This window comes from Pseudomonas sp. GW821-FHT10C09, assembly GCF_059415465.1.
The window spans coordinates 230,687-281,601 of the sequence record NZ_JBWKNG010000001.1 but is presented as its reverse complement, the minus strand read 5'-3'; the positions used below and the strand labels follow the sequence as shown (position 1 = coordinate 281,601).

General features: G+C 58.1%; 51 protein-coding genes, 3 tRNA genes and 2 pseudogenes (1 of these 56 cut by a window edge). 30 read left to right on the top strand and 26 right to left on the bottom strand.

The annotated features are described in order from the left end of the window. The first annotated feature begins 80 nt into the window (after positions 1 to 80). Together AC07N8_RS01270 and AC07N8_RS01265 are read left to right on the top strand one after the other, a co-directional pair. Complete coding sequence (locus tag AC07N8_RS01270; protein ID WP_493141956.1) at positions 81 to 1,079, top strand: magnesium chelatase ATPase subunit I; 999 nt, start codon at positions 81 to 83, stop codon at positions 1,077 to 1,079. A 101-nt stretch (positions 1,080 to 1,180) separates the two neighbouring features. Beyond that, on the top strand, positions 1,181 to 1,744 hold the full coding sequence (locus tag AC07N8_RS01265; protein ID WP_493142004.1) for a vWA domain-containing protein: 564 nt from the start codon (positions 1,181 to 1,183) through the stop codon (positions 1,742 to 1,744). 118 nt (positions 1,745 to 1,862) lie between these two features. On the opposite strand, the gene AC07N8_RS01260 is transcribed toward AC07N8_RS01265, so the two are convergent. Continuing rightward, a complete protein-coding gene (locus AC07N8_RS01260; RefSeq protein WP_483842402.1) occupies positions 1,863 to 3,086 on the bottom strand; it encodes an NADH:flavin oxidoreductase/NADH oxidase family protein in 1,224 nt (407 codons plus the stop codon). Between the two features lie 77 nt (positions 3,087 to 3,163). Between AC07N8_RS01260 and AC07N8_RS01255 the strand changes: the two genes are divergently transcribed. Beyond that, a complete protein-coding gene (locus AC07N8_RS01255) occupies positions 3,164 to 3,574 on the top strand; it encodes a MerR family transcriptional regulator (RefSeq protein ID WP_483842401.1) in 411 nt (136 codons plus the stop codon). On the opposite strand, the gene AC07N8_RS01250 is transcribed toward AC07N8_RS01255, so the two are convergent. Both AC07N8_RS01250 and AC07N8_RS01245 read right to left on the bottom strand, forming a co-directional pair. Then, the gene (locus tag AC07N8_RS01250; protein ID WP_493141953.1) at positions 3,565 to 3,822 is read right to left on the bottom strand and encodes a DUF2790 domain-containing protein; all 258 of its coding nucleotides are present in this window, start codon (positions 3,820 to 3,822) and stop codon (positions 3,565 to 3,567) included. The two genes, AC07N8_RS01255 and AC07N8_RS01250, sit on opposite strands and share 10 nt — an antisense overlap. Positions 3,823 to 3,885: 63 nt before the next feature. Then, positions 3,886 to 5,424, bottom strand: a complete 1,539-nt coding sequence (locus tag AC07N8_RS01245) for an MFS transporter (protein ID WP_493142002.1) — start codon at positions 5,422 to 5,424, stop codon at positions 3,886 to 3,888. Between the two features lie 112 nt (positions 5,425 to 5,536). Here AC07N8_RS01245 and AC07N8_RS01240 point away from each other — a divergent pair, with 112 nt between their 5' ends. Continuing rightward, positions 5,537 to 6,403, top strand: coding sequence for a LysR family transcriptional regulator (locus AC07N8_RS01240; RefSeq protein ID WP_483842399.1), 867 nt, complete (start codon positions 5,537 to 5,539; stop codon positions 6,401 to 6,403). Between the two features lie 85 nt (positions 6,404 to 6,488). On the opposite strand, the gene AC07N8_RS01235 is transcribed toward AC07N8_RS01240, so the two are convergent. Beyond that, a complete protein-coding gene (locus AC07N8_RS01235; RefSeq protein WP_483842398.1) occupies positions 6,489 to 6,932 on the bottom strand; it encodes a thioredoxin family protein in 444 nt (147 codons plus the stop codon). A 391-nt stretch (positions 6,933 to 7,323) separates the two neighbouring features. On the opposite strand from AC07N8_RS01235, the gene AC07N8_RS01230 reads away from it, so the two are divergent. The 10 genes from AC07N8_RS01230 to AC07N8_RS01185 all read left to right on the top strand — a co-directional run bounded on the left by AC07N8_RS01230 (position 7,324) and on the right by AC07N8_RS01185 (position 14,857). Next, complete coding sequence (locus tag AC07N8_RS01230; protein ID WP_493142000.1) at positions 7,324 to 7,572, top strand: type II toxin-antitoxin system Phd/YefM family antitoxin; 249 nt, start codon at positions 7,324 to 7,326, stop codon at positions 7,570 to 7,572. Then, positions 7,562 to 7,843, top strand: a complete 282-nt coding sequence (locus AC07N8_RS01225) for a type II toxin-antitoxin system RelE family toxin (protein ID WP_493141951.1) — start codon at positions 7,562 to 7,564, stop codon at positions 7,841 to 7,843. Before AC07N8_RS01230 ends, AC07N8_RS01225 begins: the two co-directional genes overlap by 11 nt. A 298-nt stretch (positions 7,844 to 8,141) precedes the next feature. Further along, positions 8,142 to 8,990, top strand: a complete 849-nt coding sequence (locus AC07N8_RS01220) for a transporter substrate-binding protein (protein WP_493141949.1) — start codon at positions 8,142 to 8,144, stop codon at positions 8,988 to 8,990. A gap of 52 nt (positions 8,991 to 9,042) precedes the next feature. Beyond that, a complete protein-coding gene (locus AC07N8_RS01215; protein WP_008015908.1) occupies positions 9,043 to 9,705 on the top strand; it encodes an amino acid ABC transporter permease in 663 nt (220 codons plus the stop codon). An 8-nt stretch (positions 9,706 to 9,713) separates the two neighbouring features. Continuing rightward, complete coding sequence (locus tag AC07N8_RS01210) at positions 9,714 to 10,376, top strand: amino acid ABC transporter permease (protein WP_140682616.1); 663 nt, start codon at positions 9,714 to 9,716, stop codon at positions 10,374 to 10,376. Further along, on the top strand, positions 10,373 to 11,179 hold the full coding sequence (locus AC07N8_RS01205; RefSeq protein ID WP_493141946.1) for an amino acid ABC transporter ATP-binding protein: 807 nt from the start codon (positions 10,373 to 10,375) through the stop codon (positions 11,177 to 11,179). The genes AC07N8_RS01210 and AC07N8_RS01205 overlap by 4 nt, the downstream gene beginning before the upstream one ends. Before the next feature lie 30 nt (positions 11,180 to 11,209). Then, on the top strand, positions 11,210 to 11,599 hold the full coding sequence (locus tag AC07N8_RS01200; RefSeq protein ID WP_027923783.1) for a RidA family protein: 390 nt from the start codon (positions 11,210 to 11,212) through the stop codon (positions 11,597 to 11,599). A gap of 160 nt (positions 11,600 to 11,759) precedes the next feature. Further along, positions 11,760 to 12,524: an IclR family transcriptional regulator gene (locus tag AC07N8_RS01195; protein ID WP_483842395.1), complete on the top strand. Its 765-nt coding sequence runs from the start codon at positions 11,760 to 11,762 to the stop codon at positions 12,522 to 12,524. A 39-nt stretch (positions 12,525 to 12,563) separates the two neighbouring features. Continuing rightward, the gene (locus AC07N8_RS01190) at positions 12,564 to 13,781 is read left to right on the top strand and encodes an amino acid deaminase (protein WP_483842394.1); all 1,218 of its coding nucleotides are present in this window, start codon (positions 12,564 to 12,566) and stop codon (positions 13,779 to 13,781) included. A 143-nt stretch (positions 13,782 to 13,924) separates the two neighbouring features. Beyond that, complete coding sequence (locus AC07N8_RS01185) at positions 13,925 to 14,857, top strand: sugar kinase (protein WP_493141944.1); 933 nt, start codon at positions 13,925 to 13,927, stop codon at positions 14,855 to 14,857. A gap of 114 nt (positions 14,858 to 14,971) precedes the next feature. Here the strand turns inward: AC07N8_RS01185 and AC07N8_RS01180 are convergent, their stop codons facing one another. Then, on the bottom strand, positions 14,972 to 15,247 hold the full coding sequence (locus tag AC07N8_RS01180; protein ID WP_007898282.1) for a peptidylprolyl isomerase: 276 nt from the start codon (positions 15,245 to 15,247) through the stop codon (positions 14,972 to 14,974). Between the two features lie 51 nt (positions 15,248 to 15,298). Further along, positions 15,299 to 17,836 carry a hybrid sensor histidine kinase/response regulator gene (locus tag AC07N8_RS01175; protein ID WP_483842392.1) on the bottom strand — a complete coding sequence of 846 codons (2,538 nt, stop codon included), beginning with the start codon at positions 17,834 to 17,836 and terminating at the stop codon, positions 15,299 to 15,301. A 121-nt stretch (positions 17,837 to 17,957) separates the two neighbouring features. Between AC07N8_RS01175 and AC07N8_RS01170 the strand changes: the two genes are divergently transcribed. Next, positions 17,958 to 19,058, top strand: a complete 1,101-nt coding sequence (locus AC07N8_RS01170) for a PilT/PilU family type 4a pilus ATPase (protein WP_493141942.1) — start codon at positions 17,958 to 17,960, stop codon at positions 19,056 to 19,058. A 115-nt stretch (positions 19,059 to 19,173) separates the two neighbouring features. Here the strand turns inward: AC07N8_RS01170 and AC07N8_RS01165 are convergent, their stop codons facing one another. The 11 genes from AC07N8_RS01165 to AC07N8_RS01115 all read right to left on the bottom strand — a co-directional run bounded on the left by AC07N8_RS01165 (position 19,174) and on the right by AC07N8_RS01115 (position 33,568). Then, a complete protein-coding gene (locus tag AC07N8_RS01165) occupies positions 19,174 to 21,129 on the bottom strand; it encodes an acetoacetate--CoA ligase (RefSeq protein ID WP_493141940.1) in 1,956 nt (651 codons plus the stop codon). 120 nt (positions 21,130 to 21,249) lie between these two features. Further along, positions 21,250 to 22,023, bottom strand: a complete 774-nt coding sequence (gene hbdH, locus AC07N8_RS01160) for a 3-hydroxybutyrate dehydrogenase (protein WP_483842389.1) — start codon at positions 22,021 to 22,023, stop codon at positions 21,250 to 21,252. 7 nt (positions 22,024 to 22,030) lie between these two features. Then, positions 22,031 to 23,422 carry a GntP family permease gene (locus AC07N8_RS01155; protein WP_059182858.1) on the bottom strand — a complete coding sequence of 464 codons (1,392 nt, stop codon included), beginning with the start codon at positions 23,420 to 23,422 and terminating at the stop codon, positions 22,031 to 22,033. A gap of 284 nt (positions 23,423 to 23,706) precedes the next feature. After that, positions 23,707 to 25,122: a sigma-54 interaction domain-containing protein gene (locus AC07N8_RS01150; RefSeq protein WP_493141938.1), complete on the bottom strand. Its 1,416-nt coding sequence runs from the start codon at positions 25,120 to 25,122 to the stop codon at positions 23,707 to 23,709. A gap of 138 nt (positions 25,123 to 25,260) precedes the next feature. After that, complete coding sequence (locus tag AC07N8_RS01145) at positions 25,261 to 26,835, bottom strand: ABC transporter ATP-binding protein (RefSeq protein ID WP_483842387.1); 1,575 nt, start codon at positions 26,833 to 26,835, stop codon at positions 25,261 to 25,263. A 14-nt stretch (positions 26,836 to 26,849) separates the two neighbouring features. Further along, positions 26,850 to 27,872: an ABC transporter permease gene (locus AC07N8_RS01140; protein WP_483842386.1), complete on the bottom strand. Its 1,023-nt coding sequence runs from the start codon at positions 27,870 to 27,872 to the stop codon at positions 26,850 to 26,852. Continuing rightward, positions 27,872 to 28,933 carry a microcin C ABC transporter permease YejB gene (locus AC07N8_RS01135; protein ID WP_059182860.1) on the bottom strand — a complete coding sequence of 354 codons (1,062 nt, stop codon included), beginning with the start codon at positions 28,931 to 28,933 and terminating at the stop codon, positions 27,872 to 27,874. The genes AC07N8_RS01140 and AC07N8_RS01135 overlap by 1 nt, the downstream gene beginning before the upstream one ends. Further along, positions 28,933 to 30,801, bottom strand: a complete 1,869-nt coding sequence (locus tag AC07N8_RS01130) for an extracellular solute-binding protein (protein ID WP_493141935.1) — start codon at positions 30,799 to 30,801, stop codon at positions 28,933 to 28,935. The genes AC07N8_RS01135 and AC07N8_RS01130 overlap by 1 nt, the downstream gene beginning before the upstream one ends. 136 nt (positions 30,802 to 30,937) lie before the next feature. Next, positions 30,938 to 31,219: a peptidylprolyl isomerase gene (locus tag AC07N8_RS01125; protein WP_493141933.1), complete on the bottom strand. Its 282-nt coding sequence runs from the start codon at positions 31,217 to 31,219 to the stop codon at positions 30,938 to 30,940. Between the two features lie 82 nt (positions 31,220 to 31,301). After that, a complete protein-coding gene (locus AC07N8_RS01120; protein ID WP_493141931.1) occupies positions 31,302 to 32,183 on the bottom strand; it encodes an esterase/lipase family protein in 882 nt (293 codons plus the stop codon). 296 nt (positions 32,184 to 32,479) lie between these two features. Beyond that, positions 32,480 to 33,568, bottom strand: a complete 1,089-nt coding sequence (locus AC07N8_RS01115) for a 3-deoxy-7-phosphoheptulonate synthase (protein WP_493141930.1) — start codon at positions 33,566 to 33,568, stop codon at positions 32,480 to 32,482. A 626-nt stretch (positions 33,569 to 34,194) separates the two neighbouring features. Here AC07N8_RS01115 and AC07N8_RS01110 point away from each other — a divergent pair. From AC07N8_RS01110 to AC07N8_RS01075, 8 genes are all read left to right on the top strand, one after another. Continuing rightward, positions 34,195 to 34,953, top strand: coding sequence for a carbon-nitrogen hydrolase family protein (locus AC07N8_RS01110; RefSeq protein WP_493141928.1), 759 nt, complete (start codon positions 34,195 to 34,197; stop codon positions 34,951 to 34,953). Continuing rightward, positions 34,954 to 35,397, top strand: coding sequence for a GNAT family N-acetyltransferase (locus AC07N8_RS01105; RefSeq protein ID WP_493141926.1), 444 nt, complete (start codon positions 34,954 to 34,956; stop codon positions 35,395 to 35,397). A gap of 127 nt (positions 35,398 to 35,524) precedes the next feature. Then, the gene (gacA, locus tag AC07N8_RS01100; protein WP_008015884.1) at positions 35,525 to 36,166 is read left to right on the top strand and encodes a response regulator transcription factor GacA; all 642 of its coding nucleotides are present in this window, start codon (positions 35,525 to 35,527) and stop codon (positions 36,164 to 36,166) included. A 2-nt stretch (positions 36,167 to 36,168) separates the two neighbouring features. After that, the gene (gene uvrC, locus AC07N8_RS01095; protein WP_493141924.1) at positions 36,169 to 37,992 is read left to right on the top strand and encodes an excinuclease ABC subunit UvrC; all 1,824 of its coding nucleotides are present in this window, start codon (positions 36,169 to 36,171) and stop codon (positions 37,990 to 37,992) included. A 32-nt stretch (positions 37,993 to 38,024) separates the two neighbouring features. Further along, positions 38,025 to 38,585 carry a CDP-diacylglycerol--glycerol-3-phosphate 3-phosphatidyltransferase gene (pgsA, locus tag AC07N8_RS01090; protein WP_483842379.1) on the top strand — a complete coding sequence of 187 codons (561 nt, stop codon included), beginning with the start codon at positions 38,025 to 38,027 and terminating at the stop codon, positions 38,583 to 38,585. A gap of 63 nt (positions 38,586 to 38,648) precedes the next feature. Beyond that, positions 38,649 to 38,724, top strand: a tRNA-Gly gene (locus AC07N8_RS01085). 45 nt (positions 38,725 to 38,769) lie between these two features. Next, positions 38,770 to 38,843: transfer RNA gene (locus tag AC07N8_RS01080), tRNA-Cys, on the top strand. 194 nt (positions 38,844 to 39,037) lie between these two features. Then, a tRNA-Leu gene (locus AC07N8_RS01075) sits at positions 39,038 to 39,124 on the top strand. A 94-nt stretch (positions 39,125 to 39,218) separates the two neighbouring features. Here AC07N8_RS01075 and AC07N8_RS01070 read toward each other — a convergent pair. The 4 genes and pseudogenes from AC07N8_RS01070 to AC07N8_RS01055 form a co-directional block, all read right to left on the bottom strand. Continuing rightward, positions 39,219 to 39,874 (bottom strand): annotated as a pseudogene (locus AC07N8_RS01070) (tyrosine-type recombinase/integrase); the annotation flags it as partial. Positions 39,875 to 40,138: 264 nt separating this feature from the next. Further along, the gene (locus AC07N8_RS01065) at positions 40,139 to 40,354 is read right to left on the bottom strand and encodes a hypothetical protein (protein WP_483842378.1); all 216 of its coding nucleotides are present in this window, start codon (positions 40,352 to 40,354) and stop codon (positions 40,139 to 40,141) included. Continuing rightward, positions 40,351 to 40,624: pseudogene (locus tag AC07N8_RS01060) on the bottom strand (ogr/Delta-like zinc finger family protein). Before AC07N8_RS01060 ends, AC07N8_RS01065 begins: the two are co-directional and overlap by 4 nt. Before the next feature lie 28 nt (positions 40,625 to 40,652). Further along, on the bottom strand, positions 40,653 to 40,850 hold the full coding sequence (locus tag AC07N8_RS01055; protein WP_483842377.1) for a DNA-binding protein: 198 nt from the start codon (positions 40,848 to 40,850) through the stop codon (positions 40,653 to 40,655). Between AC07N8_RS01055 and AC07N8_RS01050 the strand changes: the two genes are divergently transcribed. Beyond that, complete coding sequence (locus AC07N8_RS01050) at positions 40,767 to 41,300, top strand: helix-turn-helix domain-containing protein (protein ID WP_493141922.1); 534 nt, start codon at positions 40,767 to 40,769, stop codon at positions 41,298 to 41,300. The two genes, AC07N8_RS01055 and AC07N8_RS01050, sit on opposite strands and share 84 nt — an antisense overlap. A gap of 529 nt (positions 41,301 to 41,829) precedes the next feature. Here the strand turns inward: AC07N8_RS01050 and AC07N8_RS01045 are convergent. Both AC07N8_RS01045 and AC07N8_RS01040 read right to left on the bottom strand, forming a co-directional pair. Further along, positions 41,830 to 42,471, bottom strand: a complete 642-nt coding sequence (locus tag AC07N8_RS01045) for a hypothetical protein (protein ID WP_483842375.1) — start codon at positions 42,469 to 42,471, stop codon at positions 41,830 to 41,832. After that, positions 42,456 to 44,462, bottom strand: coding sequence for a hypothetical protein (locus AC07N8_RS01040; RefSeq protein WP_493141920.1), 2,007 nt, complete (start codon positions 44,460 to 44,462; stop codon positions 42,456 to 42,458). Before AC07N8_RS01040 ends, AC07N8_RS01045 begins: the two co-directional genes overlap by 16 nt. Positions 44,463 to 45,120: 658 nt before the next feature. Here AC07N8_RS01040 and AC07N8_RS01035 point away from each other — a divergent pair. From AC07N8_RS01035 to AC07N8_RS01020, 4 genes are all read left to right on the top strand, one after another. Continuing rightward, complete coding sequence (locus tag AC07N8_RS01035; RefSeq protein ID WP_493141918.1) at positions 45,121 to 45,465, top strand: DUF6572 domain-containing protein; 345 nt, start codon at positions 45,121 to 45,123, stop codon at positions 45,463 to 45,465. Then, positions 45,462 to 46,121, top strand: a complete 660-nt coding sequence (locus tag AC07N8_RS01030; RefSeq protein WP_483842372.1) for a hypothetical protein — start codon at positions 45,462 to 45,464, stop codon at positions 46,119 to 46,121. The genes AC07N8_RS01035 and AC07N8_RS01030 overlap by 4 nt, the downstream gene beginning before the upstream one ends. Positions 46,122 to 46,472: 351 nt before the next feature. Then, positions 46,473 to 47,012, top strand: a complete 540-nt coding sequence (locus AC07N8_RS01025; protein WP_493141916.1) for an EF-hand domain-containing protein — start codon at positions 46,473 to 46,475, stop codon at positions 47,010 to 47,012. A gap of 721 nt (positions 47,013 to 47,733) precedes the next feature. Then, the gene (locus AC07N8_RS01020) at positions 47,734 to 48,150 is read left to right on the top strand and encodes a hypothetical protein (RefSeq protein ID WP_493141914.1); all 417 of its coding nucleotides are present in this window, start codon (positions 47,734 to 47,736) and stop codon (positions 48,148 to 48,150) included. A 105-nt stretch (positions 48,151 to 48,255) separates the two neighbouring features. Here the strand turns inward: AC07N8_RS01020 and AC07N8_RS01015 are convergent, their stop codons facing one another. Then, the gene (locus AC07N8_RS01015) at positions 48,256 to 49,122 is read right to left on the bottom strand and encodes an NAD(P)H-binding protein (protein WP_493141912.1); all 867 of its coding nucleotides are present in this window, start codon (positions 49,120 to 49,122) and stop codon (positions 48,256 to 48,258) included. Positions 49,123 to 49,302: 180 nt separating this feature from the next. On the opposite strand from AC07N8_RS01015, the gene AC07N8_RS01010 reads away from it, so the two are divergent. Next, positions 49,303 to 49,995 (top strand): TetR/AcrR family transcriptional regulator, encoded by a 693-nt coding sequence (locus AC07N8_RS01010; protein ID WP_493141910.1) that lies wholly within the window; start codon positions 49,303 to 49,305, stop codon positions 49,993 to 49,995. A gap of 5 nt (positions 49,996 to 50,000) precedes the next feature. Here AC07N8_RS01010 and AC07N8_RS01005 read toward each other — a convergent pair whose 3' ends face one another. Together AC07N8_RS01005 and AC07N8_RS01000 are read right to left on the bottom strand one after the other, a co-directional pair. After that, entirely contained in the window at positions 50,001 to 50,285 is a 285-nt protein-coding gene (locus AC07N8_RS01005) for a hypothetical protein (protein WP_483842368.1), read from the bottom strand. Between the two features lie 309 nt (positions 50,286 to 50,594). Further along, positions 50,595 to 50,825 carry a hypothetical protein gene (locus tag AC07N8_RS01000; protein ID WP_007946177.1) on the bottom strand — a complete coding sequence of 77 codons (231 nt, stop codon included), beginning with the start codon at positions 50,823 to 50,825 and terminating at the stop codon, positions 50,595 to 50,597. On the opposite strand from AC07N8_RS01000, the gene AC07N8_RS00995 reads away from it, so the two are divergent. Continuing rightward, positions 50,806 to 50,915, top strand: the 5' end (the start) of a protein-coding gene (locus tag AC07N8_RS00995; RefSeq protein ID WP_483842367.1) for a hypothetical protein. The gene runs 304 nt beyond the window's last position; only the first 110 of its 414 coding nucleotides appear in the window; its start codon is at positions 50,806 to 50,808; its stop codon lies off the right edge, out of view. The genes AC07N8_RS01000 and AC07N8_RS00995 overlap by 20 nt on opposite strands.

Genomic DNA, 50,915 nt, shown 5'->3' with positions numbered 1-50,915 from the left:
ATGTGATGGCCTCTTCGCGAGCAGGCTCGCTCCCACAGGTTAAACGCTTACCTGCCACCGACCATGACCGAGATTTAACAATGACCGACACCCCGCATTTCCCCTTATCCGCCGTGGTCGGCGCCGACGACTTGAAGCTCGCGCTGTACCTGACCGCCATCGACCCGAAAATCGGCGGTGTGCTGATTGAGGGCCCGCGCGGCATGGCCAAATCCACCCTGGCCCGGGGCCTCGCGGACCTGCTGGCCAGCGGTCAATTCGTCACCTTGCCGCTGGGCGCCACCGAAGAACGACTGGTCGGCACCCTCGACCTCGACGCTGCTCTGAGCGACGGCCGTGCGCAATTTTCCCCCGGTGTACTGGCCAAGGCCGACGGTGGCGTGCTCTACGTCGACGAAGTCAACCTGTTGCCCGATCACCTCGTCGACCTGTTGCTCGACGTCGCCGCCAGCGGCACCAACCTGATCGAACGCGACGGCATTTCCCATCGGCATTCGGCGAAGTTTGTGCTGATCGGCACCATGAACCCGGAAGAGGGCGAGCTGCGTCCGCAACTGCTCGACCGCTTTGGCCTGAACGTCGCCCTCAGCGGTCACACCGCACCGACCGAACGGGGCCAGATCATCCGTCGGCGGCTGGACTTCGACAGCGATCCGCAGCGCTTTTGCGCACAGTGGGAACTCCAGCAACAGGCGCTGCGCGAACAGTGCGAGAAGGCCCGTAGCGTGCTGGCGAGCATCCTCCTCGACGATCAAGCGTTGGCGCTGATCACCGAGCGCTGCTTTGCCGCCGGCGTCGATGGCTTGCGTGCTGACCTGGTCTGGCTGCGCGCCGCTCGCGCCCATGCGGCATGGCGCGGTGCGAACGCGATCACCGAGGACGATATCGACGCCGTCGCTGAATTCGCCTTGCGCCATCGTCGCCGCGAGCAATCACCGCCAGCGCCGCAGCACAGACAGTCGCCATCTCCGCAACATTCCACCCCGAGCGAAGGCCAGGGCCAATGGGGTGAAATGCCCGCCCAGGCGCTGCCGGTTGGCGCCCGTCGTGAAGTGCCGAGCTGGCCAAAAAAGCCCTAGGCATTCGCCCTCGATCTGACGCGGGGGCGAATGCCAGACCCCGCGCAGGACGGCTGGACAACGGCAAACAGGGCAAACGCCATGCCGCACGCAGCGGCTCGATCAACTGGCCCGGCACTTTACTCAATGGTCGGCCACGTCAGCGCAGCGATGTGCTGTTTCACCTGCGAACTCGAAGCGCCCATGAACTGTGGCTGGTGATTGTCGATGCCTCGGCCTCGACGCGGCGTCATCAGGCATTGAGCGATGCCAAGGGTTTACTGGCGCAGTTGTTTGACGATGCGTACCGCCAGCGCGCGCGGTTGGCGTTGTTGACGGCCAGCGGCAATGTGCCGAAATGGCAGGTGCAAGGTTTGAAAGCATCCAGCGGATTACGCACCTGGCTGGATGGGTTGGGCGCAAGCGGTGGCACGCCAGTGTTGGCTGCGCTGGGTGAGGCGGGGCGTTGGTTGGCGACGCGCAAGAAGCGCTTCCCGGCGGAGCAGCAGCGTGTGTTGTTGCTGACCGATGGGCGGTTGAAGGAGTGGTCGCTATTGCCTGCGCTGGATTGTCCCGGTCTGCTGATTGATATCGAGCGCGGGCCGATCCGGCTGGGGCGGGCGAAGCAGATGGCGGCGGAATTACGAGTGGATTATCGGCACATTGATGAGCTGATTCCTGGTTGAATTATTGGTTGCCTGTGCTGGCCCCTTCGCGAGCAGGCTCGCTCCCACAGTGGATCTGCAGTGTTCACAAAACCTGTGGGAGCGAGCCTGCTCGCGAAGGGCGCGACTCGGTCTAAATCTATTTGCCCATCGCTTGACGGTACTGCCGCGTACGCCGGCCAATGTACAACCGGTCAAGAATCAACGCCCACACCGCTGACACCTGCGGCCGAGGCTGGCGCCCGCGACTCAATCGATGCAGCTGAAACTTCACCACCGCCATGCTCGCCAGTGCGGCGAGCGGTTTGCGTTTCCACAGGATCGGCGGCAGTTGCGGGTGGCTGTTACGGCCTTCGCGCCAGTGTTTGACCAATTGCGGTTCAACCGCCAGCGCCGTGCCGATGCCGGCCATGGCGATGCCGCTGTCGAGCACCTGCTCCACGATCGCCAGGCGCCGAATGCCGCCGGTCACCATCACCGGCATGCTCGCCACGCTGGCCAGTTCACCGGCCATTTCCAGGAAGTAGGCTTCGCGGGCCAAGGTCCGGCCGTCGCGGGCTTCGCCTTGCATGGCCGGGGCTTCGTAGCTGCCGCCAGAGAGCTCCAGCAGATCGATGTGTTGCTCGTTGAGCCACAGAATGACCTGGCGGGCATCGTCGGCGTCAAAGCCGCCACGCTGGAAGTCGGCGGAGTTGAGTTTCACTGCCACGCAAAACTGTGGCGAGACTACGCGGCGAACGGCGCTGACCACTTCCAGCAGCAAGCGTGCGCGGTTCTCCAGTGATCCGCCCCAACCGTCGGTGCGGCGATTGGTCAATGGCGAGAGGAACTGGCTGATCAGGTAACCGTGCGCCGCATGAATCTGTACGCCAGTGAACCCGGCCTTTTCGGCGAGGGCCGCGCTGGTGGCGAAGCGGGCGATCACCTCGGCGATATCGGTCTCGGACATCGGCTTCGGCTCAGCGAACATTTTCGAAAACGCCCCCAGGTCCAACGCCACGGCGGACGGTGCCCAGGCTTGCTGGCCGAGATTGGCCATGGTCTGGCGGCCGGGATGATTGAGCTGCATCCAGAACTGCGCACCACCCGATCGGCCGATGGTTGCCCACTGACGAAAGCGTTCGAGGTCGCGTTCGTCCTCCAATACGACGCCACCGGGGCCGGTCATGGCGCGGCGGTCGATCATCACATTGCCGGTCAGCAACAGGCCCGCTTCGCCCTCGGCCCAGGCCTGATACAGCTGAAACAACGCGCCTGACGGTGCTTGCCCGGTGTCGGCGAGATTTTCTTCCATGGCGGCTTTGGCAATACGATTGCCGACGGTCTGGCCGTTGGGCAGATTCAACGCTTGGAAGGGCGACATGCTTGACTCCTCATCAGGAAAGAGCAGAGGCTAAGCTTAAAGTTAACTTTAATGTCAAGCAGGCAAATGAGGCCGAGATGAAGATTGGTGAATTGGCGCAGTTGAGCGGGTTGAATGCATCGCGCATTCGGTTCTACGAGTCTCAGGGGTTGATTCGTCAGGTAGAGCGTTCGGCCAACGGCTACCGGCGCTATCCCGCACAAGTCCTGCAAACACTGATGATCATTCAATGCGCGCAGCAGGCCGGGTTCAGCCTCGAAGAGCTGAAGCAGCTGCTACCGGACACGGTGACAGGCGAGTTCAAGCGCGAAGAGCTGGTGGCGGGGCTGGTGCGAAAGATCGAGCAGATCGAACAAATGCAACTTCACCTGGCCCAGAGCAAGGCGAAGTTGCTGGTGGTGGTCGAAGGCATCCAGGCGCGACCTGACGGGATAGCCTGTGAGGCGAATGCCGAGCGGGTGATGGCGTCGCTCAAGCATCAGTTCTGATCGATGCACGAATCACCGAACGCCTGGTAGCGCAGAACGTGGGTGGCGCCCATCGTGTCGACGTAAGTCATCTCCCGTGGGCCGATGCCGCAATAATCGCCGCTGGTGATGTTGACGACCTTGGCAATGTTCAGCAGTTTCGAATAGCGGTAGTCCTCGACGTTCGAGGGGCTGGCGGTGGCGGCAGACGCGGCGGCTGCAGTGCCGCTCAGGGCAATCAGAAACAGCGCGGACAGGAGACTTTTCATGGCGGGGCTCTCGTAGTGGCTACTGAACGATTTCAGTGGCAGTACGACGAGCCCCGTCAGGGTTTATTCCAGGCCCAGGGCAAAGTTTTTTGGCGACGGGACCGGATGGCGCATCAATGTGCCCACCACCAGCGCCCCCGCCAAGGCCAGTAAACCTGCGACGCAGAGCAACAGACTGAAACCGCCGACAAAGGCCTGGCGAGCCAAAGGCTCGATCAACGGTCTTGCGGTTTCCGGGAGCAGATTCAGCGCCGCGGTCATGTCGCCCGCCACCACCCGCGAAGCGATGCCTTGTGTCTGGCCGAGCCATGCCGCGCCCTGAGTCGATAGAGTGCTGCGCAACAACAGTTCGGTATGACTGGAGAGCAACGCACCATAGACACCGATGGCCAACACGATGGCGCTGAAACGCATGGTCGTGCTCATGCCCGAGGCCATGCCGGTGCGCTCGCGGGGCACGCAGGCCATGATGTTCTTTTGCGTGTCGCCATTGAGCAGTCCGGCGCCGGCACCCGTCACAGCAATCGCCAGGGCAAAGGACAGGTAACCGCCACTGCTGACGGCCCAGGCACTGAGCAAGTTGCCGCTGCCGACGAGGGTCAATCCGCCCGCCATCAACGCGGCTGGCGAAAACCGTCCGGCCAGCCGCGCGCCGATGCGTGGGCAAATCAGCATGGTCAATGCAAACGGCAACATCCCGAGCCCTGACGCGATGGCCGAAAAGCCAAGGCCGTTTTGCAGATAAAACGGCAGCAAGGTCATCATCACTTGAGCGCAACCGGCGTAGGCGAACATACCAAGCAGCGCGCCGATAAAGCGCGGATGTTTGAACAATTGCAGGTCGACCATCGGCCGCTGCTGCATCCGCTCAATCACCACGAACAGCCCCAACAACACCGCGCCGCCAACGAGCCGGGCGTAGGTGACCGGGTTGCTCCAGCCGATGCGGTTCGCCTCGATCAAGCCCCAGATCAGGCACAGCAAACTCGCACTGAATGCCAGGCTGCCCCAGGGGTCGAGGCGCGCGGACTGGGCGTCCCGGGATTCCGGCACGGCGCGCCAGACCATGAACATCAAGAACAATCCCACCGGCAGGTTGAGGTAGAAAATCCAGCGCCAGCCGATGTATTCGGTGATCAGCCCACCGACCGTCGGCGCGGCGGTCATCGCCACGCCCATGCACGCGCCCCAGAACGCCCAGGCCTTGGCCCGTTCGACCTCATCGTGAAAGGTGTGGCCGATGGAGGCCAGGGCCGAGGTCAGCAACAACGCCGCGCCCACGCCCTTGATCGCCCGTGCAATGTCGAGGAACAACGCGTTGGGCGCCGCACCGCAACCGAGGGAGGCGAGGATGAAGATACCCAGACCCCAGAGCAGGGTTTTCTGCCGGCCAAAGCGGTCGGCAATGCTTCCCGCTGGCAGCAGCAGGGCAGCGAACGCCAGCATGTAGGCACTGACCACCCACTCGATGTCGGCAAAGTTGGCGCCCAGGTCCCGCGCGATGGTCGGGAGGGTGACCGCGACGATGTTGGTGTCGAGCACGATCAGCGAGCAAACGCCTGAGGCTGTGAGTAATGTAAGGCGTGGGCTCACCTTGGGTATGGCGGACATGGCGGCAACTCTTTACGGTGAAGGTCCGAGCAGCTTATCGTCGGACAGCGCCTGTTTTATTAGGCGCGAGTCGCCATCTCATTACCTTTGAGCTAACGCATCAATGGATATTCGCCATTTTCGCTATTTTCTGGCCGTTGCCCGGCAGCGCAATTTCACCCGGGCCGCCGAACAATTGGGCATCGCGCCGCCGACCCTGAGCCGGCAGATCCAGGACATGGAAAGCGAACTGGGCACTCGATTGTTCCTGCGCCAGCAGCGTGATGTGAAGCTGACCGAGGCGGGGGCTGCGCTGCTGATCGAAGCCGAGGCGACGGTGCGCCAATTCGAGTTTGCTCAGCGCAATGCGCAACGGGCGGGACGTGGCGATATTGGCCACATCGAGTTGGGGTATGTGGCCTCGGCAGTGTTCTCTGGTTTGCTGCAAAAACAGGTACACGCCTTCAGCCGCGAATGCCCCGACGTGAGCCTGAATGTGCGGGAAAGTCCCATGGCCACGTTGCCGGCCATGGTGCTCGATGGACGATTCGACGTGGGTTACGTCCGTTCGCCGATGACGTTGCCCGAAGGACTCGAAGCCATTCGCCTCGACGAAGAGGGCTTCGTCCTGGCGCTGCCGACCGAGTCCTGGCTGTGCCGTTTGCCGGACATTGGACCGCAGCATTTGCAAGACGAGACCTTCATCCTGCCGGAGCAAATCAGCGGCACGTTGCAAGTGGCCGCTGCCGGGGGATTCTCCCCGACATTAGGCGCGCAACCGGGCGGGTTGGTGGCGGTGATTGCGTTGGTGTCGCTGGGGCAGGGCGTGGCGGTGGTGCCGGAGTCGGTGGTCGGGCATGTGGGTTTGCCCGGCGTGCTGTATCGCACGATCAAGGGCTGTGCGGCGACGTCGTGGCTGTCACTGATTTATCGACGCTTTGAAAAGTCGGCGGCGGTGGCGCGGTACATCGAGCAGATCAAAAATCCCTGAAACCAAAAGCATAGCGAGCTAGCTGGATCTGTAGGAGTGAGCCTGCTCGCGATAGCGTCTTGCCAGACACCAACACTCCCAAGCCCTAACACCCGCTACGACAATTCAACCGCTCAAACGCCCGAGGCACCGTACACAACCCGCGTAACGTCTGGCGCAACCACGCCACATCGTGACTCGGTTTACGCGGCACATATTGCGGCCTCAGCCTGCCGACGTGGCTGGCGAAATCCTCCTCCAGAGTCTCCTGAGAGCCAATGCCCTTGAGCTTCTTCAACAGTCTCCCGTCCTTGAAGAACAGCACAGTCGGCGTACCGGTAACATTCGGGTGCCGCGGTGATTCGCTGGTGCTCAACACATAGATGTTCGCGTGATGACGATAGCGCTGGGCAACTTCACGAAAGATCGGTTCTGCCCATTCACAGGCCGGGCAGTGTTCATTGGTGAAAAGCCAGATCACCGGACGCCAGGTTTTCAGCGCCTTGCGGTAGACCGGGGCCAGCGATGCCAGGTGGTTTGTCGAGCCCATTGAAATCTCCTTTTCACAACGACCGTCGAGGTTTGTCGACGTTAAAGGAGGGAGCAGGGCGGGTCTACTGTCAGAAATTACAGGTCGCCTTCTCCTACGCCGTAAACGATCCGGCCTACTGAATCGCAAGATCAAACTGACAGGAAGTACGGAAATCCGGAAGTGAGTTGCGTGGTACTTTTTTATCAGTCCGTCAATGTCGATGGGTATGGAGCTGAAAAGGGATGGGCTGAAATCGATGAGCGAAAACCTGGAGCACACACTCAGTGCTAAAAATCATAGGCAGCACACAGCTCAGGAGGAACATGGCCTGTATGCCGAAAGGTTGGAGGCAGATACGCTTTGGAGTGCTATTTTTAGCACGTCTAAAAGCACTCTGAGGAACGAGTTCATGACACATATCGTACTTTCGCAGGTGGTAGCCAGCATCTCTGAACTGAAGAAAAACCCAATGGGGACTGTCGCTGCCGGTGGAGGTCTGCCTGTGGCAATTCTGAACCGTAACGAGCCGGCCTTCTATTGCGTCCCTGCCAAAGAATACGAAGCGCTGATGAATCGTTTGGAAGACCTGGAACTGATTGCCCTTTGTAAAGAGCGGGAAAACGACCCGACGATAAAGGTTTCGATTGATGACCTATGAGTTGGAGTTCTCCGAAAAAGCCTGGAAGGAATGGAAGAAGCTTGGAGCAACCCTGAGGGATCAGTTCAAAAAGAAACTTCAGGAGCGGCTTGCAGACCCGCATGTCCCTGCAGACAGGCTGAGCGGGCTTGGGAATGCTTACAAAATCAAGCTGCAGAGTGCCGGATATCGAATGGTCTATCGCGTGATTGATGAAGTACTGGTAGTAACAGTAATAGCCGTAGGAAAAAGAGAACGCGGTGATGTTTACAGGGACGCCGCTGTACGCTGATGTGATGGTTCTAAGTCAATTCGCTACTATTTCCCCAATGGTGCTCTCGCACCGATTTAACTCGTTAAATTCCCCACTGTGAACCACATACCCGCACGCTGTAGCCAACGGTAGCGCTTCCCACCGCGTGCGTTTGGTAACAGATCCCTCAGCGTTTTTCCCATCCCGTTGATTCAAATCGTTTTTCACTCTCCCCAACATTTGCTCCACAACCTGTGGCACACTTTCTGCTGTCTATTCCGTTGTTACATACCTACGTCCGGTATAGCGGAATAAACATCATCCTGGAGTGCTTGCCATGCATCGCCGACCTTCCTTGTTAAAAGCGTGTTTTTTTGTTCTCGCGGCAACCGCCGCTGCCATGGGCGTGGCCCAGGCGGCGGACAGCAAGCTCGATAGCGTGCTGGCCCGTGGGAAATTGATTGTGGGCACGGGCAGTACCAATGCGCCGTGGCACTTCCAGGGAGCGGATGGCAAGTTGCAGGGGTTCGATATCGATATCGGGCGGATGATTGCCAAGGGGTTGTTCAACGATCCGACCAAAGTCGAGTTTGTGGTGCAGTCGTCCGACGCGCGGATTCCCAACTTGCTGACTGACAAAGTCGACATCAGTTGCCAGTTCATCACCGTGACCGCCAGTCGTGCGCAACAAGTGGCGTTCACCCTGCCGTACTACCGCGAAGGCGTCGGCCTGCTGCTGCCGGCCAACAGCAAGTACAAGGAAATCGAAGACCTCAAGGCTGCCAACGACAGCGTGACCGTGGCGGTCTTGCAGAACGTATACGCCGAAGAGCTGGTGCATCAGGCGCTGCCCAAGGCCAAGGTCGATCAATACGACAGCGTGGACTTGATGTACCAGGCCGTTAACTCCGGCCGTGCCGATGCCGCCGCCACCGATCAGTCGTCGGTGAAATACCTGATGGTGCAGAACCCTGGCCGTTATCGCAGCCCGACTTACGCCTGGAGCCCGCAAACCTACGCTTGCGCGGTTAAACGCGGCGATCAGGACTGGCTGAACTTCGTCAACACCACCCTGCATGAAGCCATGACCGGCGTTGAGTTCCCAACTTACGCGGCCTCCTTCAAGCAATGGTTCGGTGTCGATCTGCCGACTCCTGCGATTGGTTTCCCTGTCGAATTCAAATGATCCCGTGAGAGCGGGGCGCCCATAACGCGCCCCGCTCAAGGTACTGCTGACCATGAACTATCAGTTGAACTTTGCCGCCGTGTGGCGCGATTTCGACACCTTGCTGGCGGGGCTCGGCCTGGGTCTTGAGCTGGCGCTGGTGTCGATCGCCATCGGTTGCGTGATCGGCCTGATGATGGCGTTTGCTTTGCTGTCCAAGCACCGCGCATTGCGGGTGCTGGCGTCGGTGTATGTGACGGTGATCCGCAATACGCCGATTCTGGTGTTGATTCTGTTGATCTACTTTGCCTTGCCGAGCCTCGGTATCCGGCTGGACAAGATCCCGTCGTTCATCATTACGCTGTCGCTGTACGCCGGGGCGTATCTGACCGAGGTGTTCCGTGGCGGCTTGTTGAGCATTCCCAAGGGTCAGCGTGAAGCAGGACTCGCTATCGGTCTCGGCGAGTGGCAGGTCAAGGCGTACGTCACCGTGCCGGTGATGTTGCGCAATGTACTGCCGGCCTTGTCGAACAACTTCATTTCGCTGTTCAAGGACACTTCGCTGGCCGCTGCGATTGCGGTGCCGGAGCTGACCTATTACGCGCGCAAGATCAATGTCGAGAGCTACCGGGTGATTGAAACCTGGCTGGTGACCACGGCGCTCTATGTGGCGGCCTGTTACCTCATTGCCATGATGCTGCGTTACCTCGAGCAGCGTCTGGCGATCCGCCGATAGGAGCCCCCATGTACGAATCCCCTAGTTGGTTGCATGAGTTATGGGTTGCCCGCGAAGTGTTGTGGCAAGGCTTCCTGACCAGTGTGCAGGTGTCGGCGCTGGCGATTTTGCTGGGCACGATGGTCGGCATTGTCGCCGGTCTGGTGCTGACCTACGGCAAGTTCTGGATGCGCGCGCCGTTCCGTTTCTACGTCGACCTGATTCGCGGCACGCCGGTGTTTGTGCTGGTGCTGGCCTGCTTCTATATGGCGCCGGCACTGGGTTGGCAGATCAGTGCGTTTCAGGCCGGGGCCTTGGGGCTGACGCTGTTTTGCGGCTCTCACGTCGCCGAGATCGTGCGCGGTGCGTTGCAAGCGTTGCCCAGTGGCCAGATGGAAGCGAGCAAGGCGATTGGCCTGACGTTTTTCCAATCCCTCGGGTACGTGCTGTTGCCTCAGGCGTTGCGGCAGATCCTGCCGACCTGGGTCAACTCGTCGACCGAGATCGTCAAGGCCTCGACGCTATTGTCGGTGATCGGCGTGGCAGAGTTGTTGCTCAGTACGCAGCAGATCATTGCCCGGACTTTCATGACCCTGGAGTTTTACCTGTTCGCCGGATTTCTGTTTTTCGTCATCAACTACGCCATCGAATTACTCGGCCGGCACATTGAAAAGCGGGTGGCCTTGCCATGACTCAACCTTCGCTCTCTAACGTAAAAGCAGCTCAAAACGATCAGCCCCTGCTGGACATTCGCGGGTTGCACAAAAAGTACGGTCAGCTCGAAGTGCTCAAGGGCGTCGACCTGACCATGCAGCGCGGCAACGTCGTCACGCTGATCGGCTCCAGCGGCTCGGGCAAGACCACGCTGCTGCGCTGCGTGAACATGCTCGAAGAATTCCAGGGCGGGCAGATCATGCTCGACGGCGAGTCCATCGGGTATGACGAGGTCAACGGCAAGCGCGTGCGCCATGCGGAAAAAGTCATCGCCCGGCACCGTGCAATGACCGGCATGGCATTCCAGCAGTTCAACCTGTTCCCGCACCTTACGGCGTTGCAGAACGTCACGCTCGGTTTGCTCAAGGTGAAAAAACTGCACAAGGACGAGGCTGTCGCGCTGGCGGAAAAATGGCTGGAGCGCGTCGGCTTGCTGGAACGCCGTGATCACTATCCCGGTCAGTTGTCCGGCGGTCAGCAACAGCGCGTGGCGATTGCCCGGGCGATTGCGATGAACCCGAGCCTGATGCTGTTCGACGAAGTCACCTCGGCTCTCGACCCGGAGCTGGTCGGCGAAGTGCTGAACGTGATCAAGGGCCTGGCCGACGAAGGCATGACCATGTTGCTGGTCACCCACGAAATGCGTTTTGCGTTCGAAGTCTCGGACAAGATCGTCTTCATGAATCAGGGGCGTATCGAAGAGCAGGGGCCACCCAAGGAGCTGTTCGAGCGCCCGCAATCACCGCGTCTGGCTGAGTTTCTCAAAAATACGCGCTTTTAACTTTCCAGAATTCAATCAGGAGAAACACTCATGAGCATTACTCGTTACGGCACCGGCAGTAGCGCCGCTGGCGGTACGCCTCGTCCTTTTGCCCGCGCCGTTGAAGCCGATGGCTGGTTGCACGTGTCCGGGCAGGTGCCGGCGCTGGATGGCGAGATCATTACCGGCGGCATCGTCGAACAGACCCACCAGACCATGAAGAACCTGATCGCGATTCTGCAAGAGGCCGGTTATGGCCTGGAAGACGTGGTGCGTGCTGGCGTGTGGCTGGAGGATCCGCGGGATTTCACCAGTTTCAACAAGGTTTTCTCCGAGTACTTCAAACCCGAACACGCGCCGGCCCGTGCCTGTGTGCAGGCGAACATGATGGTCGACTGCAAGGTCGAGATCGACTGCATCGCGTACAAGAAAAAGGCCTGAGACTTGCGGTGACTCCATCGCGAGCAGGCTCACTCCTACAGTTGGAATGCATTCCCCTGTGGGAGCGAGCCTGCTCCGGGCGGCGTTCCGACGAAGGCGGCCTAACAGTCGCCACCGCACTCTAGGTAAACTCCCGGCACTTTGTATGGGAACCACAGACATGACCGAAGACACCATCAAGCGCCGGGCTCGCGGTCTGGACCGGGCGTTCGATATCCTCGATTTTCTCAAGGAAATCGGCAAACCCCTGCGCCCGAATGAAATCGCCAGCGGCATCGGCAGCCCGAAATCCACGGTCTACGAACTGGTCGCGTCCCTGCTGGAGCGACGCATCCTGGAAGCCGTGGGCAAGGATGGTCACGTCTACCTCGGCCGTCAGCTGTACTTCCTCGGGCAGGCACATTTGCGGCATTTCGACCTGACCCGCGAGGCCGATCACGCCTTGCAGGAGATCGTCAGCCAGACCCACGAAACCGCCCAGATGTGCCTGCTCAACGGGCGCAAATACACCGTGGCGCTGATGAAGGAGGGCGAGCGGCATTTCCGCATTTCCTCGGACATCGGCGAAAACGCGCCGATTCCCTGGACCGCTTCCGGGCGCCTGCTCTTGGCGCATTTGAGCGACGAGGAAATCGTCGACCTGATCGACCACGACGACTTCATCCTGCCCAACGGCGAACGCCTGCCGCTGGAACAGTTTCTGGCGGAAATCCGTCAGGCCGGCATCGACGGGTTTTTCTCCTTCGATAGCGTCGCCGACACCTTTACCCATTGCTTCGCCGCCCCGGTCAAAGACCCCAACGGCGTGGCCATCGCGACGCTGTGCATCGTGGCCCCACGGGCCGATGCCAAGACGCATTACAACGACTATCGCCGGGTGCTGATCGACAACGCCAACCACCTGGCCCGGCGTATCAACGAATAAATGCGGCTGCCTGCGGCCGCTAATGTGAGGAGTTCGACCATGTCTACTGCCAACAATACTGCCGCTGTGGAAAAGGGCTTTGCCCAGACCGGCGCCAACCTGGTCCGCGATGTCAGCCTGCCGGCGCTGGTGCTGCACCGCGAAGCGCTGGAACACAACATTCGCTGGATGCAGGACTTTGTCAGCAACAGTGGCGCCGAACTCGCGCCCCACGGTAAAACCAGCATGACCCCGGCTTTGTTTCGCCGCCAACTGGACGCCGGCGCCTGGGGCATCACCCTCGCCAGCGCCACGCAAACCCGTGCGGCGTATGCCCATGGCGTGCGTCGGGTGCTGATGGCCAACCAATTGGTCGGTACGCCGAACATGGCGCTGATCGCCGATTTGCTGGCAGACCCGACGTTCGATTTCCATTGCATGGTCGATCATCCGGACAACGTCGCTGACCTCGGCGCCTACTTCGCCTCACGCGGCGTGCGCCTGAATGTGATGATCGAATACGGTGTGGTCGGCGGTCGTTGCGGTTGCCGCACTGAAGATGAAGTCATCGCACTGGCCAAGGCTATCAATGCGCAACCGGCGCTGGCCCTGACCGGCATCGAAGGCTACGAAGGCGTCATCCATGGTGATCATGCGGTCACCGGCATCCGCGCATTCGCCGGGTCTCTGGTGCGTTTGGCCGTGCAGTTGCAGGACAGCGGCGCGTTTGCGATCGCCAAGCCGATCATCACTGCATCGGGTTCCGCCTGGTATGACTTGATTGCCGAGGAGTTCGAAGCGCAGAACGCGGCCGGGCGTTTCCTCAGTGTGTTGCGTCCGGGCAGCTATGTGGCCCACGACCATGGCATCTACAAGGAAGCGCAATGCTGCGTGCTCGACCGTCGCAGCGATCTGAATGAAGGCCTGCGCCCGGCGCTGGAGGTCTGGGCACACGTGCAGTCGATGCCAGAGCCGGGTTTTGCGGTGATTGCCCTGGGCAAGCGCGATGTCGCCTACGACGCCGGTCTGCCGGTGCCGTTGCTGCGTTACAAGGCCGGTGTGGTGCCGGCGAAGGGCGATGACGTCAGTGCCTGCAAGGTGACGGCGGTGATGGACCAGCACGCGTTCATGACCGTGCCGCCGGGGGTTGAATTGCGGGTGGGCGACATCATTTCGTTCGGTACTTCGCACCCGTGCCTGACGTTCGACAAGTGGCGCACCGGGTGTCTGGTGGATGATCAGATGAATGTCATCGAAACCATGGACACCTGTTTCTAAGGCTTGAGATCGAAGCGCGACCATCGTCGGAACGCCGCCCGGAGCAGGCTCGCCCCCACATTGGAATGCATTTCCTTGTGGGAGCGAGCCTGCTCGCGAAGAGGCCCGCCCAGACAACAAAGAAACACCAGAGACCCCACACAATGCACACCATCAACACCCTCGGCCCCAACACCCCGCGCATCGCCCTGATCGGCGAGTGCATGATCGAGCTGCAACAACGCGCCGACGGCAGCCTGCAACAAAGCTTCGGCGGTGACACCCTGAACACCGCCGTCTACCTGTCCCGTGAGCTGGGCGCGAGCGGCGTCGTCGATTACGTTACTGCCCTGGGCGACGACAGCTTCAGCGACGCGATGTGCCAGAACTGGGCCAGCGAAAACATCGGCCTGGGCATGGTCCAGCGTTTACCGGGACGTTTGCCCGGTTTGTATTGCATCCAGACCGACGCCGCCGGCGAACGCCGTTTCCTTTACTGGCGCAACGAAGCGGCCGTGCGCGATTGCTTCACCACACCCGCCGCCGCGCCGATTCTGGCCGCGCTGCCGGATTACGACGTGCTGTATTTCAGCGGCATCACCCTGGCGGTACTCGGCGTGCAAGGTCGGGAAAAGCTGCTGGAAACCCTGATCGAAGCCCGCCAGCGAGATGCGCGGATCGTCTTCGACAACAACTACCGGCCACGCTTGTGGGCGTCGGTTGAAGAAGCGCGTGCGGCGTATCGCAGTGTGTTGCCGTATGTGGACCTGGCGTTGCTGACGGTTGAGGATGAACAGGCGCTGTTTCATTTTTCCAGTTGCCAGGCGGTGTTTGCCGCTTACGAGCAGATCGGCACGCCGGAAGTGGTGCTCAAGCGCGGTTCAGACGCGTGCCTGATTCGCTGTGATGGCGAGTCGTTTGAAGTGCCGGCGCAGAAGGTCGAGCGTGTTGTGGACACGACGGCGGCGGGGGATTCGTTCAGCGCGGCGTACCTGGCCAGTCGGCTCAAGGGCGGGAGCGCGGTTGAAGCGGCCGAGGCGGGGCATCGGTTGGCGAGTCGGGTGATACAGGTGCCCGGTGCATTGATCCCTAGATAAGGGGTGAATGGCCGTTTGCTGCGCAATCGGATCGCGAGCAGGCTCGCTCCCACAGGGGAACGCATTCCAATGTGGGAGCGAGCCTGCTCGCGATGAGGCCCGAAAGCCAAACCATCAATCCCGGTAAAACACCTGCACCAGGTGATACCCGAACTTGCTCTTGATCGGTCCATGCACCACCCGCAGCGGTTTCTTGAAAATCACCGCATCGATGACGCCGACCATCTGCCCCGGGCGCACTTCACCGAGGTCGCCGCCGCGCTTGCCGGACGGGCAGGTGGAGTACTTTTTGGCCAGCACATCGAAGGCTTCGCCCTTGGCGATGCGTTGTTTGAGCTGCTCGGCTTCTTCCGAGGTTTTCACCAGAATATGGCGGGCTTGAGCTTTCATGGGGCGTACCTTGCAACGTGCTGACAGCGGGGCGGGCGATTATGCCTCAAGTCACTCGGGTTGGCCGATCATCGTGCGAATCTTGTTGGCCAGCAAGTCGATGGAAAAAGGCTTGGCCACCATGTCCATGCCTTCCTCCAGAAAGCCTTGGCGTTCGGCGGCGGTTTCCGCGTAACCGGTCATGAACAGCACTTTGAGGTCCGGCCGATGCTGGCGGGCGATCTCCGCCAGTTGGCGGCCGTTCATGCCCGGCAGCCCGACATCGGTCACCAGCAAATCAACACGCAAATCCGATTCCAGCAAAGGCAGGGCGGTCTTCGCGTCTTCGGCTTCATGAGCGTGGTAACCCAGCTCATTGAGCAAGTCGAGCACCAGCATGCGCACCGCCGGATCGTCCTCCACCAGCACCACGGTTTCACCGGCAATCGCCGCCGGCGCCTCACCCGTGACCGGCATCAGCACGTCTTCCGGCTCCATGGCATGCAAGCGCGGCAAGTACAGGCGCACGCTGGTGCCCTTGCCCGGCAGGCTGAACAGGCTGACATGGCCGCCCGATTGCTGGGCGAAACCGTAGATCATCGACAACCCCAGCCCTGTGCCTTGGCCGATGGGTTTGGTGGTGAAGAACGGGTCAAATGCCTTGGCCAGAACCGAGGGTGTCATGCCGGTGCCGTTGTCACTGACGGCAATCATCACGTAATCCCCGGCCTTGACCGGTTCCAGTGTGGTGATGTCGCTGCCGTCCAGGTACACATTGGCCGTTTCAATCAGCAATTGGCCGCCATCGGGCATCGCATCGCGGGCGTTGATGACCAGGTTGAGCAGGGCGTTTTCCAGTTGGCTGACATCGGTGCTGATCGGCCAGACCTCATCGGCCAGTTGCAGTTTGAGTTCGATGTGGTCGCCCTTGGTCCGGCTGAGCAGATCCTCCAGCGAGCGCACCAGTTCATTGGCGTTCAGCGGTTTGCGATCCAGTGATTGGCGACGCGAGAACGCCAGCAAGCGATGGGTCAACGCGGCGGCGCGATTGGCCGAAGACACCGCGGCTTCGGTAAAGCGGCCGATCTCGTGGATGCGCCCGTCGGCGATATAACGCTGCATCAGGTCGAGACTGCCGATGATCCCGGTGAGCATGTTGTTAAAGTCATGGGCGATGCCACCAGTGAGCTGGCCGACCGCTTCCATTTTCTGTGCATGGCGCAAGGCGTCCTCGGCACGCTCGCGTTCGACCATTTCGTTTTGCAAGCGCTGGTTGGTTTCGGCCAGTTGCTGGGTGCGGGCGGCGACGCGCTCTTCGAGGGTTTCGTTGAGATTGCGCAAGGCTTCTTCGGTCTGTTTGCGCTCGGTTTCGTCAATCACAAAAATGTAGAAGCCATTCACCGCGCCATCCCCGCCGTGGCGCGGCAGGTAGTTCATCAACGCATGCCGCAGGCTGCCGTCACGGTGCGACGTGCTGATGCTGAAACAACAAGGCTTGCCCTTGAGCGCCTCGGCAATGTGTTCCGCGCGCAAGGCATAGGCCTCGTCACCCAACACCTCTCGGATGGTTTTGCCAAACAGTTCCTGCGGCGTCAGGCCATACCAATCGAGGTAGGCTGAGTTGTTCAGGCGGAAACGCTCTTCGCTGTCGACGTAGCTGATCAGGATCGGCATCGCGTTGATGATCAATTGCAGCTCGGTCTGGCTCTGGCGCAAGGCCTGTTCGGTGCGTTTGCGCTCGGTCAGGTCCAGCGCGGCGCCGAGAAAACGCATCGGCCGGCCGTGGTGATCCTTGTAGCAGCGCCCCCGGGCAAACACCCAGTTCAACTGGCCATCAGGTTGCAACAGACGATATTCCTCGGCGTACTCGGTGCCATGGGTGATGCAGTGCTTGATGCTGCGCGCAATCATCGCCCGGTCTTCCGGGTGCACGCCGTGCAGGTAGGCGCTGATCGGCAACTCCCCGGCCAACGCCGGATCGATGCCGTGCAGTTGGGCGAAATGGGCGTCGGCGAGAAAGCGGTCTTCGCTGATGTCCCAGTCCCAGGTGCCCACCGAGTCTGTCGCGGCCAAGGCCAATTGCAGGCGCTGTTCCGTTTCGCGCTGGGCCTTGAGGCTTGCGGCGGAGCGCTGTTCCAGTTCGAGGGCGATGCGGCGACGTTCGTTGGTTTCGATGGCGGTGACCAGAATGCCCGCCACCTCGGCGCTTTCATCGCGGATCGGGCTGTAGGTCAAATCCAGCCAGAAGTCGGAATCGCCACCGTCACGTTGCAGGGTAAAGCGCTGTTCGCTGTAGGTGCGCACCTGGCCTTGTAGGACTGCGCTGTAAATCGGGTCGGTAAAGTCTCGAAACTCTGGCCATATCTGGTGCGTCGGCTGTCCGAAAGCGTGTGGGTGTTTGCTTCCGGCGAGCAGGGCAAAGCCATCGTTGTAGATCTGCGTGAGTTCCGGCCCCCACAGCAACAGCATCGGCATCGGTGAGTGAATCACGATGTCGACGGCGGTACGCAGGCTTTGCGGCCAGGTGCCGGCAGGGCCCAAAGGGGTCTGTGTCCAGTCCAGTCGGGCAATCAAGGCCTGGGCATCGCTGCCGGTGGGTGATGCGTTCATCAAGTGGTCCTGCGCTTAAGTCGGTGTGGCGGCGTCAACTATCCTCGTAGGGCAGTAGACGCTGAATGACCCGTTTTGGGTCATTATTTTTTCATTGAATGCTTCGCGGGTGCTTTTTGCCATGGAAATCGATGCACTGTTAACACAGTTGGCCAAGCGTAATGGCGCTGATCTTTACCTGTCCACGGGAGCGCCACCCAGCGCGCGGTTCGACGGCGAGCTCAAACCCCTGAGCGCTCAGCCGTTCAAACCGGGTGAAGTGGCGGCGATTGCCGCGAACATCATGGACGCCGAACAGCGTCTTGAGTTCGACCGTGAGCTGGAAATGAACCTGGCCCTGTCGCGGCCAGGGATCGGGCGCTTTCGAGTCAACCTGTTCAAGCAGCGCAACGACGTGTCCATTGTGATTCGCAACATCAAACTCGACATCCCGCGTTTCGAAGACCTCAAGTTGCCGCCCGTATTGCTGGACACCGTGATGCTCAAACAAGGCCTGATGCTGTTCGTCGGCGCCACCGACTCGGGCAAGTCGACGTCGCTGGCGGCGCTGATCGATTACCGCAATCGCCACAGCAGCGGCCATATCGTCACCATTGAAGACCCGATCGAGTACATCCACCGGCACCAGCAGTCGATCATCAACCAGCGCGAAGTCGGGGTCGACACCCGAAGTTTTCATGCCGCGTTGAAAAATACCCTGCGCCAAGCACCGGATGTGGTGCTGATTGGCGAAATCCGTGATCGCGAGACCATGGAGCACGCACTGGCGTTTGCCGACACCGGTCATCTGGTAATTTCCACGTTGCACGCACACAACGCCTATCAGGCGCTGGACCGCATCATCAATTTCTTCCCCGAAGAACGTCACACGCAACTGCTACATGACCTGGGCAACAACCTCAAGGCGTTCGTCTCCCAACGCCTGGTGCCGACCCGCGACGGCCAGCGCCGGGCGGTGGTGGAGGTGATGCTGGGCACGCCGACGATTGGCGATTTGATTCGGCGCAATGAGCTGTCCGAGTTGAAAGGCATCATGGAGAAGTCGGCGGAGTCGGGGATGCAGACGTTTGACGGTGCGCTGTATGCGTTGGTCGTAGAAGGGGCGATCAGTGAGGAGGAGGCGTTGAAGCATGCGGATTCGGTGAACAATTTGCGGTTGCGGTTGAAGCTGCACGCGGATGCATCAGCGCCCGCTTCAGGAGAGTGGGGCCTCATGGACTGACACAGATCTAAATTTGTAGGAGTGAGCCTGCTCGCGATAGCGGTTTATCAGTCACCATTAATGTTGGCTGACACACCGCTTTCGCGAGCAGGCTCGCTCCCACAGGGGATTTTCTTCAGCTCTGGAGTTCCGGGCGGTTGCGGAATTGTTCCAGCGCCTCGGGATTGGCCAGGGCGTCGGTGTTCTTTACCTTCTGGCCATGCACCACATTCCTCACCGCCAGCTCGACTACCTTGCCGCTGATGGTCCGTGGAATATCAGTCACCACGACAATCTTCGCCGGCACATGCCGTGGCGTGGTGTTGGCACGAATGACTTGGCGAATCTGCTGCTGCAAGGCTTCATCCAGTTCAACGCCGTCCTGCAAGCGCACAAACAGCACCACCCGCACGTCATCCTGCCATTGCTGACCAATGGCCACGCTGTCCAGTACCTGCGGGACTTTCTCCACCTGACGGTAGATTTCCGCTGTGCCGATGCGCACACCGCCGGGGTTGAGTACCGCGTCCGAACGCCCGTGGATCATCATCGCGCCGTGGGGCAGTTCTTCGGCGTAATCGCCCTGGGCCCACACGCCGGGGAACTGGCTGAAATACGAAGCGTGCAGCTTTTCCTGCTGCGGGTCGTTCCAGAAACCGATGGGTATCGCCGGGAAGTGCCGGGTACACACCAACTCACCTTTCTCGCCGATCACCGGTTGACCCTCGTCGTTCCAGACTTCAACCGCCATGCCCAGGCTCTTGCCCTGTATTTCGCCGCGACGCACCGGTTGAAATGGGTTGCCGTTCACAAAGCACGAAACGACGTCGGTGCCGCCGGACATCGAAGCCAGGCAGACGTCGGGTTTCAGGTCGCGGTAAACGTAGTCGTAACTTTGGGGCGATAGCGCGGAGCCGGTGCACAGCAGGGTTTTCAGGCTGCTCAGGTCATGGCTTTGCCGTGGCTTCACGCCGCTGCTTTCCAGGGTCGCCAGGAATTTCGGACTGGTGCCGAAGACGCTGATCTGCTCATCGTCAATCAGGTCGATCAAGCGTTCCGGGCCTGGATGGAACGGCGAACCGTCGTACAGCACCACGGCACTGCCCACGGCGAGGGCCGAGACCAGCCAGTTCCACATCATCCAGCCGCAGGTGGTGTAGTAGAACAAACGGTCGCCAGCGCCGAGATCGCAATGCAGCCCATGTTCCTTGACGTGCTGCAGCAATACGCCGCCGGTGCTGTGGATGATGCATTTCGGCACGCCGGTGGTGCCGCTGGAATAAAGAATGTACAGCGGGTGTGCGAAGGGCACGGGGACGAAATCCGGCTCGCCGCCGGCGTCGTAGAAATCCCCCCACAACGTCACATTGGCGTGGGTATGGAAGTCGACGATGTGCGCCTGCGGCCGTGCATAAGGCACCACAATTAACTGCTGCAAGGACGGCAGGCGTTCAAGTATTTCGTTGATTTTGCCGGTCTGGTCGATGTCCTTGCCGGCGTAGCGATAACCGGCGCAGGTGATCAGTACTTTCGGTTCGATCTGGCCAAAGCGGTCGATCACGCCTTGGGTGCCGAAGTCTGGCGAGGAGCAGGACCAGATCGCTCCCAGGCTGGTGGTGCCGAGCATCGCCACCAGGGTTTGCCAGGTGTTGGGCATGCACGCGGCGACACGGTCGCCGAGGCCGACGCCAGCAGCGATCAGACTGTGCTGAAACCCGGCGACATGCTCGGCCAGCTCCGCCCAGGTCAGGTGTTCGCGCTGGCCGCTCTCACCAATGGCAACCACCGCGATGGCATCGTCGCGACGGCGCAGCAGGTGTTCGGCAAAGTTCAGGGTGGCGCCGGGAAACCACTGGGCGCTGGGCATTTGCGTGCCCTCGACCAGCACTGCGTCGGGCTGGTCGTGAAAGCGAATGTCGAAGAAGTCGACGATGGCCTGCCAGAAGTTTTCGCGCTGATCGATGGACCATTGGTGCAGGGCCGGGTAGTCATCGACGTGGACGTGATGGCGCTGACTGATGGAACGCCGAAAGGCTTCCATTCGCGTCTTGGCGATGCGCTCGGCGCCGGGTTGCCAGAGGATGTCGGACATGGTTTGCCTCTTGTTCTATCTGCAGATCCATTCGCGAGCAGGCTCGCTCCCACATTGAAATGCGATCCCCTGTGGGAGCGAGCCTGCTCGCGAAGAACGATAACGCGGTCTATTGGGGGGTTACTGCGCCAACCACCCACCATCAATATTCCACGCCGCACCCCGCACCTGGCTGCCGGCCTCGCTGCACAGAAACAGCACAAGCTCGCCTAGTTGCGGCGGGGTAACGAACTCCAGTGACGGCTGCTTCTCGGCCAGCAAATCATGCTGCGCCTGCTGCGGGTCGATCCCGGTCGCCGCGCGGTCATCAATCTGCTTCTGCACCAGCGGCGTCAACACCCAGCCCGGGCAGATCGCGTTGCAGGTCACATGCGTCGTCGCAGTTTCCAGGCCCACCACTTTGGTCAGGCCAATCACCCCATGCTTGGCCGCGACGTACGCGGCTTTGCCCACCGAGCCCACCTGGCCATGCACCGAGGCGATGTTGATGATCCGCCCCCAATTCTTCGCACGCATGCGCGGCAGGCACAGGCGGGTGCTGTGAAACACCGACGACAGGTTGATCGCGATGATCGAGTCCCAGCGCTCCACCGGAAACTCTTCCACCGACGCCACGTGCTGGATGCCGGCATTGTTGACCAGAATGTCGATACCGCCGAATTCACGCTCGGCATACGCGACCATGTCGGCGATCTGCGCCGGATCGCTGACGTCGGCCGGGTGATGACCGACCTTGCCGCCGAACTGCTGGACCTCGGCTATCACCTTGGAAGCATCACCGAAACCATTGAGCACCACGTTGGCACCGGCCTTGGCCAGGCTGAGCGCAATGCCCAGGCCGATGCCGCTGGTGGAACCGGTGACCAGTGCGGTCTTGCCTGTAAGAGTCGTCATGAATACCTCACACAATGCCAGTGGCGTAGAAAGTGCCGATGACCACGAAGACCGCCAGGGTCTTGATCAGCGTAATACAGAAAATGTCTTTATAGGCTTCGCGGTGCGTCAGGCCGGTGACCGCGAGCAAGGTAATCACCGCGCCGTTGTGCGGCAGGGTATCCATGCCGCCACTGGCCATCGCGGCCACGCGGTGCAGCACTTCCAGCGGAATGTTGGCCGCATGGGCCGCCGCGATGAAGTCATTGGCCATGGCGGCCAGCGCGATGCTCATGCCGCCCGACGCCGAACCGGTGATGCCCGCCAGCAAGGTCACGGTAATCGCTTCGTTGACCAATGGATTGGGAATGCTCTTGAGCCAGTCGGCCAACACGAGGAAGCCTGGCAGCGAAGCAATCACCGCACCAAAGCCGTATTCCGACGCGGTGTTCATCGCCGCGAGCAACGCGCCGCTGACCGCACTTTTACTGCCTTCGGCGAGTTTGCTGCGAATCGCCTGGAAGCCAAACACCAGCACCATGATGATGCCCACCAGCAGCGCCGCCTGAACCGCCCAGATCGCCGTCAATTTAGCGATTTCGGTGGTGACCGGCGCGGCCATGCCCGGCAGCGCGAGGCTGTGGGTCTTGCCGTACCACTGCGGAATCCACTGAGTGAACAGCAGGTTCATGATGCCCACGGCCAGCAGCGGCGACAAAGCGATCCACGGGTTAGGCAGCTTAATGTCGGCGGATGTCTCCGGCTCGTTGCGCAACTCGGTGCCATAGCCTTCGCCGGCCCGTTGGGCTTTGTTGCGCTGACGCTGGAGAAACAGCATGCCGGTGCAGAACACGAAAATCGTGCCGATCAAACCCAGCCACGGCGCCGCCCAGGCGGTGGTGTTGAAGAAGGTGCTGGGGATGATGTTCTGGATTTGCGGGGTGCCGGGCAGGGCGTCCATGGTGAACGAGAACGCGCCGAGGGCAATGGTCGCCGGGATCAAGCGCTTGGGGATGTCGCTCTGGCGGAACATTTCAGCGGCAAACGGATAGACCGCGAACACCACCACAAACAACGACACGCCGCCGTAAGTGAGCAGGGCGCAGACCAGCACGATCACCAGCATCGCCTGGCGCGTGCCGAGCAGGCGAATGGCGGCGGCGACGATGGAGCGCGAGAAGCCGGACAACTCGATCAGCTTGCCGAACACGGCACCGAGCAGGAACACCGGGAAATACAGTTTGATGAAGCCGACCATTTTTTCCATGAACACCCCGGTGAAGGCAGGGGCGACGGCGGAAGGGTCGGTGAGCAGGACGGCGCCGAGGGCGGCAATCGGGGCAAAAAGGATAACGCTGTAGCCACGGTAAGCAGCGAGCATCAACAGCGCGAGGGCTGCCAAGGCAATGATCACACTCATGGTGTGTCTCCTGGATTTTTGTTTTTGTAGGGTAGGTCTTTTGTGGGAGAGGGCTTTAGCGAGATTCGTGCCAGTTGGTTATCTCGTTGAAATACAAGGAGATTTTGTTTGTTCTTGGTGAGTGTTCGAGAGTGTCGTCTCTTAATTGAGACTTTTCGGCAGTGATTGCCTCTTCGCGAGCAGGCTCGCTCCCACAGGTTGACCGAGTTCGTCCTGGGAGCGCGGTCCCTGTGGGAGCGAGCCTGCTCGCGAAGGTCTGTCTAACAATGGAGATTCGTGTCTCTTTATGGAGACTCAGCAATCCCCAACGCCACCATCTTCTTGTACAACGTCGATCGACCCAGCCCCAGCCGCGCCGCTGCTTCAATCACCTTGCCCTCGCATTGCGCGAGGGCAGATTCAATCAACTGCCGATCAAACCGCTCCCGAGCCTGGCTAAACGTCTCGTGCGCAACCGGCGAAATCGCCAGCAGAGTCGAGCGCTCCACTGGCGTGAAGGTGCCAATCGCCGCACGAATCTCGTCGGCATCCAGCAGCAGATCATCACTGAGCAACGCCGCCCGCTCCAGGACGTTGCGCAGTTCACGAATGTTCCCCGGCCACGCGTGCTGGCCCAGCAACTCCAGCGCCTCGCGGTTCAGCTCATGTTGGCTGCGTAACTCTTCAAGAATCGCTTCGCTGAGCGCCGGCAGGTCGTCGAGGCGATCACGCAGCGGTGGCACGTGGATGGGCAACACGTTGAGGCGGTAATACAAATCCGCGCGAAACTCGCCGCGTTTGATGGCTGCTTCGAGATCGGTCGAAGTGGCTGCGATCACCCGCACATCGCTCTGGATTACGTCATTCGAGCCGACCGGCTCGAACTCCTTTTCCTGCAAAACCCGCAGCAGTTTGCTTTGCAGCGGCAGCGGCATGTCGCCGATTTCATCCAGAAACAAGGTGCCACCCTGGGCGATTTGCAGTTTGCCGGCGCGACCCTTACGGTCGGCGCCGGTAAACGCGCCAGGCGCGGTGCCAAAGAATTCTGCTTCCAGCAACGATTCGGGAATCGCCGCGCTGTTGATACTGACGAAGGCTTTGTGCGCACGCGGCGAAGCGCTGTGAATCGCCTGGGCCAGCAGTTCCTTGCCGGTGCCGGTTTCACCGAGCAGCAACACGGGCGACTCAGCACTGGCACTGCGTCGGGCGCGGCGTTTGACTTCCAGGCTGGCCGCGCTGGTGCCGATGAAGTGGGCGAAGTTGTACTTGGTCTGGCGCGCCCGCAGTAGCGAGCGGGTCGACGCCAGTTCTTCCTGCATGCTCATGTAGCGCTTGAGCATCGGCGACAGGCTGCGCAATTCGTCGAACAACGCAAAACCAATTGCGCCGATGACTACGCCGGCATCGTCATGGATCGGCAGGCGCATGACCACCAACGGCTCTTTGGGGGTGTCCTGCATGTCGAGCAAAATCGGGCGTCCGGTGCGCACCACTTCGCGCAACAGGCTGCCGGGAATCACACTTTCGCAGGCTTTGCCGATGGCCACTTCAGCCGACTCCAGGCCGAAACGCCGGGCATAGCGTTCGTTCATCCACACGATGTTGGCATCGCGGTCGACGATCACCGTGCCTTCGCTGGACTGCTCGATGATCTCGAACAGCGAGCGGATTGCCAGCAGGCGGACACGCTGGTAGTCCTTGAGGCTTTCGGTGGTATTCATGGGCAGATCCTGATTGTGTATGGCCTGTTCGGGCCTCTTCGCGAGCAAGCCCGCTCCCACAGTTGACCGAGTTATCAGGACGAACGCGGTTTAATGTGGGAGCGGGCTTGCTCGCGAAGGCCGTGATGCGGTCTATGACTACCGCGGATGCGCCGCCGCCAACAGCTCTTTGGTGTACGGATGCTGCGGTGATTCAAACACCTCATGGCTGGCACCGCTTTCCACCACTTTGCCGTCCTTGATCACGATCATGTCGTGAGCCAGGGCGCGCACCACCGCCAGGTCATGGCTGATGAACAAATACGTCAGGCCGTGTTTTTCCTGAAGCTGGCGGAGCAGGGCGACCACTTGTTTTTGTACGGTGCGATCCAGCGCCGAGGTCGGCTCGTCCAGCAGGATCAGCGCCGGTTTCAGCACCAGCGCCCGGGCGATAGCGATACGCTGACGCTGGCCACCGGAAAACTCGTGCGGGTAGCGATGACGGCTTTGCGGGTCGAGGCCGACTTCCTCCAGCGCCCGAATCACTTCGGCCTTGCACTGTTCATCGGTCAACTGACTGTGCACCTCAAGGCCTTCGCTGATGATCTGCGCCACCGACATTCGCGGGCTGAGGCTGCCATAAGGGTCCTGGAATACCACCTGCATTTTCTTGCGCCACGGCCGCAGCTGCTTTTGCGTCAGGCCATCCAGCGCTGCGCCCTGAAAGCGAATGCTGCCTTGGGAGTCGAGTAAACGCAGGATAGCCTGGCCGAGCGTCGATTTGCCCGAGCCGGACTCGCCGACGATGCCCAGCGTCTTGCCACGCTGAATATTGAGGCTGATGCCGTCCACGGCATTGAGGTAGGTCTTGCGCTGAAACAAGCCGCCACTGAGGGCAAACTGCACGCGCAGGTTATCTACCTCCAGCACATTCTCGCGCTCGTCGCGGGGCAGGGCTTCGCCCTCCGGTTCGGCGTTCAACAGCAAGCGGCTATAGGGGTGTTTGGGCTCGGTGAAGATCGTTTCACAAGTGGCTTGCTCGACGATTTCCCCGGCCTTCATCACGCACACGCGCTGGGCAATGCTGCGCACCAGATTGAGGTCATGGCTGATCAGCAGGAGCGACATGCCAAGCCGCTGTTGCAGGGATTTGAGCAGGATCAGAATCTTGCGCTGTACCGTGACGTCCAGCGCGGTGGTCGGTTCGTCGGCGATCAGCAACTCAGGCTCGCAGGCCAGGGCCATCGCGATCATCACCCGCTGACGTTGGCCACCCGAGAGTTGATGCGGATAAGCCTTGAGCCGCTCCTTGGGCTTCTGGATGCCGACCAGGTGCAACAACTCAAGGATCCGCGCTTGCGCCGCTTTGCCGGTCAGGCCTTTGTGCAGCAGCAGGGTTTCGCCGATCTGCTTTTCGATGCTGTGCAGCGGATTGAGCGAGGTCATCGGCTCCTGAAAAATCATCGCGATCCGGTTGCCACGCAACTCACGCAGCACTTTGGCCGAGGCACCGAGCAATTCCTTGCCGCGATAACGGATGCTGCCGGTCGATTCGGTACCGGTTTCGGGCAGTAATTGCAGGATCGAATGCGCCGTCACCGATTTACCGGAGCCCGACTCGCCGACCAGCGCCAGGCATTCGCCGGGGCGGATGTCCAGGCACAGGTTGCGCACCACGGTTTCACCGCTGAAGGCGACGCTGAGGTCACGGATTTCGATCAGGGGGGTACTCATATCAACCGTCCGCGTCAGGATCTCGGATCGAAAGCATCACGTAATGCCTCGCCGATAAACACCAGTAAAGAAAGGATCAGCGCCAGGGTGAAAAACGCCGTCAGCCCCAGCCATGGCGCTTGCAGGTTCTGCTTGCCCTGACCGATCAGCTCGCCCAGGGATGCGCTGCCGGCCGGCATGCCGAAACCGAGGAAGTCCAGTGCCGTCAGGGTGGTAATCGCCCCGGTCAGAATGAACGGCAGGTAACTCAGGGTCGCGTTCATCGCGTTGGGCAGAATGTGCCGCACGATCACTTTGCGATCCGACAGGCCCAGCGCCCGGGCGGCTTTGACGTATTCCAGGTTGCGCCCGCGCAGGAACTCGGCGCGCACCACGTCGACCAGCGCCAGCCAGGTAAACAGCGCCATCATCCCCAGCAACCACCAGAAATTCGGCTCGACGAACCCGGACAGAATGATCAGCAGGTACAGCACCGGCAGCCCGGACCAGACTTCCAGCAAGCGCTGGCCGATCAGGTCGACCCAGCCGCCGTAGTAGCCTTGAAGGGCCCCGGCGGCAATGCCAATCAGGGCGCTGACGAAGGTCAGCATCAGTGCAAACAGGATCGACACCCGCGCACCGAAAATCACCCGGGCCAACACATCCCGGGCCTGATCGTCGGTGCCCAGCCAGTTCACATTCGAGGGCGGGCTCGGTGCCGGTTTGTTGAGGTCATAGTTGGGCGTGTCGTCACTGAACGGGATCGGTGGGAACAGCATCCAGCCGCCGTCCTTTTTAATCAGCTTCTGCACATAGTCGCTGCGGTAATCCGCCTGGAACGGCAATTGCCCGCCGAACGCCTGCTCGGTGTGGCGTTTGAATACCGGGAAATACCATTGCCCCTGATAGCTGACCACCAGCGGCTTGTCGTTGGCGATCAATTCGCCACCCAGGGTCAGCGCAAACAGACCAATGAACAACCACAGCGACCACCAGCCCCGGCGGTTTTTCTTGAAACGTTCAAAACGGCGACGCCCCAACGGCGAGAGCTTGAACATCAGGCATTCCTCGCGGCGAAGTCGATGCGCGGGTCGACCAGTGTGTAGCAGAGGTCGCCGACGAGCTTTATCAGCAGGCCGAACAGGGTGAAGATAAACAGCGAGCCGAACACCACCGGATAGTCGCGCGAGACCGCGGCTTCGTAACTCATGCGGCCGAGGCCATCGAGGGAGAAAATCACTTCGATCAGCAAGGAACCGGCGAAAAACACGCTGATGAACGCCTGCGGAATGCCCGACACCACCAGCAACATCGCATTGCGGAACACGTGTCCGTACAGCACTCGGCGTTCGCTCATGCCTTTGGCCCGGGCGGTGATCACGTATTGGCGGGTGATTTCATTGAGGAACGAGTTTTTGGTGAGGATGGTCAGGGTGGCGAAACCGCCAATCACCAGCGACGTGACCGGCAGCACCAGGTGCCAGAAGTAGTCGGCGATTTTGCCCACGGTGGACAGCGAGTCGAAGTTGTCCGAGACCAGCCCGCGCACCGGGAACCAGTTCAACGAGGTACCGCCGGCAAACACCACGATCAGGAACATCGCGAACAGAAACGCCGGCATGGCGTAGCCGATGATGATCGCGGTGCTGCTCCAGATGTCGAAATGGCTGCCGTGGTGCACGGCTTTGCGGATACCCAGGGGGATCGACACCAGGTAGGTGATCAGGGTCGCCCACAGCCCGAGGGAAATGGTCACCGGCATTTTTTCGAGGATCAGGTCGGTGACCGTGGCGCCACGGAAGAAGCTCTTGCCGAAATCGAGCCGGGCGTAACTGGTGAGCATCAGCCACAGGCGCTCATGCGCAGGTTTATCGAAACCGTATTGTTTTTCGATGTCCTTGATCAGTTGCGGGTCCAGGCCTCGGCTGGCGCGCGAGGTGCCGTGCATGGTTTCGCCGGAACCGCCGCCAACCGTTGCACCGCCGATGCCTTGCAGGTGCGCAATCGCCTGTTCCACCGGACCGCCCGGTGCTGCCTGGACGATGACGAAGTTGACCAACAGAATGATCACCAGCGTCGGGATGATCAGCAGCAAGCGCCGCAGTATATAAGCCCACATCAGTGCGGCCCTCCGGGTCTGCCGCGGCTGATTTGCTCGGCGGTCATTTGCTGGTTGGTCAGCGGCGTGGTGCTGATTTCCCACCAACTCTCGATGGCTTCGTCATTGCTGGCCTGCTCGTTGGGCCGACCGAAGCGGTTCCACCAGACCGTCGAGGTGCCTGGCGGGTAATAGTTGGGAATCCAGTAGTAGTTCCATTGCAGCACCCGGTCGAGCGCGTGGGCGTAACGCAGCATCTCCGGCTGGGAGGTGGCGCGGACCACGCCGGTGATCAGGGTGTCGACCGCCGGATTCTTCAGCACCATGTAGTTATTGGCGCCGGGGTCGTTGGCCGAGATCGAGCCGAAGTAATTGAACAGTTCGCCACCGGGGGAGGTGGTGACCGGGTAGCCGGTGACGATCATGTCGTAGTCGCGGCTCATCAGGCGATTCACGTACTGGGACGAATCGATACGGCGGATGTTCAGGTCGATGCCGATCTGCTTCAGTGTTCGTTTATAAGGCAGCAACAGTCGGTCCATGCCGTTCTGGCTGACCAGGAAGGTAAAGCTCAGCGGCTCGCCCTCGGCGTTGACCAGTTGATCGCCATCGGGTTTCCAGCCGGCCTGTTCGAGCAGGTCCAGTGCTTGCAACTGCTTGTCGCGAATCACGCCGCTGCCATCGGTTTTCGGTGCTTCGAAGACCTGGGTGAACACCTCGTCGGGGATCTGTCCGCGCAACGGTTCAAGAATCGCCAGTTCCGCCGCATCGGGAAGGTGCTGCGCCGCCAGGTCGGTGTTGGAAAAGTAACTCTGCTGGCGGATGTACATGTCACGCATCATCTGCCGGTTGCTCCATTCGAAATCCCAGAGCATGGCCAGGGCCTGGCGCACCCGGCGATCCTGGAAAATCGGGTTCTGCAAGTTGAAGACAAACCCTTGCGCCGGTTGCGGTGCGTCTTGCGCCAGATGCGCCTTTTGCAGGCGGCCGTCGCTCAGGGCCGGGCTCTCGTAGCCGATGGAGTAGCCGGTGGCGGAGAATTCGCGGTTGTAATCATAGGCGCCGCCACGCAGCACCTGGCGCGCCACGTCGGTGTCGCCGAAGTATTCGATGCTGAAATGATCGAAGTTGTAGATGCCGCGGCTGACTGGCAGATCCTTGCCCCACCAATTGGCGTCGCGCTCGAAAGTGATGCTGCGGCCGGAATCGACTTTGCCCACCTTATAAGGACCACTGCCCAAGGGCGCCTCGTACCCGCCGCCGTTGGCGAAGTCGCGGGTCTTCCACCAATGCTCGGGAAACACCGGCAGCGTCGCGATATCGAGGGGCAGGGTGCGGTTCTCGTTGCTTTTGAAATCGAACCGCACGACCAGAGGCGATTCAACTTCCACGCCTTTGACGTCCGCGAACTGGGTGCGATAGCGCAGGCTGCCCTGGGTCATCAGCAGGTCGTAGGTGTAGCGCACGTCTTCGGCGGTGATCGGCGTGCCGTCGGCAAAGCGTGCCTTGGGGTTTAGATAGAAGCGCAGGAACAGGCCGTCGTCCGGGCGCTCCATCTTTTGTGCGACGAGGCCGTACACGGTGTAAGGCTCATCCAGCGAGCGCTGGGCCAGTGGCGCGTACAGCAAACCGTCGATTTGCGTGACGCCAATGCCCTTGTCGATGTACGGCAGGATATGGTCGAAGTGGCCAATTTCAATCGCCGAGCGACGCATCGTGCCGCCCTTGGGGGCTTGCGGATTGGTGTAGGCAAAATGACTGAAACCGGCGGGATACTTCGCGGCTTCTCCGTACACGGTCAACGCATGTTGCGGTGCGGCATTCACACCAGCGGCGCCGAATAGCAGCGCCACGGCAGTGAACAATAAAGTGGGGAAAGCCAGTCGCATTGTCAGCCTTAGAGCCGGAGGATCGAAAAGCACAATTTGTACGCTAGCGGCGCTTCCCTCGCCAGTCTAAAAACGTATCCGAAACACAACGGCCCACCAAAAGGCGGGCCGTTATGGGTAAAGCCTGGCGGATCGATCAGTCCTGACGACTGGTCACTTCCAGCAAGTGATAACCGAACTGGGTTTTCACTGGGCCTTGTACGACGTTGATTGGAGCGCTGAACACCACGGTGTCGAACTCCTTGACCATCTGGCCTGGACCGAACGAACCCAGGTCGCCGCCTTGACGGCTGGATGGGCAGGTGGAGTTGGCTTTGGCGATTTCGGCGAAATCAGCGCCGCCTTCGATCTGGGCCTTGAGTTCGTTGCACTTGGCTTCCGAGGCAACCAGGATGTGAAGGGCAGTGGCTTTAGCCATGGAAAATTCTCCTTTCAATATTCAGTAAAGTGCGGAGCCTACCGGATTCAGTGACCTATTTCTCGTCAAAGTTCCGGACAGATTATAGGCCCGCGTTTCTCAGGCGCTCGGCATGCTGCACATACAACGTCACGGGATCGATGGCTTTGCGAGTCAGGCCGCCTGTATGACCGAGGCTGCTCAGGTGATCCAGCGGGTAGTCGGAGCGGATGACTTTCCCCAGGTGGGAGCTGTAGCGGCCGACTAAACCGTCATTCTGCTCCGCTTCCGTGGTGAAGTAGAGGGAGAAGGCCCGGAGGAATCCGTGCAGTGGATCGAGCGCTTTCAGGCCCTCGTCGAGAAGCGTTCCCTGTAACGTGCCGCTCCACGAGTAATAACGCACGCCGTTCACCACATCACGGCCCTTGCCGCCCCAGGTCTTCGGCAACCCTTGCGGATACTTGTCGTTGAAAGCGCCGACGCCTTCGGTGGTCAGCGCATTGAGTGCGGCGACTGCGTTTTGCGGCAAATGCAGGTTGCCGCTGAGCAGCGACACAAAATCAGCGAACAGTGTCGCCACCGTCGCCGCGACATGTTCCGGAAGACGGCCGGGCGTCAGCGCCTTGCGCAGGAAGTCGGCCAGTTCCGAGCCGTGGTTCGGGCCACTGACCGAAGTCACCGAAGCCACCACATGGGGCGCTATCGCCGCCGCATAGCGTGCCGCCAATGCTCCCTGGCTGTGGCCGATCAGGTTGACCTTGCCGGCGCCGGTACCTTCCAGCACCCGTTCGATCTGTGCCAGCAGCTGGTCGCCACGTACTTCGTTGCTATGGGTAGCCGACAGGTGCGGGATGAACACCCTGGCTCCCGCACTTCGCAGGGACTGCTTGACGTCATGGAAGAATTCGGTTTTGCCGATGCGATCAAAGCCGAAGAGCCCGTGGATCAACAGGATAGGGTACTGAGTAGTTGCATTCCGTAGCATGTTCATTCCTTTTTCGCGGTCGTTCAGAGGTGTGCAGATGGGCTCACTCTAAAGCACCCCAGCGCGTCGGCGATGTATGAAGAGTCCGCTGTAAGCTGATGAAAAAGGTATAGAAAATGTAGGAAAGTTCGAATGTGGTTGAGGTCTTGTTCTGAATGTTTCGACATCTTTTGATCTGTAACAGCGCGTTTTCCTGCGATGGCCTACTCAGGAAACGGTTTTGCCTGTCAGTGATGTCTTGTGCTGGTGATCTTGTGGCGAGGGAGCTTGCTCCCTCGCCGCAGGTCAGTGTCAGGCTAGCTGACTGGCATTTGTCCGCGCTGCGCTCGAAGCCGGTCGGCGGCCTGGCGCAACAACGCCTCTGTCCCGTTCCAGCCAAGACAGCCGTCGGTCACCGAGACGCCGTAGCGCAGCGATGCACTCAAGGGTTGGCAACCTTCGAACAGATGACTCTCGATCATCATGCCGATCAGCGAACGGTCGCCTTGCAGGCGTTGTTCAAGTACGTCATTGAACACCGCCGGTTGCCGCGCCGGGTCTTTGCCGCTGTTGGCGTGGCTGCAGTCGACCATGATCCGCGCCGGGATCTTCAGTCGGGTCAAATCACGGTTCACCTGGCCGACGCTGTCGCGGTCGTAGTTCGGCCCCTGATGTCCGCCGCGCAACACCAAGTGCGTGTCGGGATTGCCAGGCGTCTGAATGATTGCCGGATGTCCCTGGCTGTCGACGCCGAAATGTCGGTGCGGATGGGCGGCCGAGCGCATGGCGTCGCTGGCCACGGTCACGCCGCCATCGGTGCCGTTCTTGAAGCCGACCGGCATGTTCAGGCCGCTGGCCATTTCCCGGTGGATCTGTGATTCGGTGGTACGAGCACCAATTGCCACCCAGCTCAGCAGGTCGTCAAAGTAGCCGGCGGCCATGGGTTGCAGCAGTTCGGTGGCAATCGGCAAACCGAGGCGGACCATTTCGCGCATCAGTTCACGCGACAGCGTCAAACCGCCAGCCATGTCATCACTGCCATCCAGGTGCGGGTCGTAGGCCAGGCCTTTCCAGCCGACCGTGGTGCGTGGTTTTTCGACGTAGGCGCGCATCACCAGCAACATTTCATCGCTGACGTCGGTGGCGAGTCGGGCAAGGTTGGCGGCGTATTCGAGGGCGGACTGCGGGTCGTGAATCGAGCAAGGGCCGACGATCACCAGCAAACGGGAGTCTTCACCGTTGAGGATCGCGCGGACCGCGTCGCGGTGAGCGGCGACTTGGCGGCTCAGGGCGTTGCTGAGGGGCAGTTGCTGCTTGAGTTGCAATGAGCTGGGCAGACGCAGGGTCAGCGCTTCATTGGCAGGGTTCAAGGTGGACAGCGGCAGAGCAGAGACGGACGAGTTCATGGCATGGCTTCCTGGGCTGGCGGCGGGTTCGTTCCCGCGCGCCCGGCCCTACTGGGGTGTTCGACAATTGGCCGGATTGGCTGCGTGTGTGTGCTTGCCACCTGTGGGTGACCGATCGGAGGCGGCAGGCTGTCCCGAGCGGAGGCTGGTAAATCGCCAGGCGGTAAAACTGTCGTAACGGTAATAAGTGGCGTAGTTCATGTCGTGAATCCTCAAAGTGTCTGGTGTGTCGCAAAAGTGTTCGGGGCTGAAAAAACAAAACCCCCGGTCGGGAGGCCGACCGGGGGTTTGGAAAACTCTGGCGGCGACCCGTTTAAAGTGGGCGCCGTGTGGGTATCAGGCGCGCCAGTGGCTAAACCAATACCCAAAATAAAAGCTGACCGAAGCACAGACGTCATTCACTCGCGCAGCCGCCACCGAACGCTGAGCGCTGGCAGTTGGAAGCTGTGAGAGGGTGTTGAACATGGTCTGTCTCCGATGGATGCGCCGAGCTTACTAGAGGCCGGTGCGCGGTTTCAATCAGAAAATGCTATCGATTGCAGACGGCGTTTTCTATCGCTTGAGTGCATCCTGCTTTATGACACACTTTGTGTTTTGCCCATCCTCGAACGTCACAAGGACGAAACATGACGCCATTGACCATTGCCGCCGCTCAATCGATCTCGGTCGCCGGTGATCTCGCCGCCAACATTGCCCTGCATCAGCGCTTCATGCAGGTTGCCGCGGAGCATGGCGTTCAGTTGCTGGTTTTTCCGGAATTGTCGTTGACCGGGTATGAGCGGGGCCTGGCAGCCGAATTGGCCATCGCGCCGGATGCCGAGGTGTTGCAACCGTTGCGGGATTTCGCTCGGGAAGTCGGTGTCACCAGTGTGGTCGGCATGCCGATTCGGCTGTCGGACGATTCGCCGGTATTGATTGGTGCGTTGGTGTTAGGCGCCGATGGTTCACTCGAGGTCTACAGCAAACAGCATCTGCACCCCGGCGAGGAAGTGGCGTTTGCGCCAGGCACCGGTGGCTCGATGTTGACCATCGGTGGCGATAGCGTCGCGCTGGCGGTGTGTGCCGATTTTTCTCACGCCAGTCACGCTGCCGCTGCCGCAGAGCAGGGCGCCGACCTGTATGCCGCCGGTGTGCTGATCACGGAAAACGGCTACGTCCCGGACACCGCGCTTCTGCAAGGTTACGCCAGCACGCATTCAATGACGGTGCTGATGGCCAACCACGGCGGTGCGACCGGAGGCTGGGAGTCTGCAGGACGCAGTGCCATCTGGGCGTCGGACGGTTCGCTGATTTCTGCGGCGCCGGGTACTGGGAATGTAATAGTGGTGGCGCGTCGCGAGGCGGGTAGCTGGAGCGGCACTGTTATTGACGTTACGGAGGCTTGAATGCGTTTCGACTGGCGTCTGGCGTCATCCTCCGATCTCGACTTCGCGCGGAAACTGACCTGCGACAACATGCTGCGCTATTACATCCAGCACGATCTGCTTTGGCTGGATCAGGCGTTTGATGTCGCCTGGGCGGGGCGCGAGAGCCGCATGATTGTGCTCGAAGACGCGGTGCTGGGTTTTGTCAGTCTGAGTCGCGATGCGAACGCCTTGTACATCCGCGAACTGCATGTGCTCGAAGCGTATCAGGGGCAGGGCGCAGGTGGTTGGGTGATCGATCAAGTCTTCGCGCTGGCGTGCAAGGAGCGACGCCCGGCGTTACGGCTTACCGTTTTTGAAAATAATCCGGCAAAAAAGCTTTACGAACGAAAAGGGCTGAAGGTGGTCGGTCAGGACGAGTGTTTCCTGAGAATGCAGCGTGATATCGGCAGGCTTCATCGCTGAAACGCGCTGGCGACAAGCCTTTCAAGATGTATTGATACTTTTTATATGACGCTTGCCGCTAGGTCTGCCAGTTGCTTTTTGCTAAGGTGTCCGGCAACCCAATAAGACCAATTCGCGAGGTGTCTGCTTGATTAGGGTGCTAGTAGTCGATGACCATGATCTCGTTCGTACAGGCATTACACGAATGCTGGCTGACATCGATGGCCTGCAAGTAGTCGGCCAGGCTGAATCAGGGGAAGAATCCCTGCTGAAAGCGCGTGAGTTGAAACCCGATGTGGTGTTGATGGACGTCAAGATGCCCGGTATCGGCGGTCTTGAAGCCACGCGCAAACTGTTGCGCAGTCATCCGGATATCAAAGTTGTCGCGGTCACCGTCTGTGAGGAAGATCCGTTTCCGACGCGGTTGCTGCAGGCGGGCGCCGCCGGATACCTGACCAAGGGCGCAGGGCTCCCGGAAATGGTCCAGGCGATTCGCCTGGTGTTTGCCGGTCAACGCTATATCAGCCCGCAGATTGCCCAGCAACTGGCGATCAAGTCCTTTCAGCCAACCAACGATTCGCCTTTCGATGCATTGTCCGAGCGCGAGATCCAGATCGCGTTGATGATTGTCGGCTGCCAGAAGGTCCAGATCATTTCCGACAAGCTTTGCCTGTCGCCCAAAACGGTCAACACTTACCGTTACCGCATTTTCGAGAAGCTTTCGATCAGCAGTGATGTCGAGCTGACGCTGTTGGCGGTGCGTCACGGCATGGTCGATGCCAGCCTCTGACAATGACTGAAGTCTTCGATCCAAGCGCCTTTCTATCGACGGTCAGTGGGCGCCCCGGTGTGTATCGCATGTTCGACAGCGATGCGCGCCTGTTGTACGTCGGCAAAGCCAAGAACCTGAAGAATCGCCTGTCGAGCTACTTCCGCAAATCCGGTCTGGCACCCAAGACCGCAGCGCTGGTGGCGCGTATCGCTCAGGTCGAAACCACCATCACCGCCAACGAAACCGAAGCCCTGTTGCTTGAGCAGACGCTGATCAAGGAATGGCGCCCGCCGTACAACATCCTGCTGCGTGATGACAAATCGTACCCTTACGTCTTTCTCTCGGACGGCCAGTTCCCGCGCTTGAGCATTCATCGCGGTGCGAAGAAGGCCAAGGGCAAATACTTTGGGCCGTACCCGAGCGCCGGGGCGATTCGCGAAAGCCTGAGTCTTCTGCAAAAGACCTTTTTTGTCCGCCAGTGTGAAGACAGCTATTACAAGAACCGCACCCGACCTTGCCTTCAATATCAGATCAAGCGTTGCAAGGCGCCGTGTGTGGGGCTGGTCGAGCCCGAGGTGTATGCCGAAGACGTGCGCCACTCGGTGATGTTCCTTGAGGGCCGCAGCAATGCGCTGACGGATGAGTTGTCCGCGGGCATGGAAGAGGCAGCGATCAACCTCGAGTTCGAGCGCGCCGCCGAATTGCGCGACCAGATTTCATTGTTGCGTCGAGTCCAGGACCAGCAAAGCATGGAGGGCGGCACCGGCGATATCGACGTGATCGCCGCCTTCGTCAATCCGGGTGGTGCGTGCGTCCACTTGATCAGCGTGCGCGGCGGTCGGGTATTGGGCAGCAAGAACTTCTTCCCGCAAACCGGTATCGACGAAGACGTTTCCGAAGTCATGGCCGCCTTCCTCGGGCAATACTTCATCACCAGCCCCGAGCGCGACTTGCCGAGTGAGCTGATCGTCAACGTGGTTCATGAAGACTTCCCGACGCTGATAGAAGCCATCGATGCGCTGCGCGGGCGTGAACTGACCATCAGTCATCGGGTGCGTGGCACGCGAGCGCGCTGGCAGCAACTGGCGGTCACGAACGCCGAGCAGGCCTTGAGCGCGCGCCTGGCGAACCGTCAGCACGTCGCGGCACGTTTCGAAGCGCTGGCGGAAGTCTTGAACCTGGACGAGCCACCGCAGCGCCTGGAGTGCTACGACATCAGCCATTCCAGCGGCGAAGCCACCGTGGCGTCTTGCGTGGTGTTTGGCCCGGAAGGCCCGATCAAATCCGATTATCGCCGCTACAACATCGAAGGCGTAACGGCGGGGGATGACTACGCCGCGATGCATCAGGCCTTGACCCGTCGCTTCAGCAAGCTGAAGGACGGAGAGGGCAAGCTGCCGGATATTCTGTTGGTGGACGGCGGCAAAGGTCAGTTGTCCATGGCGCGTGATGTGCTGAATGAGCTGGCGGTGCCGGACCTGATTCTGTTGGGCGTGGCCAAGGGGGCGACGCGCAAGGCCGGTTTTGAAACCTTGTACCTCAACGACGCGGCCCACGAATTCACCTTGCGCGGTGATTCCCCCGCGCTGCATTTGATTCAGCAAATACGCGACGAAGCTCACCGTTTCGCCATTACCGGGCACCGCGCTCGCCGTGGCAAAACACGTCGCACGTCCACGCTGGAAGGCGTCGCCGGCGTCGGGCCGACACGACGTCGCGATTTATTGAAACATTTTGGTGGATTGCAGGAGCTGTCTCGTGCCAGCATCGAAGAGATCGCCAAAGCACCCGGGATCAGTAAAAAGCTCGCAGAGTTGATTTATGCAAATCTGCACAGCGAGTAGAATGCCAACTCACCTCGTAGCCAGTTGTGCCGATGAATATCCCTAATCTGATTACCGTTCTACGCGTCCTGCTCATCCCGATCTTCATTTTGCTGTTCTACCTGCCTTACCAATGGAGCTACGTGGCCTCCGCCTCGGTCTTCGCCTTTGCTGCCGCCACAGACTGGCTGGATGGTTATCTGGCTCGACGCCTGGAGCAAAGCACTCCGTTCGGGGCGTTCCTTGATCCTGTGGCTGACAAGCTGATGGTCGCCGTCGCACTGGTCTTGCTGGTGCAGGAACATGGCAACCTGTGGCTCACGCTGCCGGCCGCCGTCATCATCGGTCGCGAAATTGTCGTTTCGGCATTACGCGAATGGATGGCCGAACTCGGCGCCCGTGCTCACGTCGCCGTATCGAACCTGGGCAAATGGAAAACCGCCGCGCAAATGCTAGCGCTGGTGATCCTGCTGGCCAATCCGTCAGACTTTACCTTCTGGGTCTTGATCGGTTATGCCTTGTTGCTGGTGTCTGCGGGCCTGACATTGTGGTCCATGGTCCAGTACTTGCGGGCTGCCTGGCCACATCTGAAGACCGACGTTGAAAAGAAATAAAACTTTTTTGAATCAAGGGGTTGACGGGGCTTCTGGATTCTATAGAATGCGCCACACCAAGACGCGGGAATAGCTCAGTTGGTAGAGCACGACCTTGCCAAGGTCGGGGTCGCGAGTTCGAGTCTCGTTTCCCGCTCCAAGTTTGAACACATTTGTTGTTGTGCTACTGACAGCAAATGTTTGAGGCCGAGTAGCAAAATGGTTATGCAGTGGATTGCAAATCCACCTACGCCGGTTCGATTCCGACCTCGGCCTCCACTATAAACAAGCTCCGTAGATCTATGATTTACGGAGCTTTTTTATTTCCGCAGCCCTGCAAGATTTTGTCTTGAAAAGGTCAACTGCGAACTTGCTTCACCGGGGCGGGGTGTATATATTTCCCCCTCTGTTGCACAAGCGTCAGAACTGCCAGGTCTTCATTTGTCAGTCTCAGACTGCTTCACCGCGCTACCGCCCGAATGGCGAAACTGGTAGACGCATGGGACTTAAAATCCCCCGCTCGTAAGGGCGTGCCGGTTCGATTCCGGCTTCGGGCACCATGAATATCAAGGGCTTACGTGATATACCTCACGTAAGCCCTTATTTCTTTGCTCCGCAAAAACTAACCTCTGCTCCGCAATCCTCTACCACCCGTCATTTTGTGGGTGTGACCTTCATCCCTTTGCGCATTCGAATGTACTGTTCCGTCATCCCAACGGTGGTGTGCCCCAGTTGATCGCGTGCTGCTCGAATATTGCCTGTCGACTCCTCCTTATCTGTCGCCGCCTTCGCCCTCAAATCACGCATCTGAAAGTCAGCTTTCGGAATGCCCGCCGCTTCTCGCGCATCATCAAATCGCTTCCTGAGCATGCTGGTCGTCAAAGGCTGACCGTTTTCCAGGACGACAAGGCGAGTAGATCGAATCTTGTAGCCGGCTTTGCGCGCCATAATCCGGGAAATTACAACTTTCAGTTCGCCGACTACCTCAATGCGTCGTTTTACGCCTGTTTTCCCTTGTTGCACCGAAAGCTGTCCATCGCGAATGTCTCGCTCGTCCATCTTTAACGTAGCGGCAACCCGTTGTGCCGTGAGATAGAACAGATCCAAGGCATCTTTCAGCGGTTGCTCTGCGTGCTGATAGACCTTTAATAGAAGGTCATCCTCGACGTAAATGTCTCGCCCGGTCTCTTTGTTCCCTTTTATCCCTGAACAAGGGTTTGCCAGTGAGGTGTAACCGCTCTGGCGAGCGAAGTTCCAAATCGAGCTGAGGAGTGCCTCTCACGATTTGCGCGGACAGGGGCGGTCTTTTGAGCGGTACCGCAGGTAGCGATCAGTGAGTCATGCCGCAAATGTTCGGACACCGCAATGAAGCGCTCCTCATACCAGTGCGCATTGAACTGGTCGGCATACTCCGCTCGAAGCGTTTCAAGCAACATTCCCGCCTGTTCACGGGGCGGGGTGGTGAAGATATTCACGTCGTTTTCCATGCTTACCTCAAATTTTTGGCGCACCTCACCCATACCTATTGCGGCATAGGTGTGAGGCTTGTTGAACTGGGGGTGACATGGTGTTTATCAGGCGGCTGCCTGGATCTCACTCCACGCCAAGTGCACCAGCTTTGTTGCTGTGTTGGTGGGCACTTCAAGGGCCACGATCAGATGGCGTACGCGGCTTTCAAAGAGCTGATCGGAGTCCGACAGGTATTGCGCCTGGTGACGTAGCAGATACGCATGAGCGGCTTCCTGCATGCTGGTGCGGTAATCCTGAAAAGAATCTTGCGTGAGGGTCATTGTGCGGTCTCCAATCCTTGGCTTGGCAGCAGTTCCAGCTGGTCGCTGCCGTGTTTCATGGCTTCACGACGCAACGCCGTGTCAGCCAGTGCGAGCTTGACGGTAGGGTTGGCGATACCGCTGGGGCTCATCTCATGAGTCATCTCGAATTCAGCGCGTACCGACCAGCCGCAGGCTTCTTTGGTGCATTGCAAAAATATGGGTTCCTTCGCTGGTGCGTATCCGCATTCGAGAGTGGCAGTGAGGGCAAACCAGTTTATAAGTGCTCAATGGGTGCTTCCTTGCGCTGTGTACCTCATCAACTGACTGAGCCTTCCTTGATACCCAGTAGCACCACGGCGCGATGCGCCTGACCGCGGCGCCCCTTTTTTCGGCCGTTGAGTAAATCGCTGACCAAGTCGCTGTTTAGTTCGTGCTGGCGGGAAAACTCGGCAAGGCTAATCCCTTTTCGATCGAGTGCTGCTCGGGCTTGCTCGGGGGTAAGAGGGGCGGGCATAGCGTCCATTCGTGGGCATCCGTGGTTATTTGCCGCCGTTATGACCAAGCAGTTGTGCTTGCAAAGGGTGAATGCTTGAGAAATTGTGCATCTGAAGAAGACTTTGACGTTGGCGTAGGCGATCGCTTGCGCGAGGAAAGGACATTGCTGGGCTTCAATCAGGATGCCTTTGCGCAGCTCGGTGGTATCACTCGCAACACCCAAGGCAGCTATGTAAAAGGCGAGCGAAACCCCGATTCTGCTTACCTCATCGCCGTGGAAAACGCAGGCGTCGATGTGCTGTACGTCTTGACAGACGAACGTTTGAAGCGGGCTGCTGAAGGATTGGACGAGGCAGAAAAACAGATGATCGATCAGTTCAGAACGCTGTCCGGATATGACCAAAAAGCAGTGCATCGTATCGTGAATGCCATGTCCGAAGTCACCATTCTTTCGAACACCAGGAAATAACTCGTCGATATTTACAACATTCGTTACGACGGATTTCAGTTTTATTTTTCGCACGCCTAAGTAACGTTGCATCTGCAATACACTTAATGGAGTAGTGAAAATGTAGGATCAGGATAATAAAGAGAACATTCGCGGGGATAGAATCGATAGCGAAAATTCTGAGCTGACCCAAGATGAGTGGAATCTTCTTACATGGTATAGAGATGTGTCTGAGGTAGATCAGGATTATATCTGTCATGTTGCGCGGGTGCTGGCGAGCGCGCTCGGATAGCTGGAGTTATAAGGGAAAGCTATTTTAATGAATGGCGCTGATAGCGCCAAAGGAGCCCGGCCAAGCGCCGGGTTTTTGTTTGAGTTTTGTCTGGGCGCGCCGCATCGGTGTGATCGGCACACGTCGTAACAATTGTTTGCGAAACGCTAGCCAATGCTGTCTATTGCGCAAACAACATTAGCAGACGCGGACGAGGGATCTTGACTTCATACGGTCGGCGTTAGGCGGTACCCTGGGTAGTAAATGGCAAAACGCGTATCAATCCGGGTAGTTCCACACTATAGGCCCGCAATCTGAAACGGCTATAGGCGTGCCGTGTGTCTTTTTTGGAACGTTAACATCAAATTCTCTAGTTGCGTTGCGCTTAACCTCGATTTCAACAACGCTGTTCATTTTTGAAGGGGTTCCAGCGTTTCCATCGTAGCCCATGCATATTGCTATTGACGCTCCCTTGTTTACGTCCCGAAAAATCATATCCTGATCACTATTGCTATCAGTAGGCTTGATACGCAGTTGATCAATCTGCTGACCTTGGTTTTCGACAAGTAGAAAATAGCTGGAGTTGATTTTTTGCTCTTGTATTTCGGCATTTTGCGTTGCGTCCGAAAGCAGGGCCCGAAGTTCAGTCAGGCACGGCGTATTTGCCAATTGAACCTCTCGACCACCCGACAATTTGAAAATATTTGAACCATTTACAAAAATACATTTTTGCAATGTCGCAGGGTCCCCTACGGACAGCCAGCCTACTTTAACGTTATCCGGCCTAAAGACAAAGTCGATGATATTTTGATAGTTGGAAATCAAGGCGGCTACAAATCCAAGGGCCGCTCCACCACCAACTATCATCTCTTTTAACCCAATTTTTTCCGACTTCGGAGGTGTCGCTAATTTTTTGGGCATTTTATACTCCTGTTAGCAAATTCACGCTTTATCAGCGCGTTGATGTCGACAGTAAGGTCAACAAGTTTGGTGTTCAGCTCAGTATCCGGTTTTTGATTTTGTTTCATGGCGATTGCGACGCGCTGAACTACACTTGCATCGCGCTGTTCTTGCGAAACACTAGCATTCAACTCTGCAGCATCAAGACCAAAGTTGAAAATTCCCCAACCGTAGGCATATGCCAGATTCAAGTGCTCAACTGTCTGTGATCTGAAGGTTACATTTGACATTGAAAGGAATGCCTTGACCTTTTCTACTTCTATAGGATTCGACATCAGTGTACACATCGCCTTTTTCGCGTACGGTGTATAGTCTGTAGTTGCAATATATTTTTTTGACACTCCAGCAAGATCTAGCTCCTTGTTGTGTTTGCCCCCGGCAGATTGCACGACCACGCTAGACTCCCCCACAGCATTGCTATAGAACTTCAATATGTCCGCATTCAAGGATTGCATATAAGGGACCGCAGCAAGCATCGCCCTCATGGATCTCTCTCCAAAGGCAGTGACAAGCCCCTCGACCACAAATGGATAGTCATCAGATCGCTGCGGGTTGTAGTAGGCATGTGCCAACTCATGTAAAAGAACGGCACCGACTCCATCAAACATACTTTTCACTGATCCTGGACCGGCAGTTGCTTCCGCAGCGACACGAGAATACACGCGATCTTCATGTTCGCAGTATTGTCCTGCCTCGGTCACGCTAGCGCCTCCACACCAAGCCAGGGGAGCATTCTTCAACCAATAAATTTCTAGCGGTGCACTTTGGCGTTGGCCCTGCCGATCAACCGGACGAAAGGCGGGCATCAGTTCGTTATTAGCACGTGCCTTTTGTGCATCCGACCGCAGTGAAAGGATATAGCTCTCAATTAAGTACAGCTGGCCTAGGTGCTTCGCGTGTAGCCCCTGCGACGCAAGATTGCTCGCTATGTTTTGTAAGCTATTGTCGTTGCTTGGAAACTTTTGCTTGATACTACTTTGTATGCTCTCGCCACCCGATATTCCTAATATGATTTCTGCCATTTCACCGATCGAGACAGCAACAGTTTCTGAGGTAAAGAGACGTACCGATTCGCCCTCGACGTCAAAGTCATGTTCCCTTATTAATCCCTGCTCAGTAACCTGCGCAGACCATTTTATATCCTTGGAAGCATCCATTAGCTTTTTTACAAAATCGTTCTTGAAGTAGTCATTAAGCACTTTTAGATGACCCGGTTTAGTTTGCTGCGCACCCCAGACGAGTGGCAAAATTTGGAAAATTTGATACGCTGAGCGCACACTCGATGGCATTGGTGCATCTAGTGTCATTTTTCGATATTCGATTAATTGTTCTATATCTGGGGGCGGGTTCTTTAGCTGCTCCAATATCGTTATTGATGTCACGCCATGTGTTTCTAGAGCCTTAATCAACAGTTCTAGTTCTTTTGCTTGCCAAGGGTAGGCGCAAAAGTAGGTAACCTCTGGTGGGATGGCCTGTCCGGTGGATATTGCCTGGCCGAAGTATTGGTCAAGGCACGCTGGTGTGGACCAGATATTTACACTTGGTATAACCTCTGGTCTTAATTTCTCAACGGGGAGATCCGGGGTTGGAGGCATGGGCATGTCATTGTTATTGCCAGGCCAAACAAACTGCCGTACAAAAAGAAAGCCGCCACCGAGTATGCAAATCAACAAAAAAAGCCGCAGCGCCTCTGTTCCATGGTCTTTCCCACTTGCTTGGCCAGTTGAGGTCTTATTAGGTGAAGCTTGGTCGTATGAGCTACTGTCAGGTGAGGCCTGATCTGGGGAGGCCTGAGCGGGAGAAGTCTTATCGGGTGACGACTGAGGAGGCGATGGACTGGCCATCATCAATCCAATTGCATAACCCAACGCGCCTCCAACAGTGCCACCCACGGAGCCGAAGAAAAGCTGCCCAATGATGCCCAGTCCAAGAACCCAAGCGAGCTGTATCATGACCTCTGCTCCTCTAAAAAAGTGATGGGAACAGCATTTTTTTCGTCATTTACCGAAAATAAAAAGCGCATGTTTCCACGGCAAAATATCGATTTTTAAGGTCGTTGAGGATCTTTGATCGTGTGCGCAATAGTTAAAACGAAATTTAGAATGAGTAAAGAAGCTGTGGAGGGTTTTGTCGAGGTTTTTTTATTGTTGGGGATGGAGTTTTTTAGGTGTTTCATCCACATAACAACTCTCCTGAAAATTAAAAAAATGGTATTGCATGCTAATTTTTTTGAATTAAGCATATAGCTTTCTCGTTATGATAGATGCTTGACGCACTACTGTTTTGGCGGGTCAATGCCTGAAAAAATCTCTACCTTAGAAAAGAGATGGCCCAAGCATAATGCAGGACTGAGCCCGCATCAGAGGATTGGGCGCGTTTGGGTTAATTGCCTTTGATTTCTTCGGGCTTCCACGCCTGGTCGCTGAGTTTGCGGTGACGCGGGAAGGTAAAGGGCTGCTCTTTTTCCCGCAACCTCCGAAGGCAATTAACGGCCTCGCATAAAGCGTTTTAAGTCACCCCGCGGCTATTTTAAGAGATGTCTTACAGCCCCGCTTCCATCCTTCCTATAAGGTCGCCTTCGACCAAACCCGACATCCTGAGGGAACAGCTATGTCCATCCTGGAAACAAAAGTCGTCGATATTTGCGCAGTCCCAAAAGCGGAGCCCGATAAGGTCATACTTGTGATTGCGGATCACCTCGGCTGGGAGAAAGCCGAAGAGGGCGAGCATCTATTGTTGCTGCAAGAAAAGATCAATACCTACCTCGCCTTTTACGAAAGCAAGGAGGTTTTCGAATCGCTGCCATCGGCACAAGGGAAGGCGCCTGTTATTCGCATCATCGGCAAATACCCGCTTTCGAATGAAGCTGAGACGTTCATTGATCGCGCTACGCCGGTTTTACGTGACGCTGGCATCGAGTTGGAATTTGTGCACAAGGTTTCTTCAGAGTCATGAGTATCGAACTGAAGAGCATTGTGAAGGCCTGTTTGCTGATCCTTGCGTTATGGCTCGCGCAATTCCTTGAGCATGACACGCAGACCATTCTGATTTTCACGACAGTTTTGTCATGCGGTGCGATTTTTGCCATTTGCAACCGTGGAAAGCTCAGTGTTTTTGTACGAAATTGGCCCAGCTCCCTCGTTTACACCGCTGTCATTCTCTACGTTTGCAAAATCATCGCTGAGAAGTCGATCAATGCCAGAACGGGTATTGAAGTGGAGAACATCAGGTACGCATCCACCATCGGTGGATTCATTTACTCCATTCCCTTATCAATGATACTGATCAGCCTTTACATGTTTTTTCTGCTGGGAGCTAAAAAGCTCACTGGTCTTGAAGCGAAGCCCAACACCCGAGAAAAAGAGCGGGTCCCTGCGTTGGAAATATTCTTCGTTGGCTCGCTCCTTGGCCTAGGAATGCTCGCCTTGTCGCCGGCAGATGTTTTGCTTCGATATGCAGTGCTCGCCGACGCGACCAAGGTGACCACCTGTGGTCCGGTCGCAGATGAGGTCGTTTACATCCGTAAAAATCCAGACACCTGCGCCAGGATCCACGTGAATCTGTTTAAGGGAATCTACGACTTCACCGATGTTCCCGGTAAGGCTGGCTGAGACACGAATGTGCCGTCTCATAAAAATTGACCGCTTCAGTATCGACTGAGGCGGTTTTTTTTCTGAAAAGTCCAGCAGTCTCTAAATCCCGGGGGCTATGGGAGCTTCGAGATTTATTTGAAGAGGTCGTCACTGATTACCTGGAGACGTGCGCCGTAAAACCCCCAATCTTCCAGCAGGCTTTCGGAGTGAAGCGGATGTGAGCGGTTGTCGCATCCATGGTGCACCAATATAAAAAATTATTTTTTACTGCGAATTGATATAGCTATCCTGTTATTTCTAACAGTAGACAACGGTGTGTTAGAGCCCACAATAAGTGAGGTTAAAACATTTTTATAGAGGACTAATAACATGGCCGCCGGTGCGAATCAGCTAACAGAAGAACAGATAGCAGAATTTAAAAAAGTCTTCAGTTATATTGATAAAGATGGTGGTGGCACTATTACTACTAAAGAGCTTGGCAGCGTGCTGGGGTCTTTAGGTCAGAATCCTACCGAAGCAGAACTCCAGGATATGATAGGCGAGTTGGATGTTGATGGTAATGGAAGCCTTGATTTTTCTGAGTTTCTCTCGATGATGGCCGCTAAGATGGAAGGCACTGATTCTGAAGAAGAGATAAGAGAAGTTTTTAGAGTGTTTGACAAGGACGGCAATGGCTTCATTAGCGCGGCAGAACTTCGTCATGTGATGACAAACTTAGGGGGAAGACTTTCCGACGAAGAGATCGAGGAAATGATCAGGGAGGTGGATATCGATAGAAATGGTCAATTGAATTACGAGGAGTTTGTCAGCGAGATGATGTCTGAGGAGTCGTCGTCGCTGGTATGGCGTTACATAAAATCAAAATTAATAATTATCCAAAGCGTACTTGCAATAAAACTTGGCGGTTGATTGTATTGCTCTGTTGATAAAGTTGAGTGTCAGAGAAGGTTCGGAAATAACACGAGTTATCCTCGATCTGCTGATCGTTAGATTCTCAAAATACGGGAAACCTTCGTAAAACATTTCGATACCGAGGGAGATGCATCGAATCACTGCTTAATTTTTCTTAACCTTATTGCGCGTTGCGGCCTAGCGCTTCAACGCGCCGGTGCCCTGTTATCACTCTGCCTGAATCAACTTTCTCCCAACCCACTCCGCAACCTGCGTAACAACGGCGTTTCCGGCACCAAAAGCCTCCGCAAGGTTGGCCGCATCCAGTCCGAGGCAAACCCCATCATCCTCAGACGCTCGCTGCCGCTCAGCCATCTGATCCCATCCGTTCGCGTGAGCGACGAAAGTGGTACAGCCCATAGCGATTTGGGAAGCGGCTTTGTCTGCCAGTAGAGTATTGGCAGCCCAGGCATCCGCGGGCCGTGGCCACTGGATCGATCGAGACGCTGGAGGTATTGCGTCCACTGGCGCGGCGTCAGCCAGGAACTCGAAGGGGGGCATTCGTCGATAACCTGCGACCAGAGTTTGCGGCAGCAGTGGCCGCAGCGTATGTCCTGCATGGAATCGTCCTTGATGCTTCAGTTATTGACGCGAGTTTGTATCCGGAGGGGCTTATGGCCAGAAGACAAGCAGAAACCCGTAAGGAACCTGATACTTCGATCAACGCAAGGTTGAGTCGATGCAGGCGTTGCCGCTTGCTTTGATGCCGACTCGCACGCTTGAGCCTCGTGCACGGCAAATTTTCGAGATGATTATCAGCATGAGGCCATCGACCATGTGGGGAACCTATGACCTGCAATTGGCGACCGACTTGGCCGAGATCAATGCCAGGATCGAATGGACTCAGGAGGTTTTGGCCGTCGAGGGTGACGCACTGACCACTCGCCTCGGAACGCCAATAATCAATTTTAAAATCAAGGGTTTGCGGGCGAAAGCTGATGCAAACCCTTGTTTGTTTCTGGTCCGCAATTTTAGAGATTGCTCCGCAATCACGCTTGAAAACTACTGTGCCCCTAGCGCCCGATCAGCAACCTTGGCGTTATGGACAAGTCGGCTCAGCGCTGCGGCGATGATGACCGACAGCAAAGGCCAGTAGATGAAAATCACTTTCAAGAACACGGCGTCACCTCGCGTGTTACTGCGCCAAGCCAAATCGGCGTCACATCATAGTGCCCACAACATGACAGGATGAGTATTGATCTCATTCGTGATGTTTGCCGTATTTTTTAGCTAAACCTTCGTTCGCCCAAACACCCGAATCCGCGGTGCGCCGCACATAATCGCTGAAGTCCCGGGCGGGCCGGCCCAGTGCGCGCTGGACGCCATCGGCAAGGGGCGTGTTGCGCCCGTCGAGCACTGTGGTGAAGAGGTACAACACTAGGTCGATCAATTCAGCTGGCAGTTGCGCCTGTTCCAACGCCTCTTCATAGGCATTCGGCGGCACAGCGACGAAGCGGATATCGCGGCCGGTCCCTCGGGCGATCTCATCGACCGCCTCGGCAAACGTCAGCGCCCGTGGCCCGGTCAGTTCATAAAGCTGGCCGGAGTGTCCGGGTTGGGTCAGCGCCAGCACAGCAATCTCGGCGATGTCTTCCACGTCGACAAAGGGCTCGGCGATATTGCCGACGGGAAGGGCCAGCTCTCCCTGAATATTCGGCTCCAGAAAATGCGCCTCACTGAAGTTCTGGAAGAACCAGCTGCAGCGCAGGATGGTCCAGTCGACGCCACTGTTCTGTATGACGCGTTCGGCGTCCTCCGCTTCGGCCTCTCCGCGTCCGGACAGCAACACCAGTTTGCCAACGCCGTTTTTCACGGCCAGGTCGGTAAACGCCTGCACCGTTTCGACGGCACCTGGTACGGCGAGGTCCGGTTGATAGGAAATGTATACGGTGTCGATGCCATCAAGCGCTGCCTCCCAGGTGCTGCGATCCTCCCAGTCGAACGGTGGATTGGCGCCGCGAGAGCCCCGGCGCACGGGCAATCCTGCATTTTTCAGACGTTGAGTAATCCTGCTCCCTGTTTTACCGGTCGCACCGAGAATGAGGATGCGGTCTTGAGAGGTCTTCATCGCGTTCATCTCCATCGGGTTAATGTGAGTGATACTCACGTTATAAAGATGATAAACGCTCACGTTATGCCGTCAACTAACGAAAGAGCGGAAACCGACGTACGGCTATACCTATTTGGGTGTGTTGATGGGCGGTGCTAAGGTGAGTGCATGTCATGTTATTGATCGGAGAGCGCGTCAGTGCCGAAGAAAACCACCACAGAGCGCGAGCAGAGGGTTTCAGAGCCGACCCGACGCAACCCCACGCAGCAGCGCAGTCGCGAGCGGCAGGAGCGAATTCTGGCCGTTGCAACGAAGCTGATTGCAACCAAGGGCAGCGATTCGCTGAAGATGAGTGAAATTGCCGAACGCTCGGAGATTTCGATCGGCTCGCTTTATCAGTATTTTCCGGACAAGAGCTCGGTGATCCGCACGCTGGCCGAGCGTTTCAACGCAGAGAGTCGCCGTTGCATAGAAACGGCATTGGTAGCGGTCCAGGATGCGCAAGGGCTGCACGAGGCCTATTCGGACCTGCTGGAGCAGTATTACGACATCGCTCAGGCAGAGCCGGTAATGCGTGATATCTGGTCCGGGATGCAGGCCGACAAGCAATTGCTGGCACTGGAGCTGGAAGAAAGTCGAGTGGCGGGCAGATTGCTGGCGGATGCGATGCTTCGGGTGTTTCCAGGCAGTGATACTCAGCAAGTCGCAGATACGGCTTTTCTGATCTGGCAGCTAGGTGAGGCGACCATGCGTTTGGCCATTACCTGTGCACCGGAAGAGGGGCGGCGATTGTTCGAAGCGTTCAAGCGCATGTCGCTCGCTGAAGTGATGGCGCCCGCTAGCGCGTTGATCAGCAGTGGGTCGAGCGAAGTCGACCCCGCTGTCGAATGAGCCTGCTACACAAAAGGCTGGCCGCTGAAACCACGAGGCAGTCTTTGCAACCCGGCCATGGCGGTTAGCCGTTCGGTCCAGGCTGCGCGCCAGTCATTGGCGGTATGAGTGGCTTTGGCCTTGCGTGCGGCCCGGCGTGTTGCATTGCGTTGATCCTTGCGCGCTTCCTTGTACGCATCAGTGTTTCGGCAGCTTCTGCATTTCACACGGTTCAGTTCTTGAGTGGACGTAAGATTGCTGCCTTTGTGACCGCAGGCCAGATGCCCGCTGACTTTGTAGTGGGTGACCATGGAACGTCTCCTTCGCGACGTGTCATCGTTTGACCCCCCGCAAACGCTAGGGTTCGCTGACAGCCGGATGGGCAAAAAAAAAGGTCTGCATGCGGGCAGACCAAGGTGATTCTTCAAAGGAGTGATTCACTGTAGGGCGCGCGTTGTAAATGCGGCGTGAAAGAAATGTCGCAAAAAAAAGCCCAGCGCCAGGCCGGGTTTGCGGGTGAAACGGCAGACACTCAGACACGCACAATCGCGGTGACGCTAAGGTCGCCGTTCATGCGTCCTGAAACAGGCTCTGTTCTGGCGTCGATTGCCTCGTCCTGATCATCTGAACCGTGGGAGGGGCGGGTCGACAGGTTTTAGCGACGACAGCGTGTTTCGAATCAGGGGAGTGTCTTTCTCGATGTCGTTCAGCCGATCACGAATTCTGAGGGCAGTTGGATGCCCCCCTTGATGATCGACCCAGTCGGCAATTTCCTTGCACGCGGCGGCAAGTCGAGCCTGCCGGGAGTCAAGCAGGGTGAGGAGGGTGGTGATGGACTCTTTTTCGGACATGGAAAACACCTCCGTTGAAGAAACCTGGCAAATGGCAACAAAAAGCCCGCCAGGTGCGAGCTTTCTGCCGTTGGGGTCGCTGCTCCTTCA

What these genes read in the sequence shown, in the direction of transcription:
- AC07N8_RS01270 (WP_493141956.1), top strand. Translation starts at nt 81, where the DNA reads ATGACCGACACCCCGCATTTCCCCTTATCCGCCGTGGTCGGCGCCGAC.
- AC07N8_RS01260 (WP_483842402.1), bottom strand. Translation starts at nt 3,086, where the DNA reads ATGTCGCCCTTCCAAGCGTTGAATCTGCCCAACGGCCAGACCGTCGGC.
- AC07N8_RS01255 (WP_483842401.1), top strand. Translation starts at nt 3,164, where the DNA reads ATGAAGATTGGTGAATTGGCGCAGTTGAGCGGGTTGAATGCATCGCGC.
- AC07N8_RS01250 (WP_493141953.1), bottom strand. Translation starts at nt 3,822, where the DNA reads ATGAAAAGTCTCCTGTCCGCGCTGTTTCTGATTGCCCTGAGCGGCACT.
- AC07N8_RS01240 (WP_483842399.1), top strand. Translation starts at nt 5,537, where the DNA reads ATGGATATTCGCCATTTTCGCTATTTTCTGGCCGTTGCCCGGCAGCGC.
- AC07N8_RS01235 (WP_483842398.1), bottom strand. Translation starts at nt 6,932, where the DNA reads ATGGGCTCGACAAACCACCTGGCATCGCTGGCCCCGGTCTACCGCAAG.
- AC07N8_RS01230 (WP_493142000.1), top strand. Translation starts at nt 7,324, where the DNA reads ATGACACATATCGTACTTTCGCAGGTGGTAGCCAGCATCTCTGAACTG.
- AC07N8_RS01225 (WP_493141951.1), top strand. Translation starts at nt 7,562, where the DNA reads ATGACCTATGAGTTGGAGTTCTCCGAAAAAGCCTGGAAGGAATGGAAG.
- AC07N8_RS01220 (WP_493141949.1), top strand. Translation starts at nt 8,142, where the DNA reads ATGCATCGCCGACCTTCCTTGTTAAAAGCGTGTTTTTTTGTTCTCGCG.
- AC07N8_RS01215 (WP_008015908.1), top strand. Translation starts at nt 9,043, where the DNA reads ATGAACTATCAGTTGAACTTTGCCGCCGTGTGGCGCGATTTCGACACC.
- AC07N8_RS01210 (WP_140682616.1), top strand. Translation starts at nt 9,714, where the DNA reads ATGTACGAATCCCCTAGTTGGTTGCATGAGTTATGGGTTGCCCGCGAA.
- AC07N8_RS01205 (WP_493141946.1), top strand. Translation starts at nt 10,373, where the DNA reads ATGACTCAACCTTCGCTCTCTAACGTAAAAGCAGCTCAAAACGATCAG.
- AC07N8_RS01200 (WP_027923783.1), top strand. Translation starts at nt 11,210, where the DNA reads ATGAGCATTACTCGTTACGGCACCGGCAGTAGCGCCGCTGGCGGTACG.
- AC07N8_RS01195 (WP_483842395.1), top strand. Translation starts at nt 11,760, where the DNA reads ATGACCGAAGACACCATCAAGCGCCGGGCTCGCGGTCTGGACCGGGCG.
- AC07N8_RS01190 (WP_483842394.1), top strand. Translation starts at nt 12,564, where the DNA reads ATGTCTACTGCCAACAATACTGCCGCTGTGGAAAAGGGCTTTGCCCAG.
- AC07N8_RS01185 (WP_493141944.1), top strand. Translation starts at nt 13,925, where the DNA reads ATGCACACCATCAACACCCTCGGCCCCAACACCCCGCGCATCGCCCTG.
- AC07N8_RS01180 (WP_007898282.1), bottom strand. Translation starts at nt 15,247, where the DNA reads ATGAAAGCTCAAGCCCGCCATATTCTGGTGAAAACCTCGGAAGAAGCC.
- AC07N8_RS01175 (WP_483842392.1), bottom strand. Translation starts at nt 17,836, where the DNA reads ATGAACGCATCACCCACCGGCAGCGATGCCCAGGCCTTGATTGCCCGA.
- AC07N8_RS01170 (WP_493141942.1), top strand. Translation starts at nt 17,958, where the DNA reads ATGGAAATCGATGCACTGTTAACACAGTTGGCCAAGCGTAATGGCGCT.
- AC07N8_RS01165 (WP_493141940.1), bottom strand. Translation starts at nt 21,129, where the DNA reads ATGTCCGACATCCTCTGGCAACCCGGCGCCGAGCGCATCGCCAAGACG.
- hbdH (WP_483842389.1), bottom strand. Translation starts at nt 22,023, where the DNA reads ATGACGACTCTTACAGGCAAGACCGCACTGGTCACCGGTTCCACCAGC.
- AC07N8_RS01155 (WP_059182858.1), bottom strand. Translation starts at nt 23,422, where the DNA reads ATGAGTGTGATCATTGCCTTGGCAGCCCTCGCGCTGTTGATGCTCGCT.
- AC07N8_RS01150 (WP_493141938.1), bottom strand. Translation starts at nt 25,122, where the DNA reads ATGAATACCACCGAAAGCCTCAAGGACTACCAGCGTGTCCGCCTGCTG.
- AC07N8_RS01145 (WP_483842387.1), bottom strand. Translation starts at nt 26,835, where the DNA reads ATGAGTACCCCCCTGATCGAAATCCGTGACCTCAGCGTCGCCTTCAGC.
- AC07N8_RS01140 (WP_483842386.1), bottom strand. Translation starts at nt 27,872, where the DNA reads ATGTTCAAGCTCTCGCCGTTGGGGCGTCGCCGTTTTGAACGTTTCAAG.
- AC07N8_RS01135 (WP_059182860.1), bottom strand. Translation starts at nt 28,933, where the DNA reads ATGTGGGCTTATATACTGCGGCGCTTGCTGCTGATCATCCCGACGCTG.
- AC07N8_RS01130 (WP_493141935.1), bottom strand. Translation starts at nt 30,801, where the DNA reads ATGCGACTGGCTTTCCCCACTTTATTGTTCACTGCCGTGGCGCTGCTA.
- AC07N8_RS01125 (WP_493141933.1), bottom strand. Translation starts at nt 31,219, where the DNA reads ATGGCTAAAGCCACTGCCCTTCACATCCTGGTTGCCTCGGAAGCCAAG.
- AC07N8_RS01120 (WP_493141931.1), bottom strand. Translation starts at nt 32,183, where the DNA reads ATGCTACGGAATGCAACTACTCAGTACCCTATCCTGTTGATCCACGGG.
- AC07N8_RS01115 (WP_493141930.1), bottom strand. Translation starts at nt 33,568, where the DNA reads ATGAACTCGTCCGTCTCTGCTCTGCCGCTGTCCACCTTGAACCCTGCC.
- AC07N8_RS01110 (WP_493141928.1), top strand. Translation starts at nt 34,195, where the DNA reads ATGACGCCATTGACCATTGCCGCCGCTCAATCGATCTCGGTCGCCGGT.
- AC07N8_RS01105 (WP_493141926.1), top strand. Translation starts at nt 34,954, where the DNA reads ATGCGTTTCGACTGGCGTCTGGCGTCATCCTCCGATCTCGACTTCGCG.
- uvrC (WP_493141924.1), top strand. Translation starts at nt 36,169, where the DNA reads ATGACTGAAGTCTTCGATCCAAGCGCCTTTCTATCGACGGTCAGTGGG.
- pgsA (WP_483842379.1), top strand. Translation starts at nt 38,025, where the DNA reads ATGAATATCCCTAATCTGATTACCGTTCTACGCGTCCTGCTCATCCCG.
- AC07N8_RS01065 (WP_483842378.1), bottom strand. Translation starts at nt 40,354, where the DNA reads ATGACCCTCACGCAAGATTCTTTTCAGGATTACCGCACCAGCATGCAG.
- AC07N8_RS01055 (WP_483842377.1), bottom strand. Translation starts at nt 40,850, where the DNA reads ATGCCCGCCCCTCTTACCCCCGAGCAAGCCCGAGCAGCACTCGATCGA.
- AC07N8_RS01045 (WP_483842375.1), bottom strand. Translation starts at nt 42,471, where the DNA reads ATGCCCAAAAAATTAGCGACACCTCCGAAGTCGGAAAAAATTGGGTTA.
- AC07N8_RS01040 (WP_493141920.1), bottom strand. Translation starts at nt 44,462, where the DNA reads ATGATACAGCTCGCTTGGGTTCTTGGACTGGGCATCATTGGGCAGCTT.
- AC07N8_RS01035 (WP_493141918.1), top strand. Translation starts at nt 45,121, where the DNA reads ATGTCCATCCTGGAAACAAAAGTCGTCGATATTTGCGCAGTCCCAAAA.
- AC07N8_RS01030 (WP_483842372.1), top strand. Translation starts at nt 45,462, where the DNA reads ATGAGTATCGAACTGAAGAGCATTGTGAAGGCCTGTTTGCTGATCCTT.
- AC07N8_RS01025 (WP_493141916.1), top strand. Translation starts at nt 46,473, where the DNA reads ATGGCCGCCGGTGCGAATCAGCTAACAGAAGAACAGATAGCAGAATTT.
- AC07N8_RS01020 (WP_493141914.1), top strand. Translation starts at nt 47,734, where the DNA reads ATGCAGGCGTTGCCGCTTGCTTTGATGCCGACTCGCACGCTTGAGCCT.
- AC07N8_RS01015 (WP_493141912.1), bottom strand. Translation starts at nt 49,122, where the DNA reads ATGAAGACCTCTCAAGACCGCATCCTCATTCTCGGTGCGACCGGTAAA.
- AC07N8_RS01005 (WP_483842368.1), bottom strand. Translation starts at nt 50,285, where the DNA reads ATGGTCACCCACTACAAAGTCAGCGGGCATCTGGCCTGCGGTCACAAA.
- AC07N8_RS01000 (WP_007946177.1), bottom strand. Translation starts at nt 50,825, where the DNA reads ATGTCCGAAAAAGAGTCCATCACCACCCTCCTCACCCTGCTTGACTCC.